The organism is Agrobacterium sp. 16-2014-1-2a, from assembly GCF_053522705.1.
In genome coordinates, this window is record NZ_JBNWBX010000003.1 from 342,195 (window position 1) to 398,409 (window position 56,215).

At 58.3% G+C, this 56,215-nt stretch carries 56 protein-coding genes and 1 other RNA gene (1 of these 57 running past the window's edge); 28 read left to right on the forward strand and 29 right to left on the reverse strand.

What is annotated here, in order from left to right; translation table 11 throughout:
- The 3 genes from ruvB to ruvC form a co-directional block, all read right to left on the reverse strand.
- Positions 1–121 carry the beginning of a Holliday junction branch migration DNA helicase RuvB gene (ruvB, locus tag ACQZ45_RS13215; protein ID WP_003511396.1) on the reverse strand. It extends 920 nt beyond the left edge of the window, so 121 of the gene's 1,041 nt are visible here — the first part of the coding sequence; its start codon is at positions 119–121; its stop codon lies beyond the left edge, outside the window.
- Positions 122–247: 126 nt separating this feature from the next.
- Positions 248–865 carry a Holliday junction branch migration protein RuvA gene (gene ruvA / locus ACQZ45_RS13220; RefSeq protein ID WP_003511397.1) on the reverse strand — a complete coding sequence of 206 codons (618 nt, stop codon included), beginning with the start codon at positions 863–865 and terminating at the stop codon, positions 248–250.
- A 31-nt stretch (positions 866–896) separates the two neighbouring features.
- A complete protein-coding gene (ruvC, locus tag ACQZ45_RS13225) occupies positions 897–1,409 on the reverse strand; it encodes a crossover junction endodeoxyribonuclease RuvC (RefSeq protein ID WP_003511398.1) in 513 nt (170 codons plus the stop codon).
- A gap of 248 nt (positions 1,410–1,657) precedes the next feature.
- On the opposite strand from ruvC, the gene ACQZ45_RS13230 reads away from it, so the two are divergent.
- Entirely contained in the window at positions 1,658–3,967 is a 2,310-nt protein-coding gene (locus ACQZ45_RS13230) for a methyl-accepting chemotaxis protein (RefSeq protein WP_448742278.1), read from the forward strand.
- Between the two features lie 132 nt (positions 3,968–4,099).
- Entirely contained in the window at positions 4,100–5,101 is a 1,002-nt protein-coding gene (locus ACQZ45_RS13235) for an LLM class flavin-dependent oxidoreductase (RefSeq protein ID WP_003511400.1), read from the forward strand.
- 54 nt (positions 5,102–5,155) lie between these two features.
- Here ACQZ45_RS13235 and ACQZ45_RS13240 read toward each other — a convergent pair whose 3' ends face one another.
- Positions 5,156–5,902: a YebC/PmpR family DNA-binding transcriptional regulator gene (locus ACQZ45_RS13240; RefSeq protein ID WP_003497595.1), complete on the reverse strand. Its 747-nt coding sequence runs from the start codon at positions 5,900–5,902 to the stop codon at positions 5,156–5,158.
- A gap of 200 nt (positions 5,903–6,102) precedes the next feature.
- Between ACQZ45_RS13240 and ACQZ45_RS13245 the strand changes: the two genes are divergently transcribed.
- Positions 6,103–6,606 (forward strand): pyridoxamine 5'-phosphate oxidase family protein, encoded by a 504-nt coding sequence (locus tag ACQZ45_RS13245; RefSeq protein ID WP_003511401.1) that lies wholly within the window; start codon positions 6,103–6,105, stop codon positions 6,604–6,606.
- A gap of 38 nt (positions 6,607–6,644) precedes the next feature.
- Here the strand turns inward: ACQZ45_RS13245 and ACQZ45_RS13250 are convergent, their stop codons facing one another.
- From ACQZ45_RS13250 to ACQZ45_RS13280, 7 genes are all read right to left on the reverse strand, one after another.
- Entirely contained in the window at positions 6,645–7,487 is an 843-nt protein-coding gene (locus ACQZ45_RS13250; RefSeq protein WP_035251509.1) for an MBL fold metallo-hydrolase, read from the reverse strand.
- Between the two features lie 127 nt (positions 7,488–7,614).
- Positions 7,615–8,439: a TIGR00282 family metallophosphoesterase gene (locus ACQZ45_RS13255; RefSeq protein WP_448742279.1), complete on the reverse strand. Its 825-nt coding sequence runs from the start codon at positions 8,437–8,439 to the stop codon at positions 7,615–7,617.
- A gap of 105 nt (positions 8,440–8,544) precedes the next feature.
- Positions 8,545–9,126: a 5-formyltetrahydrofolate cyclo-ligase gene (locus ACQZ45_RS13260; protein ID WP_003511404.1), complete on the reverse strand. Its 582-nt coding sequence runs from the start codon at positions 9,124–9,126 to the stop codon at positions 8,545–8,547.
- Entirely contained in the window at positions 9,126–10,388 is a 1,263-nt protein-coding gene (locus ACQZ45_RS13265; protein WP_003511405.1) for a hemolysin family protein, read from the reverse strand. Before ACQZ45_RS13265 ends, ACQZ45_RS13260 begins: the two co-directional genes overlap by 1 nt.
- 234 nt (positions 10,389–10,622) lie before the next feature.
- Positions 10,623–10,781: non-coding RNA, 6S RNA (gene ssrS / locus ACQZ45_RS13270), on the reverse strand.
- Positions 10,782–10,859: 78 nt separating this feature from the next.
- The gene (locus ACQZ45_RS13275; protein WP_003511406.1) at positions 10,860–11,237 is read right to left on the reverse strand and encodes a cell division protein ZapA; all 378 of its coding nucleotides are present in this window, start codon (positions 11,235–11,237) and stop codon (positions 10,860–10,862) included.
- 11 nt (positions 11,238–11,248) lie between these two features.
- Positions 11,249–11,521, reverse strand: a complete 273-nt coding sequence (locus ACQZ45_RS13280; RefSeq protein ID WP_003511407.1) for a DUF4164 domain-containing protein — start codon at positions 11,519–11,521, stop codon at positions 11,249–11,251.
- Positions 11,522–11,845: 324 nt separating this feature from the next.
- Here ACQZ45_RS13280 and tkt point away from each other — a divergent pair, with 324 nt between their 5' ends.
- On the forward strand, positions 11,846–13,828 hold the full coding sequence (gene tkt / locus ACQZ45_RS13285; RefSeq protein WP_003511408.1) for a transketolase: 1,983 nt from the start codon (positions 11,846–11,848) through the stop codon (positions 13,826–13,828).
- Positions 13,829–13,890: 62 nt separating this feature from the next.
- On the forward strand, positions 13,891–14,901 hold the full coding sequence (gap, locus tag ACQZ45_RS13290; protein ID WP_003511409.1) for a type I glyceraldehyde-3-phosphate dehydrogenase: 1,011 nt from the start codon (positions 13,891–13,893) through the stop codon (positions 14,899–14,901).
- 200 nt (positions 14,902–15,101) lie between these two features.
- Here gap and ACQZ45_RS13295 read toward each other — a convergent pair whose 3' ends face one another.
- On the reverse strand, positions 15,102–15,368 hold the full coding sequence (locus ACQZ45_RS13295; protein WP_003511410.1) for a hypothetical protein: 267 nt from the start codon (positions 15,366–15,368) through the stop codon (positions 15,102–15,104).
- 386 nt (positions 15,369–15,754) lie between these two features.
- On the opposite strand from ACQZ45_RS13295, the gene ACQZ45_RS13300 reads away from it, so the two are divergent.
- From ACQZ45_RS13300 to ACQZ45_RS13310, 3 genes are all read left to right on the forward strand, one after another.
- Positions 15,755–17,620, forward strand: coding sequence for a potassium/proton antiporter (locus ACQZ45_RS13300; RefSeq protein ID WP_035251577.1), 1,866 nt, complete (start codon positions 15,755–15,757; stop codon positions 17,618–17,620).
- Between the two features lie 68 nt (positions 17,621–17,688).
- Positions 17,689–18,891, forward strand: a complete 1,203-nt coding sequence (locus ACQZ45_RS13305; protein ID WP_060642480.1) for a phosphoglycerate kinase — start codon at positions 17,689–17,691, stop codon at positions 18,889–18,891.
- Positions 18,892–19,081: 190 nt separating this feature from the next.
- Positions 19,082–20,107 carry a class I fructose-bisphosphate aldolase gene (locus ACQZ45_RS13310; RefSeq protein WP_003511414.1) on the forward strand — a complete coding sequence of 342 codons (1,026 nt, stop codon included), beginning with the start codon at positions 19,082–19,084 and terminating at the stop codon, positions 20,105–20,107.
- A 56-nt stretch (positions 20,108–20,163) separates the two neighbouring features.
- Here ACQZ45_RS13310 and ACQZ45_RS13315 read toward each other — a convergent pair whose 3' ends face one another.
- Positions 20,164–20,319, reverse strand: a complete 156-nt coding sequence (locus ACQZ45_RS13315) for a hypothetical protein (protein ID WP_200951524.1) — start codon at positions 20,317–20,319, stop codon at positions 20,164–20,166.
- A 136-nt stretch (positions 20,320–20,455) separates the two neighbouring features.
- Between ACQZ45_RS13315 and ACQZ45_RS13320 the strand changes: the two genes are divergently transcribed.
- The 3 genes from ACQZ45_RS13320 to rcdA all read left to right on the forward strand — a co-directional run bounded on the left by ACQZ45_RS13320 (position 20,456) and on the right by rcdA (position 22,854).
- Positions 20,456–21,745 carry an MFS transporter gene (locus tag ACQZ45_RS13320; protein WP_003511417.1) on the forward strand — a complete coding sequence of 430 codons (1,290 nt, stop codon included), beginning with the start codon at positions 20,456–20,458 and terminating at the stop codon, positions 21,743–21,745.
- Positions 21,742–21,933 carry a DUF1192 domain-containing protein gene (locus tag ACQZ45_RS13325; protein WP_003511418.1) on the forward strand — a complete coding sequence of 64 codons (192 nt, stop codon included), beginning with the start codon at positions 21,742–21,744 and terminating at the stop codon, positions 21,931–21,933. Before ACQZ45_RS13320 ends, ACQZ45_RS13325 begins: the two co-directional genes overlap by 4 nt.
- A 405-nt stretch (positions 21,934–22,338) precedes the next feature.
- Positions 22,339–22,854 (forward strand): protease adaptor protein RcdA, encoded by a 516-nt coding sequence (gene rcdA / locus ACQZ45_RS13330; RefSeq protein ID WP_003511419.1) that lies wholly within the window; start codon positions 22,339–22,341, stop codon positions 22,852–22,854.
- A 151-nt stretch (positions 22,855–23,005) separates the two neighbouring features.
- Here the strand turns inward: rcdA and rpmE are convergent, their stop codons facing one another.
- On the reverse strand, positions 23,006–23,227 hold the full coding sequence (rpmE, locus tag ACQZ45_RS13335) for a 50S ribosomal protein L31 (protein WP_003506183.1): 222 nt from the start codon (positions 23,225–23,227) through the stop codon (positions 23,006–23,008).
- A gap of 261 nt (positions 23,228–23,488) precedes the next feature.
- On the opposite strand from rpmE, the gene ACQZ45_RS13340 reads away from it, so the two are divergent.
- On the forward strand, positions 23,489–25,288 hold the full coding sequence (locus ACQZ45_RS13340) for an ABC transporter transmembrane domain-containing protein (RefSeq protein WP_448742280.1): 1,800 nt from the start codon (positions 23,489–23,491) through the stop codon (positions 25,286–25,288).
- 11 nt (positions 25,289–25,299) lie between these two features.
- Here the strand turns inward: ACQZ45_RS13340 and ACQZ45_RS13345 are convergent, their stop codons facing one another.
- The 6 genes from ACQZ45_RS13345 to ACQZ45_RS13370 all read right to left on the reverse strand — a co-directional run bounded on the left by ACQZ45_RS13345 (position 25,300) and on the right by ACQZ45_RS13370 (position 32,017).
- Entirely contained in the window at positions 25,300–26,946 is a 1,647-nt protein-coding gene (locus tag ACQZ45_RS13345) for an FAD-binding dehydrogenase (protein ID WP_003511421.1), read from the reverse strand.
- An 89-nt stretch (positions 26,947–27,035) separates the two neighbouring features.
- The gene (locus tag ACQZ45_RS13350) at positions 27,036–28,067 is read right to left on the reverse strand and encodes a peptidoglycan -binding protein (RefSeq protein ID WP_003511422.1); all 1,032 of its coding nucleotides are present in this window, start codon (positions 28,065–28,067) and stop codon (positions 27,036–27,038) included.
- A 2-nt stretch (positions 28,068–28,069) separates the two neighbouring features.
- Positions 28,070–29,089, reverse strand: a complete 1,020-nt coding sequence (locus tag ACQZ45_RS13355; protein WP_003511423.1) for a hypothetical protein — start codon at positions 29,087–29,089, stop codon at positions 28,070–28,072.
- 200 nt (positions 29,090–29,289) lie between these two features.
- On the reverse strand, positions 29,290–30,090 hold the full coding sequence (locus ACQZ45_RS13360; protein WP_003511424.1) for an inositol monophosphatase family protein: 801 nt from the start codon (positions 30,088–30,090) through the stop codon (positions 29,290–29,292).
- Between the two features lie 164 nt (positions 30,091–30,254).
- Positions 30,255–31,355 carry a tetratricopeptide repeat protein gene (locus ACQZ45_RS13365; RefSeq protein WP_013761840.1) on the reverse strand — a complete coding sequence of 367 codons (1,101 nt, stop codon included), beginning with the start codon at positions 31,353–31,355 and terminating at the stop codon, positions 30,255–30,257.
- A gap of 8 nt (positions 31,356–31,363) precedes the next feature.
- Positions 31,364–32,017 (reverse strand): thiamine phosphate synthase, encoded by a 654-nt coding sequence (locus ACQZ45_RS13370; RefSeq protein ID WP_003511427.1) that lies wholly within the window; start codon positions 32,015–32,017, stop codon positions 31,364–31,366.
- A 103-nt stretch (positions 32,018–32,120) separates the two neighbouring features.
- Between ACQZ45_RS13370 and ACQZ45_RS13375 the strand changes: the two genes are divergently transcribed.
- Positions 32,121–32,885: a sulfite exporter TauE/SafE family protein gene (locus ACQZ45_RS13375; RefSeq protein WP_003511429.1), complete on the forward strand. Its 765-nt coding sequence runs from the start codon at positions 32,121–32,123 to the stop codon at positions 32,883–32,885.
- A 100-nt stretch (positions 32,886–32,985) separates the two neighbouring features.
- Here the strand turns inward: ACQZ45_RS13375 and ACQZ45_RS13380 are convergent, their stop codons facing one another.
- Positions 32,986–33,162 (reverse strand): YdcH family protein, encoded by a 177-nt coding sequence (locus tag ACQZ45_RS13380; RefSeq protein ID WP_003511430.1) that lies wholly within the window; start codon positions 33,160–33,162, stop codon positions 32,986–32,988.
- A 236-nt stretch (positions 33,163–33,398) separates the two neighbouring features.
- Here ACQZ45_RS13380 and ACQZ45_RS13385 point away from each other — a divergent pair, with 236 nt between their 5' ends.
- The 5 genes from ACQZ45_RS13385 to ACQZ45_RS13405 all read left to right on the forward strand — a co-directional run bounded on the left by ACQZ45_RS13385 (position 33,399) and on the right by ACQZ45_RS13405 (position 36,310).
- Positions 33,399–33,602 carry a YdcH family protein gene (locus ACQZ45_RS13385; protein WP_003511431.1) on the forward strand — a complete coding sequence of 68 codons (204 nt, stop codon included), beginning with the start codon at positions 33,399–33,401 and terminating at the stop codon, positions 33,600–33,602.
- Positions 33,603–33,756: 154 nt separating this feature from the next.
- Positions 33,757–34,224 carry a 5-(carboxyamino)imidazole ribonucleotide mutase gene (gene purE / locus ACQZ45_RS13390; RefSeq protein WP_034501985.1) on the forward strand — a complete coding sequence of 156 codons (468 nt, stop codon included), beginning with the start codon at positions 33,757–33,759 and terminating at the stop codon, positions 34,222–34,224.
- Positions 34,225–34,241: 17 nt separating this feature from the next.
- A complete protein-coding gene (locus tag ACQZ45_RS13395; protein WP_448742299.1) occupies positions 34,242–35,324 on the forward strand; it encodes a 5-(carboxyamino)imidazole ribonucleotide synthase in 1,083 nt (360 codons plus the stop codon).
- A gap of 139 nt (positions 35,325–35,463) precedes the next feature.
- Entirely contained in the window at positions 35,464–35,589 is a 126-nt protein-coding gene (gene ykgO / locus ACQZ45_RS13400) for a type B 50S ribosomal protein L36 (protein WP_003497670.1), read from the forward strand.
- 100 nt (positions 35,590–35,689) lie between these two features.
- The gene (locus tag ACQZ45_RS13405; protein WP_448742281.1) at positions 35,690–36,310 is read left to right on the forward strand and encodes a tetratricopeptide repeat protein; all 621 of its coding nucleotides are present in this window, start codon (positions 35,690–35,692) and stop codon (positions 36,308–36,310) included.
- Positions 36,311–36,379: 69 nt separating this feature from the next.
- On the opposite strand, the gene ACQZ45_RS13410 is transcribed toward ACQZ45_RS13405, so the two are convergent.
- The 3 genes from ACQZ45_RS13410 to ACQZ45_RS13420 form a co-directional block, all read right to left on the reverse strand.
- The gene (locus tag ACQZ45_RS13410) at positions 36,380–36,637 is read right to left on the reverse strand and encodes a DUF2312 domain-containing protein (protein WP_006314683.1); all 258 of its coding nucleotides are present in this window, start codon (positions 36,635–36,637) and stop codon (positions 36,380–36,382) included.
- A 151-nt stretch (positions 36,638–36,788) separates the two neighbouring features.
- On the reverse strand, positions 36,789–37,094 hold the full coding sequence (locus ACQZ45_RS13415) for a DUF1244 domain-containing protein (RefSeq protein WP_038494246.1): 306 nt from the start codon (positions 37,092–37,094) through the stop codon (positions 36,789–36,791).
- A gap of 15 nt (positions 37,095–37,109) precedes the next feature.
- A complete protein-coding gene (locus ACQZ45_RS13420; RefSeq protein ID WP_448742282.1) occupies positions 37,110–37,898 on the reverse strand; it encodes an N-formylglutamate amidohydrolase in 789 nt (262 codons plus the stop codon).
- A gap of 273 nt (positions 37,899–38,171) precedes the next feature.
- On the opposite strand from ACQZ45_RS13420, the gene ACQZ45_RS13425 reads away from it, so the two are divergent.
- Positions 38,172–38,576 (forward strand): DUF1036 domain-containing protein, encoded by a 405-nt coding sequence (locus tag ACQZ45_RS13425; protein WP_370647635.1) that lies wholly within the window; start codon positions 38,172–38,174, stop codon positions 38,574–38,576.
- Positions 38,576–40,015 (forward strand): pyruvate kinase, encoded by a 1,440-nt coding sequence (pyk, locus tag ACQZ45_RS13430; protein ID WP_003511440.1) that lies wholly within the window; start codon positions 38,576–38,578, stop codon positions 40,013–40,015. Before ACQZ45_RS13425 ends, pyk begins: the two co-directional genes overlap by 1 nt.
- Positions 40,016–40,100: 85 nt before the next feature.
- On the opposite strand, the gene ACQZ45_RS13435 is transcribed toward pyk, so the two are convergent.
- Both ACQZ45_RS13435 and ACQZ45_RS13440 read right to left on the reverse strand, forming a co-directional pair.
- Positions 40,101–42,008, reverse strand: a complete 1,908-nt coding sequence (locus ACQZ45_RS13435; protein WP_003511441.1) for a DUF882 domain-containing protein — start codon at positions 42,006–42,008, stop codon at positions 40,101–40,103.
- A gap of 176 nt (positions 42,009–42,184) precedes the next feature.
- Positions 42,185–43,729, reverse strand: coding sequence for a sigma-54-dependent transcriptional regulator (locus ACQZ45_RS13440; RefSeq protein WP_035199677.1), 1,545 nt, complete (start codon positions 43,727–43,729; stop codon positions 42,185–42,187).
- Between the two features lie 169 nt (positions 43,730–43,898).
- Between ACQZ45_RS13440 and ACQZ45_RS13445 the strand changes: the two genes are divergently transcribed.
- Both ACQZ45_RS13445 and ACQZ45_RS13450 read left to right on the forward strand, forming a co-directional pair.
- Complete coding sequence (locus tag ACQZ45_RS13445) at positions 43,899–45,749, forward strand: M3 family oligoendopeptidase (protein ID WP_448742283.1); 1,851 nt, start codon at positions 43,899–43,901, stop codon at positions 45,747–45,749.
- A gap of 43 nt (positions 45,750–45,792) precedes the next feature.
- Entirely contained in the window at positions 45,793–46,428 is a 636-nt protein-coding gene (locus ACQZ45_RS13450; protein WP_448742284.1) for an aminotransferase class IV family protein, read from the forward strand.
- Here the strand turns inward: ACQZ45_RS13450 and ACQZ45_RS13455 are convergent.
- Entirely contained in the window at positions 46,425–47,333 is a 909-nt protein-coding gene (locus ACQZ45_RS13455; RefSeq protein WP_003511446.1) for a sensor domain-containing diguanylate cyclase, read from the reverse strand. The two genes, ACQZ45_RS13450 and ACQZ45_RS13455, sit on opposite strands and share 4 nt — an antisense overlap.
- 323 nt (positions 47,334–47,656) lie before the next feature.
- On the opposite strand from ACQZ45_RS13455, the gene ACQZ45_RS13460 reads away from it, so the two are divergent.
- From ACQZ45_RS13460 to ACQZ45_RS13485, 6 genes are all read left to right on the forward strand, one after another.
- Positions 47,657–49,102 (forward strand): homospermidine synthase, encoded by a 1,446-nt coding sequence (locus ACQZ45_RS13460; RefSeq protein WP_448742285.1) that lies wholly within the window; start codon positions 47,657–47,659, stop codon positions 49,100–49,102.
- A gap of 148 nt (positions 49,103–49,250) precedes the next feature.
- Positions 49,251–49,625, forward strand: coding sequence for an outer membrane lipoprotein Omp10 (gene omp10, locus ACQZ45_RS13465; protein WP_003511448.1), 375 nt, complete (start codon positions 49,251–49,253; stop codon positions 49,623–49,625).
- A gap of 217 nt (positions 49,626–49,842) precedes the next feature.
- Positions 49,843–51,774 (forward strand): 5'-nucleotidase C-terminal domain-containing protein, encoded by a 1,932-nt coding sequence (locus tag ACQZ45_RS13470; protein ID WP_112200803.1) that lies wholly within the window; start codon positions 49,843–49,845, stop codon positions 51,772–51,774.
- A 355-nt stretch (positions 51,775–52,129) separates the two neighbouring features.
- Positions 52,130–53,164 (forward strand): ferrochelatase, encoded by a 1,035-nt coding sequence (gene hemH, locus ACQZ45_RS13475; RefSeq protein WP_112682420.1) that lies wholly within the window; start codon positions 52,130–52,132, stop codon positions 53,162–53,164.
- Positions 53,165–53,224: 60 nt separating this feature from the next.
- Entirely contained in the window at positions 53,225–54,274 is a 1,050-nt protein-coding gene (locus ACQZ45_RS13480; protein ID WP_019564923.1) for an SPFH domain-containing protein, read from the forward strand.
- 2 nt (positions 54,275–54,276) lie between these two features.
- Complete coding sequence (locus ACQZ45_RS13485) at positions 54,277–54,744, forward strand: NfeD family protein (protein WP_013761855.1); 468 nt, start codon at positions 54,277–54,279, stop codon at positions 54,742–54,744.
- A 3-nt stretch (positions 54,745–54,747) separates the two neighbouring features.
- Here ACQZ45_RS13485 and ACQZ45_RS13490 read toward each other — a convergent pair whose 3' ends face one another.
- Together ACQZ45_RS13490 and ACQZ45_RS13495 are read right to left on the reverse strand one after the other, a co-directional pair.
- Positions 54,748–55,743, reverse strand: coding sequence for a KpsF/GutQ family sugar-phosphate isomerase (locus ACQZ45_RS13490; RefSeq protein WP_065660458.1), 996 nt, complete (start codon positions 55,741–55,743; stop codon positions 54,748–54,750).
- Between the two features lie 60 nt (positions 55,744–55,803).
- Positions 55,804–56,169 (reverse strand): PAS domain-containing protein, encoded by a 366-nt coding sequence (locus tag ACQZ45_RS13495; RefSeq protein WP_013761857.1) that lies wholly within the window; start codon positions 56,167–56,169, stop codon positions 55,804–55,806.
- Between the last annotated feature and the right edge of the window lie 46 nt (positions 56,170–56,215).

Here is a 56,215-nt window from a genome sequence, read left to right on the forward strand (position 1 = left end):
CCTTGAGATTGGCGCGAGCCTCGGCCTGGCCGGTAAAATCGTCCAGCGACTGCGGGCGCATTGTGGTGTCGATATCTTCACCGCGCTTGTCCGCCGAAATCAGTCTGTCCGCATCGCTCATAGAGGGCATTCCATTGTTCTAAACCAATTCAAGAGATGGTCTTCGCCGCTATATCACGACTGTCGCACGAAGGCGCTTCACGAAATTCAGCATCGCACCCGGCTTCGTTCGCTTGCTGCGCGCAGCTTAGCGTGAAAGTTCGCGCAGGCCGAGCCGGATGAGTTTGGCGCTGTCGCCGCCCTCCCCGCCGTTCTTCAGCGCTGCCGCAACGGCATTTGCGGCCTGATCGCGTGAATAGCCGAGATTGGTGAGCGCCGACACGGCATCCGCCACCGGCGCGGAGGCGACACCCTCGCCAAGTTCCTGCTTGAGCCCGATGGAAGCCGAAGCTTCTCCTGCAAAGGCAGGCGCCTTGTTGCGAAGCTCGGTAACGAGGCGCACCGCCACCTTCGGCCCTACGCCCGGCGCACGCGAAATCATCACCTTGTCCTGCAGCGCTATCGCATTGGCGAGTTCAGAAGGCGACAGGGTAGACAAGACGGCCAGCGCCACTTTCGAACCGACCCCCTGCACGCTCTGCAGGAGATTGAACCATTCCCGCTCAAGTGCGGACAAAAAGCCGAACAGCCTCAACTGGTCTTCGCGCACATAGGTTTCGATGAAGAGGACGACCGCTTCACCAGCGGAACCTATTTTTGAGAGTGTGCGCGCCGAGCAATAGGCGACGTAACAAACGCCGTGCACATCCACCAGCACGTAATCCGTACCGATTTCCTCGATGGTGCCTTTAAGTTTTCCGATCATGATGCCGCCCGCTGCAATGAGACTTCAATATTCAACCGGCCGCCAATAGCCGCGCCATCCTGTCGCCGCCGCGATTATGGGCGTGGCAGATTGCGATCGCCAAGGCGTCCGCCGCATCGTTACCCTTGAATTCTGCTTTCGGCATCAGGATTTTCAGCATCATGTGGATTTGCTGCTTTTCGCCGTGCCCAACACCTATGACGGCTTTTTTGACCGCGTTCGGCGCATACTCGAAAACAGGCAACCCTGCCCGCGCCGGAACCAGCATGGCAATGCCGCGCGCCTGACCGAGCTTCAGCGTGGCGACAGCATCCTTGTTCACGAACGTCTGCTCCACCGCCGCCTCATCGGGCTGATAGCTGTGAACGGTATCCGCCAGCCCATCATGCAGCTGGCACAGGCGGGAGGCGAGATCCATATCACCATCCGATGTCACAGTGCCGGAAGCGACAAACCGAAGGCTGTTGCCGAAGGTTTCGATGACACCCCATCCGGTGCGCCGCAACCCGGGGTCGATACCGATGATTCGAATCGTCTTTTGCATAAGCCACCCTATCTTTTCGGCTGCGACCCTGCCAGCGATAAGTGAACAAAACGACAACATTGATCAAATTTGCAGTGCAGCATTTACCTCTGCTTAAACCGCGTACCGCATTGTTCCCGCACAAAATCAAAAAAGGGGAGCTGCGGACATGATGATCCGCAGCGCAATATTTTCGCCATATCAGCCATCCGGTGGCGCCATCAATGCATGGTGCGGGAAGTGATACGGCATTGAGGGCTGCATCGGCCATGCTGAACCGTTTTCATTCCATATCCACCAAAGTGCTCGTGATTTTCCTTGCGCTGATGACGATCTCGACCGGGGCTCTCACGCTTCTCGGCTATCAAAGCAGCAGCGGCGTTCTCGAGGAACAGGCGTCGAAATCCATGGAGAGCATTCTCGTCTTCAGGGGCGACATGCTGCAGGAACGCCTTGAGCAGCTTGAAACGCAGGCGGATTCCATCGCCAAGATCGAATCCCTGCAGATGGCGGTAGTTTCCATGCGCAGCGGCTGGGGCACCGTGCAGAAGAGTTCCGGCGACGCAAAGGCGGAACTGCAACGCGTCTTCGTCAAGGAAAACCCCCACGGAGAGAAAGAAAAGCTCATCAAGCCCGAAAATCCGAGCGGCTTTTATTATTCCACCCATGAAAAAACCCAGACGGATATCGGCGGCTACCTCAAGGGAACCCCATTCAGCGATGTTCTCTTCATCGATCCGGCCGGCACGGTTTATTACTCCTATCTGAAAGGACCGGCTTTCGGGGAAACCGTCACGGGTGGCGCCTGGGCGGATAGCGGCCTTGGGGCTGCTTTTGCGCGCGGAGCCACCAACGCAGGAAAAGCCGTGAACGACGTGGCGCAGACGAGTTTCTCCGGCCTGCGCATCGACGCCGCGACTAAAGAGGCCAGCATCTATTTCGGCATTCCGGTAGTCAAATTCGGTGCGTTCAAGGGCATCGTTCTCTTCCGCGTCAAACAAGAGGTCTTCAGCCAGATCCTCGCGAAAGGCATCTCCGCCGGCAGCTCCGAACAATCCGCGATCGTTTCCGCCGATGGCAAGGTTCTGGGCGTGGACGGCAACGGTCTCGTCAGCCTTAATCCGGCAATCTATGGCTTCCATGCACAAGCACTCAATACGTCCGGCATGACGATCGCCAAGATCAACCGTCCGGACGGCGAAGCCAATGCCTATGCCCGCGCCTTCTCGTTTGCCGGTGAAAAATACCTCGCGGTGGAAAGCATGTTGCGCAGTGAGTTGAACGCCGGTTCCATTTCGATTGCCGGCACGCTAGCCGTCATCGGCCTTTGCGTTCTGGCAGCGATGTGCGCGGCAACCGCCTTTTTTGCACGGCGCCTGTTCGCACCGCTGGAGAAGCTGGCCGGGCTGACCGGCGAAGTGGCGGCAGGCCGTCTCGATGCCGAGATCGGCAATCAGGACCGCAAGGACGAGATCGGCCGCATGGCGCGCGCGCTTGGCAGTTTCCGCGAAAAACTCATTTTGCAGCGGGAAATGGAAGCGACCACGTCCCGCACGCGCGAGGAAGCCGAAACGGCACGCCGCGCACATCTTGCGGAACGAGAGGCCGAGGCCGGCACGCTGCAAATGGTCGTGCGTTCTCTTGACGAAGGGCTGGATCGACTGGCAAGCGGCAATCTCGCCTATCGCATTGAGACTGTCTTCCCAGACGATCTTGAAAGTCTGCGCCACAACTTCAATACGGCGCTTGCAAGGCTCAGCGAGACCATGCAGGCCATCGGCGGCAATTCCGCCGCCGTTCGCGGCGGCTCGGAGGAAATGCGGGTAGGTGCAGACCAGCTCGCTGAGCGCACTGAACGGCAGGCCGCCTCCATTACCGAGACGGCAAGCGCCATCAAGGCAATCACCGAAGCCGTCCGCGACCAGATCGAACGTGCCGAACAGGCAACACGGATCGCCCGCGACGCCAGTACGCAGGCCACTGCGTCCAGCCACGTCATGGAGCAGACCATCGCCGCCATGGAAGCGATCCAGACCTCGTCGCGCCAGATCAACCAGATCATCGGCGTTATCGATGAAATCGCCTTCCAGACCAACCTTCTCGCCCTGAACGCAGGTGTGGAAGCCGCGCGTGCGGGCGAGGCCGGCAAGGGTTTTGCCGTTGTGGCGCAGGAGGTGCGCGAGCTGGCACAACGCTCGGCCGCCGCCGCAAAAGAAATCACCAGCCTGCTGAAGCGCTCCACCGACGAGGTTTCCACCGGCGTGGCACTGGTCGAAAAGGCGGGGGCCTCGCTAACCGGCATCGGCAAGCACGTGCAGACCATCAGTTCCCGCATCGAAGAGATCATGGAATCCACCCGCGAGGAGGCGCATACGCTTGCTGAAATCAACAGCACCGTCACCAGTCTCGACACCATGACCCAGCAAAACGCCGCCATGGTGGAGGAGACGACGGCGGCCATTCACAATCTCGCTTCCGAGGCGGGAGAGATGGACGGCAGGCTCGGACAATTCGTGCTCGCTTCCGACCGGCAACCTCCAGACCATCGCGAAACCCGGCAATTCCGTCGAGCGGGCTAAAAAAATGAAAAGGGGCCTCTTTCGAGGCCCCAATTTTTTTGAACCATCCTTCAATTCTGCGCGACTTCTATGGTAAATCGGGACACGCGCCTTACATCCGCATCAAAGACAGAATTTGTGTAGGAGCGTTGGATGATCCCCTTTTCCATTCTCGACCTTTCGCCAATCGGCGAAGGCGAGAGCGTCAGCCAGGCGCTTGAAAATTCTCGCCGCATGGCGATCAAGGCTGAAGACCACGGTTACAACCGCATCTGGCTTGCGGAGCACCATGGCATGCCTGGTATTGCGAGCGCAGCCACATCGCTCGTGATCGCCCATGTTGGTGCCGCCACGAAACATATTCGCGTCGGTTCAGGCGGCATCATGCTGCCTAACCACTCCCCGCTCGTCATTGCCGAACAATTCGGCACGCTGGCGGCACTGTTGCCTGGCCGGGTCGATCTCGGACTTGGCCGCGCGCCGGGAACCGATATGCGGACGGCAAGGGCGCTGCGCCGCAATCTTGATGCCGGTGCGGAGAACTTCCCGCACGACATCATCGAGCTCCAGCAGTACCTTGGCCAGCCCCAGCAGGATCAGGCGATCCTTGCCGTGCCCGGCATGAATTCGCACGTGCCGCTCTGGTTGCTTGGCTCAAGCACCTATAGCGCGCATCTGGCAGCGGCACTCGGCCTGCCCTATTCCTTTGCGTCGCATTTTGCGCCTGACATGCTGATGGAGGCGATCCATATCTATCGCGAGCGCTTCCAGCCCTCTGCGACGCTGGACAAGCCCTATGTGATGGTTGGAGTGATGGGAGTCGGCGCCGATACCGACGAGGAGGCGCAATATCTCTTCACCTCGTCACAGCAGCAATTCGTCAACCTGCGCCGCAATGTACGCGTCCCGTTCCCCAAGCCGGTTCAGAGCATGGACGACCACTGGAACGAGATGGAGCGTTTTTCGGTGGAACATACCTTGCGTTTCGCCGCCGTCGGCTCGCCTGAAACAATCGGACGCCACCTCGACGGCTTCCTCGCCGAAACGCAGGCCGACGAACTGATCGTCTCGATGCCGATCCACAATATTGAAAAACGGCTGCGATCCGTGGAGATCTTCGCCGATGTGCGGACCTCCATCAGGAAGGCCGCCTAAACAAAAAGCCCCGGAGCGAGGACGCTGCCGGGGCTTTTTTTTAAATCTGAACCGTCAGGCGGAAAGCTTGGCGAGAATTTCTTCCGAAACTTCGAAGTTGGAATAGACGCTCTGCACGTCGTCATCGTCTTCGAGATTGTCGATGAGCTTCATCAGCGACTGCGCCTTTTCCTCATCCACCGGCACCGTGTTCTGCGGCTTCCAGATGGCCTTGACGCTTTCAGCTTCGCCGAGCACGCCTTCCAGCGCCTTGGAAACCTCGTTCATCGCCTCGAAACCGCAGATGATGGTGTGACCGTCCTCAGAAGATTCGACATCGTCGGCACCAGCTTCGATAGCCGCTTCCATGACCTTGTCGGCATCGCCGACTTCGGCCTTGTAAGTGATCTCACCGACGCGGTCGAAGGAGAAGGAAACTGATCCGGTTTCGCCGAGTGCGCCACCAGCCTTGGTGAAGATGGAGCGGACGTTGGAGGCGGTGCGGTTGCGGTTGTCGGTCAAGGCCTCGACGACGACGGCGACACCACCCGGGCCGTAACCCTCGTAACGGACCTCATCGTAGTTTTCGCTGTCTGCACCGGAAGCTTTCTTGATCGCGCGCTCGATATTGTCCTTCGGCATGGACTGGGCCTTGGCGTTCTGAATTGCCAGGCGCAGGCGCGCGTTCATGTTCGGGTCGGGCATGCCCGCCTTTGCCGCAACGGTGATTTCACGCGCAAGCTTGGAAAACATTTTGGACCGAACGGAGTCCTGCTTGCCCTTGCGGTGCATGATGTTCTTGAACTGTGAATGACCAGCCATGGAAAACCTGATTGTCTTAATTTGGAGATTGCGGGCCTTATAAGTGCGATATGCCCGCCGTTCAAGCCCGCAAGCGCTTTCTCTTGGCCGCAAGAATATAAGGAACTGATTTATCCGCTTTTCGTTTTGACAATGAAAGCGGAAGAGCGGGACATTTTTCACCCTCCCGATCGCCGAAGCAAACCCAACGGAGGAAACACATGGTCAGCCTGACTGAAGCAAGAGAAAACCCTGCCCGCCAGCTCTGGGATGAGGTCAATTCGGTCCATGCCGGCATGCTTGGCCTCGAGGGCCTGCACAATCATATGCAGCCGATGGCACCGCACGCCGACCCCAAGACCAACACGATCTGGTTTTTCTCCAAGAAAGACACCGATCTCGTCAAAACGCTGAAGCCGGGTTCGCGGGCTCATTTTTGTGTCGTCGGCAAGGACCATGATTATCACGCCTGCCTCTCGGGTGTGCTCGAGGCGCGCGACGACAGGACAAAGATCGAAGAATACTGGAACTCTGTCACCGCAGCATGGTACGAGCACGGTAAGAGCGATCCGCAACTGACGATGCTGGCGCTGCATGTTGACGATGCGGAAATCTGGGCCTCGACTGACAGCACGCTAAAATTCGGCTGGGAAATCGCCAAGGCCAATATGTCCGACGATAAAATGCCTGATGTCGGCGTTCGCCAGCACCTCGCCTTCGCCTGAGATACCGACTCCCCCGACTTTCCTCGCCGGTCGCTTTACTACATGCCTTTAGGCACCAGTATCTGCGGCTGGCGGGGAAGGTTTCTCATTGAGACCCGGATGATCGCATCTTTTGCGTAGGCAATCTGGAAGCTTTCCCCAAACATCGTCAGAAACTGCTCCAACGGAGGCCCAGTGCGGTGCATGGGCAAGATCAGTGCGGAGCGCAGGCGCTTGACCACGCGGCTCATGCTGTCGGCCCCCATCGTCAAACCACCATCCACTGGAACCATCAGCACATCCAGACGACCGATTTCGGCATAATGCTTGTCCGTCAGTTCGTGATGCAGATGGCCGAGATGGCCGATACACAGCCCCGCAACCTCGAAGATGAAAATGGAATTGCCGTTTTCCTGAAAGGATTCGTAATCGCCCCAGCGGTTGCGAATGTCAGTCGCGACGTTGCGGATATAGACATCACCGACAAGAAGCTTGTGCTCGGCCTTGTCTCCGGGCGTATCGCTCCAACCGTGCAGCACATGCTGAATGGCCGGATCCGGACTGAGAGTGAAATGCGTCATATGCGCCCGGTTCATCGTCACCACTGTCGGCGTGACCGGTGGGCGATAGACACCATTATAATCTGTGGCGATCGTCACGCCGCCAGGACTTTCGATGAGATAGGTGGAATGGCCGATGAAGCTGATCTTCACCTCTTCCTTAGCCGTGGCCTGCGCCAGCTGGGCACCTGCCGGTTTGAAGCTGGCGAACATGACGCCGGGAATGTTGCGGGCGATTGCCTGGCACTGGCTAACGGGAGGGCGGCTTCCAGCCTGGGAAAAGGCCGCTCCCGCGCACGCAACCAGTCCGGCCATTGCAAGCATTAGCACGCGCAGCATCATGCCACTCCCTCGAACTTGCGAAGAAAGGAAGATGAGGCAGGTTTTGCAGGGCGTCCAGCGCCAACAGCGGCGGAACGCTCACGATCTCGTCATTGTGAACGGGTGATGAGCGCTAGAAGCCGAAAGCTCACGCCCAGAAGGACGGGAGGGTTTCGGAGAGCCTCGGGCCAATTCGCAGCGGTGCGATCTTTTCCGCAAGGCCGGTCCGGTCGGAAACCTCGACGCCGACGCCGCAGATCGTCGCAGGTCCACTGGCGGCTTCGAAACGGCCCTTCGGCATTTTGGAAATGAAGCGGTTGATCGGCTCTTCCTTTTCCATGCCAAGCGAGCTGTCGTAGTCACCGCACATGCCGGCGTCCGACATATAGGCCGTGCCACCGTTCAAGATCTGGGCGTCAGCAGTCGGAACATGGGTGTGGGTGCCGACGACGAAGCTTGCACGTCCATCAACGAAATGACCGAAACACTGTTTTTCGCTCGTCGCTTCCGCGTGGAAATCGAAGATGATGGCGTCGGCCTGCTCCTTCAGCGGGCAAGCAGCGAGAATGTTCTCCGCCGATTTGAAGGGATCGTCCAGTTCCGGATGCATGAAGACCCGGCCCATGATGTTGGCGACAAGCACACGCGCGCCGTTGCGGGCGTAAAAAATGCCCGAGCCCTTGCCCGGCGTACCATCGGGATAATTGGCTGGCCGCAGGAACTGGTCATGGCGCTCGCAGAAGGAAACGGCCTCCTTCTGGTCCCAGACATGGTTGCCGGTCGTCACCACATCCGCACCGGCATTGATGGTTTCGAGATAGATATCCTCGGTGATGCCGAAACCACCGGCGGCGTTTTCGCCATTAACGATGACGAAATCGAGCTTCAGATCGGAAACAAGCCCGGGCAACCTGTCCCAGACAGCCGTGCGTCCGGTCTTGCCAACCATATCTCCGAGAAAAAGAAGCCTCATTCACCCGCCCCGATCTTGCGCATGTTCCTAAATTCCGTCCCCTCTAACGGGTAATCCATCTTTTAAAAAGTGCTAAAGCGCCTTTTTCCCATCGGTCATCAACGGCTAAGCCGAAAACCAGCGCAGGCCACTCTCCGTCAGAACCGCCTGAAGCGGCACGTCATGCGGCTCCGCCGGCACGGATGGCACTTCCTGACAATCAAATGCGACGCCGATGAGAACGGGCGCTCGGCCTTTGCCGTGCAATCTCGCAATAGCGCGATCATAATGACCCGCGCCATAACCGATACGCTGACCCTGCCCGTCAAAGACGGAAAGCGGGACGAGCAGAATATCCGGATCGAGAACTTCTGCGTCCTCTGCCGGACCGGTCGTGCCGAAGCCCGTCTTCACCAGCGGTGCATCCGCATCAAAGGCGCGGAAAACGATGGTCTCCCGGTTCAGCACAACGGGAAGGGCGAGGCGCCCGCCTCTTGTCCGCAGTGCCTCCATCAGCGGCCGAATATCGGCCTCTGAACGGATGGGCATGAAACCGGAAATAACGGCACCTGGCGAGAACGGAATGGCAGATGCACCATATGCCGTCATCGCCTCGCTTTTTTGCTGACGCTCGGCTTGTGGCAACGCATCACGCGCGGCAAGCCTTTCGCCGCGCAGCCTTGCTTTTTCGGCGATGTCGCCAGACATCAGGCAGCCCGGCTCACGAGCACCTTGTCGATACGGTGTCCATCAAGGTCTATGACCTCAAAACGCCAGCCGTTGCGGGTGATGTGTTCGCCCAGTTCCGGCAGGCGACGGAACTCGTCAAGCACCAGACCGGCAACGGTCTCGAACTCGGCGTCTTCGTCGATCTGGAAGCCCATGCGGTAAGCGAACTCATCGGCGGGCATCCAGCCGGCAACGAGGAACGAACCGTCCTCGCGCTCGACGATCGCCGGCTCCTCGTCATTGTCTTCCTGGAAGGCACCTGTGATTGCTTCCAGAACGTCGCCAGAACTGACGATACCTTCGAAATGGCCGTATTCGTCATAGACCAGCACCATATGCACGGTGGAGCGGCGCAATGACTGGATGACATCGACAGCACTCGTCAGATCCGAGACGACGGGAACTTCGCGCAGAAGCTCGCGCACGTTCAGCTCCTTGCCGGATGCCAGCGCATCGAAAGCGTCCTTGGCGAAAAGCACGCCCAGAATTTCATCGGAGGCGCCGTTGCGCACGGGCAGGCGGGAACGCTGCGTTTCCCGAAGCTGAACACGGATTTCTTCCGCACTGTCTTCAATATCGACGACTTCCACGTCGCGGCGCGGCGTCATCAGGCCACGGGCATTACGGTCGGCAAGGCGCATGACGCTGGTGATCATCGCCGATTCCTCGGTTTCGATGACGCCAGCGCTATGAGCTTCCGCCAGAACCGTGCGGATTTCGTCATCCGTGACCGATGCATTGGACGTGCCGCTATGGCCGAGAAGCGCAAGGATGGCTTTACCGGATTTGTCGAGAAACCAGACCAGTGGCGCGCCGACCTTGGAGAGCATCACCATAGTGGGTGCAACACGGGCAGCGATCTTTTCCGGATCGCGCAGCGCAATCTGCTTCGGCACCAGTTCGCCTACGATCAGCGACAGATAGGTGATGGCGACGACCACGGAGCCCACGCCCAACGCATCGGCAACCCGATCGGGGACGCCCTGCACCGACAGCCATGCCGTGAACCGTGCGCCGAGGGTGGCACCGGAAAACGCACCGGAGAGAACGCCGACCAGAGTGATGCCGATCTGCACCGTGGAAAGAAAGCGTCCGGGATTTTCGGAAAGACCGAGCGCCATCGTGGCGCCCTTGCTGCCGTGCGCGGCAAGCACTTTGAGCCTCGCCGGTCTGGAGGAGACAACGGCAAGCTCGGACATGGCAAGCACACCGTTCAATACGGTGAGCAGGACCACGATCATAATTTCAGTAAACAAGTTTAGCTCTTTGGGCTGTTGAACGGCACGTCGCGGTTTTGGCCGCAGCGCCCTCTTTCAAAAAAAAGGGCATGACAGACATACCAATTGAGATAATAGGGAATTGTTCCGCCATTGCAATGACAGCAGCATAAAAAAGCCGTCTCCGGCAGCAATGAAAAATAACTGTCGACACTATGAGAGTCAGAAGAAGAATCGGGGAGTGACCCGAAACTTCAAGTGCGATCCACGGCGACCGATGGAGATTTACGATCCTGGGTGCCTACAAATGTAGGTGGGCGCCATGTGTCCAGCCCCACGGGACTGGCCAGGGACAGCTCCCTTTGGATCGAGTATGGCCCCAGGGATTGTGGTTCCTGTCGGGAAGCGCAGAACGCCTCTTAGATATAGGACGTATCCAACCAAACCACCAGAGGGCCAAGAACGAATTTTGTTGCTGGAAAGCTTTGCCGGCGATCAATGCGCCGCAGGCTTTGGCCGCGCCAGGAGTTTTTCGGTAATACCGTTCAGACGGTCGGCCAGATCGCTGATGGCAACGGCAACCATCTCGTCCGATCTTGCCTTGTGTTCGGCCATACCGTCGCGGTTGCGAGAAAGGGACGCTATTTCCCCCTCAAGCTTTTCGATCTTGCGGTTGAGCTCGGAAAGTTCGTCCATCACCATGATACCCGACATGACGGTCAAGCGCAGATCACCGATTTCGCCGAACTGGCTCTTTAGATGCCCCACATAACGGTCAAAACGGGTAGCGAGATCGGTCAGGTGCTCTTCCTGCCCTGCCTCGCAAGCCATGCGGTAGGCCTTGCCGTCGATCATAACAGTAACTTGCGCCATGAAACCGCTCCCTATCGATCCAGCACCGCGCGAATCGTCTCCATCGCCGTCACCAGACGGCGGGAAACCTCGCGGTTGACTTCTTCGAGACGATTGGCGCGAAACTCGGCCTGGTCCAGCTCGTGCGCGAGCCTTGCGCGATCGACATGGACCCGCTTGACCTCGTTATCGATTTCGCCCGTCTCCCTTTGCCGTTCGATACGCATATCGATGGCATTTTCGAGATTTGTGATGGCAGCGCTCAGCTCCGTCACCGCAGATTGTACGGTCTTCTCAGCCGACATCGTTTTTTCCAACTCGCAAGTAACCGGCCGAATCGTCCGGTTTCAGGCCTTTTCAACATCCAAGAGGTTATTACCCGATTTATCATCACGTCAATCAAACCAGTGCATTGAGGCGTTTTGCTCTGTGGATGAACGAGGAAACGGCGACACATATCGCACGATTTTTCTCGAGACACCCGTTTTGCTAAACGATTTTTATCCTTGAGAGAACCGCAATTGCCCGTGGATTTATTGACTTGCCTGCCTCACCTGCTATGGATCAACCCGCTTTTTGGATAGTTGCGTAAAACTATCTCCCTTCACCCGGAAACAGACGGAAAAGCCATGATTTCTCGCGACAAACACGACCGGATGGCCAATGCAATCCGCTTTCTTGCCATGGATGCAGTAGAGAAGGCCAACTCCGGCCATCCCGGCCTGCCGATGGGCGCAGCTGATGTCGCCACTGTTCTTTTTACCCGCTTTTTGAAGTTCGATCCCAAGAGCTCGCTGTGGCCGGATCGTGACCGCTTCGTGCTGTCTGCGGGCCATGGTTCGATGTTGCTTTACTCGCTGCTCTATTTGACGGGCTACGAGGACATGACGATCGACGAGATCAAGCGTTTCCGTCAGTTCGGCTCCAAGACTGCCGGCCATCCCGAATATGGCCACGCGACCGGCATCGAAACGACGACCGGCCCGCTCGGCCAAGGCATCGCCAACGCCGTTGGCATGGCAATCGCCGAACGCAAGCTGGAAGAAGAATTCGGCTCCGATCTGCAGAACCACTTCACATATGTGCTGTGTGGCGACGGCTGCCTCATGGAAGGCATCAGCCATGAAGCCATCGCGCTCGCCGGCCACCTGAAGCTTAACAAGCTCGTTCTCTTCTGGGATGACAACAACATCACCATCGACGGTGAAGTTGGCCTTTCCGACAGCACCGACCAGATCGCCCGCTTCCAGGCTGTTCACTGGAACACCATACGCGTCGACGGCCATGATCCGGATGCGATTGCCGCCGCGATCGAAGCTGCACATAAATCCGACCGCCCGACCTTCATCGCCTGCAAGACCGTGATCGGTTTCGGCGCACCAAACAAGCAGGGCACCCACAAGGTTCACGGCAACCCGCTGGGCGCCGAAGAAATCGCCGCCGCCCGCAAGAGCCTCAACTGGGAAGCCGAAGCTTTCGTCATTCCGGAAGACGTGCTGGATGCATGGCGTCTCGCCGGCCTGCGCTCCACCAAGACCCGTCAGGACTGGGAAGCCCGTCTCGAAGCCACCGAAGCCGGCAAGAAGGCCGAATTCAAGCGCCGCTTCGCCGGCGATCTGCCCGGCAACTTCGACAGCGCGATCGATGCCTTCAAGAAGAAGATCATCGAGAATAACCCGACCGTCGCCACCCGCAAGGCGTCCGAAGATGCGCTCGAAGTCATCAACGGCATCCTGCCGGAAATGATCGGCGGCTCGGCCGACCTGACGCCGTCCAACAACACCAAGACCAGCCAGATGAAGTCCATCACGCCGACGGACTTCTCCGGCCGGTACCTGCATTACGGCATCCGCGAACACGGCATGGCAGCAGCGATGAACGGTATCGCACTGCATGGCGGTCTCATTCCCTATGCCGGCGGCTTCCTGATCTTCTCGGACTATTGCCGTCCGTCGATCCGTCTGGCTGCCCTGATGGGCATCCGCGTCGTCCACGTTCTGACGCATGATTCCATCGGCGTCGGCGAAGACGGCCCGACTCACCAGCCGGTGGAGCAGATCGCCGCGCTGCGCGCCATCCCGAACCTGCTCGTCTTCCGCCCGGCGGATGAAACCGAGACGGCGGAATGCTGGCAGCTGGCGCTTGAGCAGAAGCATCGTCCTTCGGCGCTAGCGCTCACCCGCCAGAACCTTGCGCCTTCGCGCAAGGAATACGAAGAAAAGAACCTTTCCGCTTACGGCGCCTACGAACTCGTATCCGCAAGCGATGCCAAGGTTTCGATCTTTGCATCCGGCTCGGAAGTGGAAGTAGCGCTCAAGGCCGCAGCGACGCTGAAGGACAAGGGCGTTTCCGCCCGCGTCGTTTCCGTTCCCTGCTTCGAGCTCTTCAAGGAGCAGCCGGAAACCTACCGCAACGCCATCATCGGCAAGGCTCCGGTCAAAATTGCGGTGGAAGCCGCCATTCGCCAGGGCTGGGATTACTTCATCGGCTCCGACGGCGCTTTCGTCGGCATGCATTCCTTTGGTGCGTCCGCGCCGGCGAAGGATCTCTTCAAGCACTTCGGCATCACGGCGGAAGCTGTCGTCGCCGCAGTCGAGGCAAAACTTGCATGAGGGCTTCCCAAGCCCTCACATTCCGCAAAGACCAAGCACATATCTTGTTCGGGAGACTATAAATGACTGTAAAAGTTGCCATTAACGGCTTTGGCCGCATCGGCCGCAATGTTCTGCGTGCCATCGTCGAATCCGGCCGCACCGATATCGAAGTCGTTGCCATCAACGACCTCGGCCCGGTTGAAACCAACGCCCACCTGCTGCGCTACGATTCGATCCACGGCAAGTTCCCGGCAGATGTGAAGGTCGAAGGCGACACGATCATCGTTGGCGGCGGCAAGCCGATCAAGGTTACGGCCGTTCGCGATCCGGCAACGCTGCCGCACAAGGAACTGGGTGTCGACATCGCGCTCGAGTGCACCGGCATCTTCACCGCCCGCGACAAGGCCGCTGCCCACCTGACGGCTGGCGCGAAGCGCGTCATCGTTTCCGCTCCTGCTGACGGCGCTGACCTCACGGTCGTCTTCGGCGTCAACGACGATCAGCTGACGAAAGACCATCTAGTCATTTCCAACGCGTCCTGCACCACTAACTGCCTCGTGCCAGTTGTGAAGGTTCTCGATGACGTCGTTGGCATCGATCACGGCTTCATGACGACGATCCACTCCTACACGGGCGACCAGCCGACGCTGGACACCATGCACAAGGATCTGTACCGCGCCCGCGCCGCAGCCCTTTCCATGATCCCGACCTCGACGGGTGCAGCCAAGGCCGTTGGCCTCGTTCTGCCGCACCTCAAGGGCAAGCTGGACGGCACGTCGATCCGCGTTCCGACCCCGAACGTTTCGGTCGTCGATTTCAAGTTCATCGCCAAGCGCGACACGACGGTTGAGGAAGTCAACGAAGCAATCAAGTCCGCTTCCAACGGCAAGCTGAAGGGCATTCTCGGCTACACCGAAGAGCCTTTGGTCTCCCGCGACTTCAACCACGACAGCCACTCCTCGATCTTCGCGATCGATCAGACCAAGGTCATGGAAGGCAAGTTCGTGCGCGTTCTTTCCTGGTACGACAACGAGTGGGGCTTCTCCAACCGCATGTCGGATACGGCCGTCGCATTTGCGAAGACCATCTGAACAGGCACCACGGTTCGCGAATTAAGAAAAACCGGCAGGCGCAATCCTGCCGGTTTTTCTTTGCCAAAAAATTGCCGGCGGGACGAGGGACCCTCCGGCATCGATCCTGAAGCAAGGCGGGGCGCTTCGGATCGAAAACCATCGCCCGGCAAGAGGCGCATGAGACCAGGCCGACCAAGTCTGATGAACTGCACAACCCGTTATTTCTTGTTGTTGATGATAATCTGATCCGAACTGCTACCGCTCCAGATCGTATCGAAAGTCTGTTGCCTCAAATCGCTTTGCTGCATGGAAAGCTTCATCATGCAGTCAGCGAAATCACGCGAACCTTCAGGGTAACCAAACACCCGGCAACGCTCGCGTTGGGCGGCCATGTTTTCAGCCGTCTGTTCCGTGCTGGAACAGCCCGAAACAATTGGGCCGACCGCCAGCAAGGCAATAAATATAGTAATGGATTTCCGTTTCATCCGATCGCTCCGGTCATGGTGAAAGCAACTCGGACGCGACAACTAACGTAGCTGCATTGTCTCTATGTTACGTCGAATCGCCGGCACGCGAATTGTTTGCGCGAAACATCCACAGCGCTACACGCCATGAACGTTTCGCCCGGGCGCCGAAAAAAATCCCATTTCCTGCCTTCGTCTGGTCCACTTTGAAACGGACAAGAAGAACAGGGACAACGGTCGTGCGCAATGCACTTCGGCCCTGCCGTATCATTCGATACACCCCGCCTTGCGTCGCCTTTCATCGCCACCCACAACAGCGCTGACAGACCGCAACCCGTGGCGCATTGACTGCAAACGTGCAGGGCATTGATTGCGACGGCCAGCGCGGTTTGAAAGAGGCGGTGGACGTGGAATCATTTTATCTTCTGTTGCTGGTGGCAACTGTTCTGGTTCTCGTCGCAGCGTTCTCAAGCCTCATCGCCTTCCGGTTCGGCGCACCGCTCCTGCTGCTCTTCCTGATGATTGGCCTTGCGGCAGGCGTGGATGGCCTCGGTATCCAGTTCACCAACAATCCGCTCGCCTATATGCTCGGCTCGCTCGTTCTCGCCGTAATCCTTTTCGATTCCGGTTTCGGTACGTCGATACAATCCTTCCGGCTTTCGGCAGCCCCCGCCGTCGCCCTCGCCACCGTCGGCGTCATCCTCACATCCGTGTTTTTCGCAGGCGCTGCCGCCCTGTTGCTCGGACTGTCGTGGCTGGAAGGCCTGCTGCTCGGCGCCATCGTCGCCTCTACGGATGCGGCAGCCGTATTCTTTCTCTTGCGCATCGGCGGCATTCATATCCGCGATCAGGTCCGCTCAACGCTTGAGGTCGAATCCGGCACCAATGATCCCATGGCGATTTTCCTCACCGTCGCGCTGGTCGAGATCATCGCCAAGGGACAGGGACTGGCCGGCATCGACACCGGCTTCCTGCTGCTGTTCGTCGAGGAAATGGGTCTCGGTGTTATTTTCGGCCTGCTCGGCGGCGTCATGATCGCAACAGTCGTCAACCGTTTCGCTGCCGACCGCGGGCTGGCGCCGATCTTCGTGCTGGCTCTTGCCCTGCTGGTCTTCTCCTTCACCGGCGCTGTTGGCGGCAGTGGATTTCTTGCGGTCTATGTGGCGGGCATCGTTGCCGGCAACCGCCGGATTTTTGCCAAGGAGACCATCCGCCGTTTCCATGAAGGGCTGACCTGGCTTGCCCAGATCATCATGTTCCTGATGCTCGGCCTTCTGGCAACGCCATCGCAATTTCCAGCGATTGCTATTCCGGCCGTGCTGCTTGCGCTTTTCCTGATCTTTGTCGCCCGCCCGCTTGCGGTGTGGCTCAGCCTCATGCCCTTCAACTATACCCAGCAGGAAACCTCCTTCGTGGCATGGGTGGGCCTTCGTGGAGCGGTTTCCATCCTGCTTGCCATCATGCCCATTCTTGGCGGCCTGGACGATGCGCAAATCTATTTCAATGCCGCCTTCATCATCGTGCTCGTGTCGCTTCTGCTGCAAGGCTGGACCATCAAGCCGGTGGCAACACGGCTCGGACTGATCGTGCCGCCGCGCATGGGTGATGTCGACAAACTGGAAGTGGACCTTCCCGGCACTGCCAATCACGAACTGATTTCATACCGCGTGGCCAAAGGCAGCGCCATCATGCAGGGCGAGCGTATTCCCCGCTGGGCAATGCCCTCGCTCGTCGTGCGCGACGGCAAATCCATTCGCTACCAATATGCCGGGCGCCTGCGCGAAAATGATCTCGTCTATCTTTTCATCGCGCCCGGTTATACGCGGCTGATCGACCGGCTGTTTGCAAGCGCCCTGCCGGTTGCGGATGACGACGCCGATTTCTTCGGGATCTTTGCAATCTCTCCCGCGCGTCCGGCCACGGAGCTTGACGCCGCCTACGGCCCCGGCCTTATTTCGGCAAACGAGCATGCCATGAGCATCGCGGAACTGATCGAGGCGCGCCTTTCCGGCAAGGCAGATTATGCCGACCGGGTGCGCCTCGGTTCTATTGTTCTCATCGTTCGGGCGCTGGACGAACATGAGGCGATTACCGGGATCGGAATTTCGCTTGAGCCGGTCGAACCGGCTATCGGCCTGCCGATCTTTATCAGTTTTTCGGAAATTCTCCGCCGCGTGCGCGCTTATCTGGCGCAGCGGCGCCAGTCGGGCTCCACCGCTGCCGGCAAGGGCATTTCCGCGCCTTCAGACGAGGCAAGAGAAAATGAGGCCTGACCGGCTTGCGTCGGCAATCAGGCATAGTATGGTCCGTCCCGAACTCGCAACGAAATCAGGATCGACCTATGCCCGCCTTCAAGACCATCGATGACCTTAACGATATTGCCGGAAAGCGCGTCCTTGTCCGTGTTGATCTCAACGTGCCGGTTGCGGATGGCAAAGTGACGGACAGCACCCGTATCGAGCGGGTTGCACCGACCATTCTGGAGCTTTCCGGAAAAGGCGCAAAAGTCATTCTGCTCGCCCATTTCGGTCGCCCCAAGGGTGAACCGGTCGCCGACATGTCGCTCTCCCAGATCGTGCCTGCGGTCGAGGAAGTGCTGGATCACGCCGTTTTCTTTGCATCCGATTGCATCGGTGCGCCGGCAGCCGACGCAGTCGCGAAAATGAATGATGGCGATATCCTGCTTCTGGAAAACACCCGCTTTCACAAGGGCGAAGAGAAGAATGACACCGCCTTCGTCGAGGCTCTGGCAGCCAATGGCGATATCTATGTGAACGACGCCTTCTCTGCCGCGCACCGTGCGCACGCCTCCACCGAGGGCTTGGCGCGTCATCTGCCCGCCTATGCCGGTCGCACCATGCAGGCCGAGCTGGAGGCGCTGGAAAAAGGCCTTGGCCAGCCTGTTCGCCCGGTCGTCGCCATTGTCGGCGGCGCCAAGGTTTCCAGCAAGATCGATCTCCTGATGAATCTCGTCAAGAAGGTCGATGCCCTCGTCATCGGCGGCGGCATGGCCAATACCTTCCTTGCCGCGCGTGGCGCACAAGTCGGTAAGTCCCTCTGCGAGCACGACCTTGCCGAAACCGCAAAACAGATCATGATCGAGGCGGCGACATCCGGCTGTGCGATCGTACTGCCGGAAGACGGCGTGGTTGCCCGCGAATTCAAGGCCGGTGCGGCAAATGAAATCGTCGATATCAACGCCATTCCCGCTGACGCCATGGTTCTCGATGTCGGCCCAAAATCGGTCGAAAGCATCAAAGCCTGGATTTCGCGCGCGGAAACGCTGGTCTGGAACGGCCCACTTGGCGCCTTCGAAATCGAGCCTTTCGATGCGGCAACCGTTGCTGCCGCAAAACATGCCGCCGAATGCACGAAGGCCGGCAAGCTCGTCTCCGTCGCCGGTGGCGGCGATACGGTCGCGGCACTCAACCATGCCGGAGTCTCGGACGATTTCACCTATATCTCGACGGCAGGCGGCGCCTTCCTAGAATGGATGGAAGGCAAGGAATTGCCGGGCGTTGCCATCCTGACCGCCGCCAAGTAGACTTCCCACACTTGCCTGACACGAGGCCGGACAAGCGTTGCTTGGCCGGCCTTGTTTTTTGGTAAGTGCGCATGGGAGGAAAGTTTCAAACGATTGAAATGATTTCAATCGTTTCAATGAGTTAGCATGCCATTTCCCTGCCCTGGAACTTCTGTTATCGGGAATTTATTGTGCCTTGGGAGAATAGCAAATGACCGAACGTCTCGAAGACATCGCAATCAAAATGGTTGCAGACGGCAAGGGCCTGCTCGCCGCCGACGAATCCACAGGAACGATCAAGAAGCGTTTCGACAGCATCAACCTGGAATCAACCGAGACCGCCCGCCGCGATTATCGCGAAATGCTGTTCCGCTCCGACGACGCCATGAAGAAGTGCATCTCCGGCGTCATCCTTTACGAAGAAACCTTGTTCCAGAAGGCCGCCGACGGTACGCCATTCGTGGACATCATCAAGGCCGCCGGCAGCCTGCCGGGCATCAAGGTGGATATCGGCGCCAAGCCGATGGCTTTCCACCCGGGTGAATTCATCACCGAAGGCCTTGACGGCCTGTATGAGCGCCTGCGCAAGTACCATGAAGCCGGCGCGCGTTTCGCCAAGTGGCGCGGCGTCATCACCATCGGTGATCAGCGTCCGAGCTGGGGTTCGATCAAGGCAAACTCCCAATCGCTCGCCCGTTACGCTGCCCTCTGCCAGCAGGCAGACATCGTGCCAATCGTGGAACCGGAAGTGCTGATGGACGGCGAACCCGGTACGCACGATATCGATCGCTGTGCGGAAGTCACGCAATGGGTTCTCCAGACCGTGTTCGCGGATCTGTTCGACGCCCGCGTCAACCTTGAAGGCATGATCCTCAAGCCGAACATGATCATCGACGGCAAGAATGCCCGCAAGGCTTCCGTTGATGAAGTGGCGGAAAAGACCGTGAAGGTTCTGAAGGCGACCGTGCCTTCTGCCGTTCCCGGCATCGCTTTCCTTTCCGGCGGCCAGTCCTCCGAAGAGGCGACGGCGCATCTCTCCGCCATGAATGCCGGTTACGACCTGCCCTGGTCGCTGACCTATTCGTACGGCCGCGCCCTTCAGGACACCGCACTCAAGGCTTGGGGCGGCAAGCAGGAAAATGTCGCCGCCGGCCAGCGTGCTTTCACACACCGCGCGATGATGAACACCCTGGCTGCCAAGGGCAACTGGAAGCAGGAACTCGAAAAGGCTGCCTGAGGCATAGCCCCAGGCATTTATAAAAAATTGAAGCCGCCCCTTGGGCGGCTTTTTCTTTATGGGCGCAAAAGCAGCGTCGCCGACCAGATGACGAAGGCGGCAACCGCTACCTTCCAGCAATCGCCTCTTTTCTTGAGGCCGGGCAGGCCCAAGGGGCGGATGATCTGCACAATCATCGCCAGCAGTAAAAAAAGGCCGATCGCCTTTGTCATTTATTGAGCCTTTTCTTTATTTCTGCATCGTCACAGGCTGGACATTTTTACCGTTCACCAGAAGAGTGCAACTCATTCGGGTAACCCCCGTCTTATGGCCTGCCGACCATACGTTCGAACGCATGAGAGTGTCTTCATGAGCAGAAATCTTCTACCCGTATTCGCTCTTTTATCCAGCACTCTGTTTCTTTTTCTCGGTAACGGCCTTCAGGGTCTCGTGCTACCCATGCGCGGTTCGGCGGAAGGCTATTCCAATGAAATTCTGGGCTTTCTCGGCACCTCCTGGGCGGCAGGCTTCGTCATTGGGTGTTTTGTGGCGCCCGCCATCGTGCGCCGTGCGGGGCATGTGCGGGCATTTGCTTCCTTCGTGGCGCTTGTCTGCCTGACCGTGCTGATGACCGGCCTCGTTATCGATGATGTCTGGTGGATTACGCTCCGCGCGCTTACAGGCTTCTGCACCGCCGGCACTTCCATGATCATCGAGAGCTGGCTGAACGAGCGCGCGACGAATGAGAGCCGCGGCATGATCTTTTCGCTCTATATCGCCATAACGCTGCTTGGCGTCGTGGCTGGGCAGATGATCGTGCCGATGGGCGATATCAGTAATAGCTCGCTGTTCATGATCTGCGGCATCATCTATTGCATCGCCATTCTGCCGGCCACGCTTTCTAAGGCTGCCAGTCCCCAGCCCTTGCAAAAGGTGAAGCTGGACTTACCCGCCCTCTATCGGAATTCGCCGGTCTCCTTCGTCGGTATCCTGATGATCGGCATCGCCAATGGTGCTTACGGTACGCTTGGCGCCGTTTTCGGCGCGCGGGCGGGCCTTGATCCGACCATGATCGCCATCATGGTTTCCGTCACGATTTTCGTCGGCGCACTCGCCCAGTTTCCTGCAGGCCGCCTTTCGGACCGGATTGACCGCCGTTATGTGCTTGCAGGACTGGCGGGGCTTGGCGCGGTTGCGGGCCTGGCCGTGGCGGCCGTGCAGCCGCATGATGTCTATGTGCTCATTCCGATGATCGCCATTTACGGCGCCGCCGCGAACGCGCTTTATCCCATCGCCGTAGCGCATGCCAACGACTTTGCGGCATCGGAAGACTTCGTCAAGGTTTCCGGTGGACTGCTACTGCTTTATGGCATCGGCACCATCATCGGCCCGACGCTCGGCGGCGCGGTCATGACCTATTCCGGCCCCTATGCGCTGTTCCTGGTGACAGCCGTCGCCCATGTGCTGATCACGGCCTATGCCATCATCAGAAGCCGTCAGCGCGCCACGCTTTCGAACGCCGAAAAGGACAATTTCTCGACGATGATGCCGACAACGCCCTCACCGCTCGTGACACCGGAAAGCATTGCGCTTGACCCGCGCGCGCCGCAATATCCCGAGGACGATGGCGACCATGTTGAAAAAGGAGCAGGCATATGAGCCTCTTGGACGATGACCGTCCGCAAAAACCGGTAGCGCATGAGATCGGCAGCGATCTCAGCCTTCTTTCGGTGGACGAGCTGAGCAACCGCATCGACATTCTTCAAACCGAAATCACCCGACTTGAAGAGGAGAGGAAAAGGAAGTCTGCCGGCCGGCTTGCGGCGGAGAACCTCTTCCGGTCCTGACAGGCGGCCTTCAGCAAAACCTCCGGCCAAGTCTTAACTCGATAAGCTGCTGCCACAAAGGCAAACGAGATTAACGATTCTGATGCAGTCTTTCGTTTACCATTAACCAAAAATTAAGCTTTCTGAGAGATTACTATACATGTCCAGTTCTTCTGGGCCTCAGGCATCTTCTCCATACGGCGAATTGGTCTGATTTTTCTCCCTGTTTTACCTTGAGAGCCGCTTTCGCGGCTCTTTTTTTACCGATCACCGGATTTCGTAAAACTGTGGGTATTAACCCTTCTTTAATAATTGCCTTGCGCATTTCAGGTAAAGATACCATCCTGAAAACACTAAAGGCCGGAACAAAATATTACCGGTCGTCGTTGCCTGACAGTGTGGTGCGTGAGCAGGGATTTAAAGAAAATGTCGGAACAGGTTTTAAATACCATTAGCTTTGCGGGTCGCGCGGCTGCTTCCAACCAGTTCAAGACCCTCTATACCGAAGGCATGACCTTGGTTGAGGAAACGGCGAGCTATCTTGATGGAGCCGGTCGTACCGCTTCAAAGGTTCTGCCGCGCATGGCGTCTGTCCTTTACGCGGCAGAATCGATGCGCCTCACCACCCGCCTGATGCAGATGGCGTCCTGGCTGCTTCTGCAGCGCGCCGTCAACAATGGCGAGATGACACGCGATCAGGTTCTCAGCGAAAAAAGCAAGGTGCGGCTCGACAGCTTCAACGTCGATCGCAACGCTCCAGGCTGGAACGACCTGCCTGAGTCGTTCCGTGACCTCATCGAGCGGTCGCTCCGCCTCCAGAACCGCGTTGCCCTTCTCGACCGCGAAATCTACCGCCCGTCCGAAGCCACCAAGGTACCTGACAACGAAAACAGCGTGCAGGCGCAGCTTAACCTTCTGCGCACGGCTTTCTCGATCAACTGAGAAAAGACGACCTTATCCAGACAATTTGAAAAGCAGGCTCATAGGCCTGCTTTTTTGTTTTGGCCTACAATGGGCTCGTTTCACCGGATCGACAGACAATAAAAAAGCCCGGTAAAACCGGGCTTTTTTAAATGATCCGTCCACAAGTGGATTAGAGGCCGAGGCCGCCGAAACGCTTGTTGAACTTGGAAACGCGACCGCCGCGGTCCATAAGCTGCTGGTTGCCGCCCGTCCATGCCGGATGGGACTTGGGGTCGATTTCAAGGTTCATGACTGCGCCTTCCGAACCCCAGGTCGAGCGGGTTTCGTATTCGGTGCCATCGGTCATGACGACCTTGATCGTGTGATAAGCGGGATGGATATCAGCCTTCATGACAATCTTCCTGGTTAAGTGACGTGCGGTCCATTTGCCGCAATTGCGTCAACTGAGCCATTTCAATAAATGAAGCCATAGTCCTGATGGGCTATGGCTTCCCAATTCGATGCGGAGCCTATACATGAAGGTCGCCCAGATAACAAGAGCCTGCTATCCCCTTGTGAAAGGAGATGGCCGCAGGGACTAGAATTTTACCGCGTGCCGGAAATTCACCCGCAAAAGGCCGAAAAACGGCACGGAACGAGGAGTGTAGCGGACGTGGCAGACATTGAAGAGCAGAAAGCGGCTAAACAGAGAAACCTGAAGCCGCTGCTTGGCCTGTTTCCGTATCTCAGGCGTTATCGCGGCCTGATGGCGGCGGCCCTGTTTGCGCTTGTGCTTTCTTCCGCCACGACACTTGCCTTGCCGCTTGCCGTTCGCCGTATCATCGATCACGGTTTCCAGACGCCGGACGGTGGCATGATCAACAGCTACTTCGCCGTGCTTCTGGCCATTGCTGTCCTCCTCGCTCTCGCCAGCGCCATGCGCTATTATTATGTCATGACCATCGGCGAAAGGGTCGTTGCCGATCTGCGCCGGGATGTCTTTGCTCATCTCACCACGCTGTCCCAACAGTTTTTCGATGCCAACCGCTCGGGAGAGCTGACCTCGCGGTTGACCGCGGATACCGTACAGATTCGCTCGGCGTTCGGTTCCTCAGCTTCCGTTGCGCTGCGTAACATCATCATGTGCTGCGGCGCGGTGGCGATGATGATCTATACCAGCCCCGGCCTTTCCGGCCTCGCGCTCCTGGCCATCCCGTTCATCGTTTTTCCTTTGATTGCTTTCGGGCGCTCGGTTCGTGCCCGCTCCCGCAATACGCAGGACACATTGGCCAATTCCGCCGCCTATGCCTCGGAAACGATCGGGGCGAGCCGCACCGTGCAGTCCTTTAACGCCGAGGCGCTTGCAAATGCCCGCTACGGCGCCTCCGTAGAAGCAGTCTATCAGGGTGCGCGCGCAGCGATAGGCGCCCGCTCCATCCTCACCGCCGTCGCCATCGCGCTCGTTTTCGGCAGCGTCGTCGGCATTCTCTGGTATGGCGCGCAAAGCGTTTTGTCCGGCGGCATGACGGCGGGTACGCTTGGCCAGTTCGTGCTTTATTCGGTCATCGCGGCAAGCGGCCTAGGCCAGCTCTCAGAAGTCTGGGGTGAACTGGCGCAGGCGGGCGGCGCGGCTGAACGGCTTTCCGAACTGCTGAACGAGCGCTCGCCCGTTGCCGAGCCGTCAGCACCCGTTTCGATGGTTCAGCCGCCGCGCGGCGAAGCGGCATTCGAGAATGTCGGTTTCATTTATCCACTCGCAACCGGTGGCCCGATCATCTCCGGGCTCTCCTTCAAGGTCAATGCCGGCGAAACCGTCGCCATCGTTGGCCCTTCCGGGGCGGGAAAAAGCACGGTCTTTTCGCTGCTGATGCGGTTCTACGATCCGCAGGAGGGCCGCATCACCATCGATGGCGTCGATATCCGCGATGTCCGCCTTGCCGATCTGCGCGCGCGACTGTCCATTGTTCCACAGGATGTGGCGATCTTTGCCTCCTCCATCCACGATAACATTGCATTCGGTCGGCCGGCTGCGACACGCGAAGAAGTGCGCACGGCCGCTATCGCCGCGCAGGCAGACAGCTTCATCGCCCGGCTGAACGATGGTTATGACACGCAGGTGGGCGAGCGCGGCGTAACGCTTTCCGGCGGTCAACGCCAGCGCATCGCCATTGCCCGCGCCATCCTGCGCAACGCCCCTATCCTGCTTCTTGACGAAGCGACCTCCGCACTGGATGCCGAAAGCGAAACGCTGGTGCAAAAGGCGCTCGATGAGCTGATGAAAACCCGCACCACCATCGTCATTGCCCATCGCCTCGCCACCGTGTTGAAGGCCGACCGCATTCTCGTGATGGATGAGGGCCGTATAATCGAGGAAGGCACGCACCAGAGCCTTATCCGCCAGAACGGCCTTTATGCGAGACTTGCCCGGCTGCAATTCCAGACCGGGCCGGACGAACTGCGCGCTCAAGCGTGAGCCGTGTGGGCTTAAGCCAGCACGCTACGCCCCGCGACACGGCCCGAAAACAGGCAACCGCCGAGGAATGTGCCCTCCAGCGCATTATATCCGTGCATGCCGCCGCCGCCGAAGCCTGCCACCTCTCCGGCAGCATAAAGGCCCGGAACAGGGTTGCCGGCCGCGTCCAGCACCCTCGCCTCTAGGTCCGTATGCAAACCGCCAAGCGTCTTGCGCGTCAACACATGCAGGCGCACCGCAATCAGCGGCCCTTTTGTCGGGTCTAGCAACCGATGTGGTTTTGCAGTGCGCATTAACCGATCACCAAGATAACGCCGCGCTCCGTGGATCGCCGTAACCTGCGCATCCTTGCTGAAACCGTTTTCGATCTCCCGGTCTCGGGCCTCTATTTGATAGCGGATGTGGTCAATATTCAGCCGATTGTCCCCGTTTATGGTATTCATCGCCGCCACGAGTTCTTCCAGCGTATCACGGACGGCGAAATCCTCGCCGCGTTCCATAAAGGCCTGCACCGGCCCCGGTGGCTCCTTGCCCAACCGTTTGAGCAGTAGCCGCACATCCTTGCCCGTCAGATCCGGATTTTGCTCCGAACCAGAAAGCGCAAATTCCTTCTTGATGATTGCCTTGGTCAGAATGAACCAGCTGTGACCGCTGCCGCGTTCGCCCAGCATCTTAAGCGTGCCGAGCGTATCGAAGCCCGGCATCGCGGGAGCTGCGAGCCGGTTTCCATCCGCATCGCACCAGAAAGACGAGGGGCCGGGCAAAATACGAATGCCATGGTCCGGCCAGATCGGATCGTGATTTTTCACGCCCTCGGTATAATGCCACATACGGTCGCGATTGATGACCGTTCCGCCCGCAGCTTCCGTAATGGCGATCATACGGCCATCCACATGCGCAGGCACGCCACAGACCATGGTCGCGGGGGGCTTGCCCAGCCGCTCCAGCGGCCAGTTGCGCCGCACCAGTTCCTGATTGCCGCCGATGCCACCGGAACTGACGATGACCGCCGAGGCCGAAAGGACAAAATCACCCTGCTCTTCCCGGCTGCTTGGTTGCCCGCGCAACACCGGATCCCTGGCAAGAACAACACCGGAAATGCCCGTCACCCTGCCGTCAGTGATATCCAGATGATCGACGCGGTGGCGGAACCGAAAGGTGAGCCGACCGCTTGCCGTCATGGTCTTTGCCTTTTCAACGAAAGGCGCCACCACACCGGGGCCAGTGCCCCAGGTGACATGGAAACGTGGAACGGAATTGCCGTGGCCATGAGCAAGGGCACCGCCACGCTCGGCCCAGCCGACCACGGGAAACCAGCGCATGCCCAGCCGATGCAGCCATTGACGTTTCTCGCCTGCGGCGAAATTGAGATAAGCCTCCGCCCAGCGGCGCGGCCAATGATCTTCCAGGCGATCAAAACCGGCGGAGCCGAACCAGTCCTGCCTTGCAAGATCGAGATTGTCGCGCACCCGCATTCGGCGCTGTTCGGGACTATCAACAAAAAACAGACCACCCAGCGACCAGAAGGCCTGCCCGCCAAGGTTCTGCTCCCCCTCCTGATCCACAAGGCAAACACTGAAACCGCGCTCAACAGCCTCTGTCGCTGCGACCAGACCGGCAAGCCCCGCGCCGACAACGATCACATCATATCGCTCCATCAGCTCCTCCCAGATGCGACAGAATTACGTTTACGCGAACGTAAATTCACTTTCAGCTCAAGGCAACCGCTATGATACGGCTTAAGGTGTCAGCGCTCGGTGAGCTTCAGTTCGATACGGCGGTTCTGCTGGCGTGCTTCCGGCGTGTCGCCTTCGGCAATCGGCTGATATTCACCGAAACCGGCAGCGACCAGCCGGTTGGCCGGAACACCCTTGGAGATCAGGAACTTCACCACGGAGGTTGCGCGTGCCGAGGAAAGTTCCCAATTGTCACGGAAGCGACCGGACCCGGAAAGCTGGACATTGTCCGTGTGGCCATCCACGCGCAGAACCCAGTTGATCTCGGTGGGGATTTCCTTGGCAAGATCGATCAGCGCGGCCGCCAGCTTCTCCATCTCCGCCTGCCCTTGCGGATTGAGGTCGTTACCACCGGATGGAAAGAGCACTTCGGACTGGAAGACAAAGCGGTCGCCGACGATGCGAATGTTTTCGCGATCCGAGAGGATTTCACGCAGACGCCCAAAAAAATCAGAACGATAGCGGTTGAGTTCCTGAACCCGCTGCGCCAGCGCAACATTGAGACGGCGGCCGAGATCGGCGATCTTGACTTGTGATGAGGTATCCTTGGCTTCCGACGCCTGCAGGGCGGCTTCCACCGATGCGATCTGCGCCCTGAGCGCCGCAATCTGCTGGTTGAGCAATTCAATCTGTGCGGAGGCGCGGGAATTGGCCTGTCTTTGGTCATCCAGCTCGCCGGTCAGGCTGCCAATCCGGGCATTGGCGCTTGCATTGTTGCCCGATCCCGCATCGAGAAGCGACTGCAGACGTGAGCGCTCGCTTTCAGATGCGGCAAGGGTTGATTGCAGGCTCGCCAGCGCGTCCTCGATATCCTGCTTGCTGCCCTTTTCCATGGCCAGAAGTTCGGTCAATTCGGCAATCTGGCTGTTGAGGCGGGTCAACACCTCGTCCTTGCCACTAATTTCCCGCGACAGAACAAATTGCGCCAGCACGAAGACCGTCAGCAGGAACATGATGGCCATGAGCAGCGTCGACAGCGCATCGACGAAACCCGGCCAATAATCCACACCCCTGTCGCGGCGGCGGTTGCGCGCAAGCGCCATGGCTACTCGCTCCCGTTATCGTGCCGGGTGCGTCCGGAAGATTTTGTCTCGCTGTCGATACGAGTCGACAACCGGTCGAGCGTGCGGCGAAGCGATTTCGATTCCTCCTGCTGCGCCTCGATCCAGTCACGCAACATCTGCTGCTCGCTGCGCATGTTCTTGACCAGACCTTGAATGCCTTCAGCAAGACTCGTCATGGCGGCGAGCGAGCGCTCAGTGCTGACCATTGCGCCGGGTTCAGCGTTGAATTCCCTTGGCCCATCCGCCGACGTATCCGTCACCGACGACAGCCAGTTTTCGAGCTGGGTGTAAAAACGGTTCTGGGCACGGCCGGCCTGAAGATCGAGGAAACCGAGGATCAGCGAGCCTGAAAGGCCGAGGAGCGATGAGGAAAACGCCGTTCCCATGCCAGAAAGCGGCGCGGTGAGACCGGTCTTGAGCGAGCTTAGAATATCGTTGCTGGTGCCGGCGCTGGGATCGAGCGACTGAATGACATTGCTGATGGCGCCGATGGTGCCGATCAGACCCCAGAAGGTGCCGAGCAGGCCGAGAAACACCAGAAGGCCGACAAGATAACGTGAAGTATCGCGCGATTCATCAAGGCGTGTCGCGATGGAATCGAGAATTGTCCGCTGCGTAACTGCAGAAAGCCGGACTTCGCCACGCTTGCCGATCAACGTGCTCATGGGGGCCAGCAGTTTTGGAGCGCGGCCGACTTTCTCGGCGCTGCCGGCGGCCCGGAATGCGTTAAACCAGCGGACTTCCGAACGCAGGCTCATGGTCTGCGTGAATACCAGAATGATGCCGATGACGAGAACGCCGAGAATGAAGCCGTTCAAGCCCGGATTCGTCATGAAGGCCGTGTGCGCCTGCCGGTAAAGAATGGCCGCCAGAAAGCCGACGAGGATCAGAAACAGAACCATCGTCCACAGAAACGGTGTGGGGCTGGACAGCTTGTGGCTGTATTGCCGTGTGGTCACCGGCTTCTCCACGCCGAGATCGAGCAACTCCGAATCCGCCATAACGTTCGCATTCCCTTCGGTCACGTATCAACCGGACGCTATTTGAAAATTGCGACGATTTGAAGCGAAAAGCCTGTCTTTCGTCACAGGCATTTCACGAAAGCCGGCTTGACCGAAGACCGAAAAAACAAAAACGCCCGGCGATAGTTCGCCGGGCGCCTAAAACCTGGATTAAACGGCAGGTTTTCTGCCGAAATCGATCAACGACCCGGAATCGGACGGTTGGCAACTTCCACAAGTGCCTTGTGGATATATTCGTTTCCGGCAGCAACACTGCCGCTGCCGAAGATATCCGCACCGCCCTTGGCGTCGGAGGTGAACCCGCCAGCTTCGCGAATCAGCACCAGACCGGCCGCCATATCCCACGGCGAAAGCTCTGCTTCCCAGAAACCGTCGAGGCGACCTGCTGCAACATAGGCAAGGTCGAGTGCTGCAGCACCCATGCGGCGGATGCCGGCTGCTTCACCCATGACATGGCGAAGTTCGACAAGGAATTTGCCGTGATTGCCGCGACCGAGATGGGGCACACCGCAGCCGATGACGCAATCCGTCAACGCCTTGCGCGCGGCAACGCGGATACGACGATCGTTAAGGAACGCGCCGCCGCCACGCTCGGCGGTGTAGAGTTCGTCGGTCGCGGGATTGAAAATCACGCCGGCTACGACTTCTCCGTTACGCTCGAGCGCGATGGAAACGGCGAAATGCGGAATGCCGTGCAGGAAGTTGGTCGTGCCATCCAGCGGGTCGACAATCCAGCGATGCGCACCATCACTGCCCTTTTCCTCGCCGCCTTCCTCACCCAGAAAATCGTAGGTGGGGCGGGCTTTCATCAGCTCGTCGCGCACGATCTTTTCAGCCTTTAGGTCCGCCTGCGATACGAAATCGCTCGGTCCCTTGACCGAAACCTGAAGGTTCTGCACTTCACCGAAGTCACGCGACAAAGACTTACCCGCCTTGAGGGCGGCCTGAACCATCACATTGAGAAGGGCTGAACGTGCCATCGAATTTGTTTCCTGGAAAGCTTGCGAACCACCCGCAAGCTAGCCGGGCAGGAACGTCATTATTTTCTTGAATTGAAAGTTTGCGGTTCAAGACCACAAAACGCGCGGAAATTCAAGGCAAAAAGCCTGCACATGCACGCTGGCGCCGAACAACCGGCCTTGCATCACATCGGACGGAAACGATTTGCCGCCTCGATAGCCTTTTTCTGCTGCTCGTCGGTGATCCCGAGATAAAAATCCTCGAGAGACGGATCCTTCAGCCCGGCGCGGCGGGAAAGCACGTACCATTTGGCCGCCTCCACCGGATCGGGCCGTGTGCCGAGCGCCTGAATGTAAAGATGCGCCACCTTGTTCTGCGCCACGACATTGCCGCGCTGCGCAGCACCGTAAAGCCAGCGGAAGCCTTCATCCAGATTTCGCTCGCCGCCAAAACCGTTGACCAGCCAGATGCCGAGATCGACCTGCGCGGTATCGTAGCCGGCCTTTGCGGCCCGCGTCAGCCAATCGCGCGCCTTGGCCTTCTTTTCGGCCGGCACATCCTTGACCGAGTGGTAGATCTGCGACACCGCATATTGCGCGTCGGCAATGCCCTGCTCGGCGGACTTTTCATAATACGGCATGGCCATCAGTAATCCCTTTACGCCGGGATTTTCCGAAACCAGTATCTGCCCCCAGTTGAACTGAGCCGAAGCATTGCCGGCTTCCGCCGCACGGTGCATGTAATCGTCGGCCTTCGCCTTGTCGCGGGTAACGAACTTGCCCTCCATCAAAATGAGGGCGAATTTGAACATCGCGACGGGATCGCCACCCTGTGCCGCCTGCTGGTACCAGAAGGCCGCGGTCTTTTCGTCGCGGGCGATGCCGAGACCACGCGACATCATTTCCGCCACCAGCGTCTGGGCGGCCGCATCGCCGTTCTGCGCACGGTTGAGCGCCTTGTCGAGCGCCTGGACATATTCGCCGCGCTGGAAATGCCCATAGGCCTCATCCACCCGGCCCTTGAACTCCTTTTCAGGCGGCAAGGCCGGCAGGTCCGCGCCCATGCGCTGATAGACGTTGACGCCCTGCGACGGTTGCAAGTCCTTCTGCTCTTCGGACTGCACCCTGCCCTGACGGGAAGGCTGCGCCTCATCCTCCAACTGGCGGGAAAGCGCGTTGCTTTCGCTTTGCGGTCCGGATTGGGCAAAAGCGACGCCCGCCGGCGCGCCGAAAGACAGCGCCAGCAGCGAAATAGAAAGGCAGACGTGAACCGAGCGCATCAACATCGCCTGTATCAACCGTCAAACCGTGGCGCTTTTTCGTCAAGCAACGCGTTGATTTCAGAAACGGCCTGCGCAGCACCCGAGGCATTGTCAAAAACGCCGCTGCGCATCGCCACGAATTCCACGCCGGCTTCGGCCACGGCAACCACCGAAGAGATATCGGTGCCGCCCATGACGATGGATGGAATCTCGATCATCGATGCCCACCATTCGCCGAGTGCCAGATTTTTGGGATGCGCTTCCGGCTTGATGTCGCCTTCGAGCTTTCCAAAAAACACGTAGTCCGGATTGGACTCACCCATCTCCAGAGCCTTATGCCGATCATCGGCATTGCCGCCGCCAACGATCAGCTTCGGCGCGAAATTTTCCACGGCCTCCGCAAGCGCCTCGGCATTGCCCGCCACATGCAGGCCATCCGCCTTCACCCGGCTCGCAACGCGGCTGTCGCCCGCGATAAGGGCAGCGGCACCAGCCTCCTGCACCATCGGCACGATCAATTCGGCGCGTTTCTGGAAAGTGGCGTCATCCAGATCATATTGCGGAATGATGACCGAAGCCACATCGCCGCCTCGCAGTGCTTCTTGCAATTCTGTCGCCTGCTTTTGCGCGTCGTCCAATTGCGGGACGATCAGAACAAGGCGGCAACGGTTATCAACTTTGGTCATCGGTTCGTCCATTTCAGGCAGAAGACACTTTCGGCGTTATCTGCACTCGTTTTGATATGATAAATCCGATAGACCGGACCGGCGAAAGGATCAACCTTCATCCATGCTGACCGATTTTCATTTTTTCCTCGTCGCCATCCCCGCAGTCGTGCTTGTCGGCCTTTCCAAGGGCGGGTTGGGCGGTGCGCTGGCACTGATGGGCGTGCCGCTGATGGCGCTTGCCATCCCGCCCGTGCAGGCGGCGGCAATCTTCCTGCCGATCCTGATCGTGATGGATCTTGTGGCGCTATGGGCCTGGCGGCACCACAACCACCGGCAAACGCTCCTCATCATGCTTCCGGGCGCGATCGCCGGCATTACTCTCGGCTGGGCGACCTCAAGCCTCATCTCGGCAGACGCCATGCGCCTCGTCGTCGCCTCGGTGACGATCCTGTTCGTACTGCGTTATTTCCAGGAGAGCTTCAAAAGCCGCAAAGGGCAGGAGATTCCGGCCAGACCGCAGCGTCCGGTGGCTGCAACACTCTGGTCCAGCCTGTCCGGTTATGCGAGTTTCGTGGCCCATGCGGGTGGCCCACCCTTCCAGATCTATGTTCTGCCGCTGAAGCTCGATCCCAAGACCTATACCGGCATGAGCGTGCGTTTCTTTGCGATCATGAATGCAATCAAGCTCATTCCCTATTTCGCGCTGGGAGCGCTTGATGCAACCAACCTCAAGACATCGGCGAGCCTGTTGCCGGTGGCAATGCTGGCGACGCTTGCTGGCGCAAGGGTGGTGAAATATCTGAAACCATCAGTGTTCTACCCGCTGATGTATACCATGGCGCTGATCGCGGCGCTGAAACTGCTGTGGGACGGGCTGCCTTTCTAGACCCAAGGCGGCCACTAAAAAGCCCTGGCAGCACGCACGTACCGCCAGGGCCGAAAAAGAATCCGTCAGTCCTTCATCGAAGGCTGGGGAATGGCATCAATCAATGCCTTGTGGAGGCGCGAAGCCTCTGTAGTTCATCCTTCAGGCGCAGTTTACGGCGTTTGAGATCGGCGATCTCTCTATCGTCAGAGGACGGGGAAGCAAGAATACTTTCGAGCTCCTCCTCCAGAGCACCGTGTTTCTTTTCGAGCGATGCAATATGAGCCTGAATGGTCATGCGGCACGTCCTTCCATTTTTAAGCCTACCTCCAGCTCTCCATCGCTGGAGTTTCAGGTTTGCGACGACAATGTGACATGGATCGTTGGTCTTGTCGAAGGCGAAATGAAGGCAATAAGTGGGCAATTTGGTCGCAAGGGATAACTTCCCGTTACCGCGATTTGATGATAGAGGCTCGAGGACCGATGACATACGCGCCGGAGGCTCTCCGGCTGGCATAAAATGGGGATGACAAGATGCCCGATCAGGACCAGGCGGACATCAGGCTTACGCTGGCGCGGCTGCGCCAGGAGCATGAGGATTATGACGCTGCGATCAACGCGATGATCCAGACCAACTGCGATGCGCTGAGAATACAACGCATGAAAAAGAAAAAGCTGGCCGTCAAGGACAAGATGACCCAGATCGAAGATCAGGTCATTCCCGATATCATTGCCTAGAGTGGCTTCCGTGCTTCCTGCCGGATGCACGCGAGACGCTCTAATCTATTGAATTTACGCATCGTGCCTTGCAGAAATCAAAATCGATTTTTGCGCCTATGCTGTAAGCCGGAGAAGCGAAGTGACAGCAGAGACACCCCCCGTCGCCATCATCATGGGCAGCCAGTCCGACTGGGAGACCATGAAGAATGCCGCCGATACGCTGGATGCGCTGGACGTGGAATACGAAGCCCGCATCATTTCCGCCCACCGCACGCCTGATCGCCTTTATGATTTTGCCAATGGCGCGAAAGACGAAGGCTTCAAGGTCATCATCGCGGGTGCCGGCGGCGCCGCCCATCTGCCGGGCATGACCGCCGCCATGACCCCGCTGCCGGTTTTCGGCGTCCCGGTACAATCCAAGACGATGTCCGGGCAGGACAGCCTCTATTCCATCGTCCAGATGCCCGCTGGCATTCCCGTCGGAACGCTTGCCATCGGCAAGGCCGGCGCTATCAATGCCGCACTTCTGGCAGCTGCGGTTCTGGCGCTGGGTGACGAGGACCTGGCAGACCGGCTCGATGCATGGCGCGCGCGCCAGTCAGCGGCCGTTGCCGAATATCCCATGGACAGCGCCCAGTGACAGCCTCTGACACGACGATGAATACGAACAATCTCACCATCGGCATCATCGGCGGCGGGCAGCTTGGCCGCATGCTGGCAATGGCCGCCGCGCGCCTCAACCACCGCACCATCGTTCTCGAACCGCAAGCCGATTGTCCAGCGGCGCAGGTCTGCAACAGCCAGATTGTCGCGGAATACGGTGACGAGACGGCGCTTGCGGAACTCGCTCGCCTTTGCGATGTCGTGACCTACGAATTCGAGAACGTACCCGTCACCGCAGCCGAGACGCTGAGCGCTTCAGTTCCCGTTTATCCCCCGCCGCAGGCTCTCAGCGCCTCGCAGGATAGGCTGACGGAGAAACGCTTCCTCAACGGTTGCGGCATTCCGACCGCCGATTTCCGCGCCGTGGATAATCAGGAAGAACTGGAGGCGGCATTGGCCGCTTTTGGTGGCAAGGGTGTACTGAAAACCCGCCGCATGGGCTATGACGGCAAGGGCCAGAGGCTTTTCAAGGGTGGTGAGGACATCGCAGGCGCCTTCGCAGCACTCGGTGGTGTGCCGCTCATCCTCGAAAGCTTCGTCGCTTTCGAGCGGGAAATATCGATCATTGCCGCCCGTTTCAGGGATGGCACCGTTACCTGCTACGATCCGGCCGAAAACATTCATCTGAACGGCATTCTGCATACATCCACCGTGCCGGCAGCGCTCTCCGATGCGGCGAAGGCGGTTGCCGTGCAATCGGCGGAAAAGCTTCTGGCCGCGCTCGACTATGTCGGCGTGATCGGCATCGAGTTTTTCGTGCTGCCAGATGGTTCGCTCGTTGCCAATGAAATGGCGCCGCGCGTGCACAATACCGGCCACTGGACGGAAGCGGCCTGCGTGGTCTCGCAATTCGAACAGCATATACGAGCCGTCTCCGGTCTTGCCCCCGGCAGCACGGCCCGCCATTCGGATTGCGTCATGACGAACCTCATCGGCGATGACATCAATGATGTGCCAGCATGGCTTTCGAAAAAAGACTGTCTCGTGCATCTTTACGGCAAGACACAAGCACGGCCCGGCCGCAAGATGGGCCATGTGACCGAGCTTTTGCACACAGGAAAAGCCTCAGTCTTTTAAGGCAAAGACGTCTGGAAGTGTTGACAGGCAGGGGTCAAACGGGTATTTGCCTGCCAACCGAAAAGAGCGCGCCCCGTTGCGCGCTTTTGATTGTTTGAATAAGCACGGTAAAAGCCGTGCAAAACTGCGGACCAGTAAAATGAAAATCAAGAATTCGCTTAAAGCGCTTAAGGCCCGTCATCGCGATAACCGCCTGGTTCGCCGCAAGGGCCGCGTCTACATCATCAACAAGCAGAACCCGCGCTTCAAGGCTCGTCAGGGCTGATTGAGTGCCACTGCGGTTCGCGATCACATCGCGGATCACTTTGTTGACAGTGCAGAACTTTGCATTTGATATTGGGCGCAGTCGGGTTAAGCTTTAACCCATGCGCCCAAATCGTTTTTGCACGGCTATCATCGTCGCTCAGGGTTTCCTGCTTTCGGGCCTCCTGCTTTCAGGAATGGCGTCCCTTGGTCATGCGGCAGATGGTCAGCCTCCCGCAGCCATGGAGGCTGCGCCTTCACCTGCAAAGACAGTTGACAGTCTTTTCGCATCGCTAAAAAAAGAGCGGAATGCGGTCAAGGCGCGCAGCATTGCCAACCAGATCGCTTCCGAATGGAACGATTCCGGCAGCGCGACAATCAATCTCCTGATGCAATGGGCAGGTGAAGCCGCAGACGAGAAGCGCAACGCCGCCGCTTACGATTTTCTCGACCAGGCTATTTTACTCGATCCGGACTACGTGCAGGCGCCCTATCGCCGCGCCATGGTGCATTTTGCGGATGGCGACACCCGAAAGGCGATGGCGGATATCAATCTGACGCTGGAGAAGGAGCCGCGCTATTTTCCGGCACTGGCAAGCCTTGCAAACATCCTCGAAGCCTCAGGCCGTGACGATCTGGCGCTGAAAGCCTGGGAACGCTATCTCGCGCTCTATCCCGCGGACAAGGACGCTCGCAAAGAGGCCGCTGACCTTTCTGAAAAGCTGGCTGGCACTCGCAGCTGAATATCGCAGACGATCCAAACAAAAATCGCCGCAAAAGCGGCGATTTTTCATTGTGGGACCGTCAACCGATCATTCCATGCCGAGCGCAGCCATATAGGTCTGAAGAATGGTTTCTTCCTCGATACGCTCGTTGGCGTCCTTCTTGCGCAGGCGGATGATGGTGCGGATCGCCTTGGTATCGTAGCCACGACCCTTCGCCTCGCCCATGACATCCTTGATGTCTCCCTGAATGGCGGCCTTTTCCTCTTCGAGACGCTCGACGCGCTCGATGAATTGACGCAGTTCGGCGGCGGCGACGGTTTCGGTGGTGCTCGTTTCGTCCATCATATCATCCTTCATTGGTAGCAGCTCGGGTGAGCCTTGTTCATTAAATCCAGGCGAAGCCTTCGCCGGTCGCCGCCAGCCGGGCAGCAAAAATTCCGGCCTGTGACCTGCCCACTGACGGGCCTCACGTCAAGTCGTTTCCGTCGCTCGGGGGTTATTCCGTTGGCTTGTTCTGCTCAAAGGCGGCTTTCTGGGCGTCGCTCGCCTCCGCCTGATATTTTTCCTTCCACTCCTCATAGGGCATTCCGTAGACGATTTCCCGGGATTGCTCCTTGGTGAGTGCAACGCCGGCCTCGTTCGCGGCTTCCCCATACCAGTTGGAAAGGCAATTGCGGCAAAAGCCCGCGAGATTCATCAGGTCGATGTTCTGCACATCGTGACGCTCGCGAAGATGCTCGACGAGACGGCGAAATGCGGCGGCCTCGAATTCAATCTGCTGTTTGTCATTCGGTGTCGTCATGGGGCAGCTCCAGGCTCAGTAGGGGCCGGTGCGAGAGGTGAACAGCTCATATTCATGCAAAATGGGATCGTCGTTCATTGCGGCGAAAATGGGAGCGAGCCGGTCCGACCATTCGGCAATCCCTTCCTCATCCGCGATCAAATCCTGCCGAACTTCAAGAAGCGCATGCGGTATGCCCTTCATCATGCAATGGCGATACATGGTATCGCCCTTCAGCGCCCCGTCATAGGGTTCGTTGTCACCAACGAGAATGTCGCCGGTCGCGCGCAGATGCGCCAGAAGCGGATCGACCGCACGATTATCCGTGTCCCACAGAACCGCCGCATGCCAGGGCCGCGGTGTTTCTTTCCAGAACGGCGTGTACGAATGCAGCGACAGAACAAGCGGCGCTTCCCCCGACGACTGCGCTACACCGGTGAGCACGCGATCGACGGCATTGTGATAGGGACGATGAAAAAACTCGATCCGTCTTTGCCATTCCTCATCCGAAATCGGGTGGTTGCCGGGGATGATCGCCCCGTCGGAGATCTTCATGATAAGGGTCGGATCGTCCTCGCCGCGATTGGGGTCGATCAGGAGGCGCGAAAATCGTCCAAGCACGGCCGGCACGCCGAGGCGGGCCGCAAGAGAGCGCGTCAGCCCTTCAATGCCAATATCAAATGCGATGTGACGATGAAAAGCGGTTTGCGGAAGGCCAAGTTTGCCGTAGTGTGCCGGCAGGAGGTTCATGGCATGGTCCGCCAGAAGAACCATGCCTTTGTCATAATCGCCTTCTATGATTTCATAGGGTATGAAGTCGTTCATCGATAATTTTCTGGGGCAGGATTGAGGAGAAAAGCTTGATGGCATGGCTTGAGGCCGGGCGCAAGTTTCGGCGACAGAACAGCCATCTACCTTATCGCACTCACGATCCCACGAACAATATAATCGATTAAACTCGCGTTGACTTTCTTTGGCGGCCACGCCAAGAAGTGTGTTCATTATAACCATGGAATCCGGATGGAAGCCGTGACTCAGTCATCTCTCGCTCTTCCTCGCCACTTTCGGCATCTTGCCCGTCTTTTCTCCGCAGCGGCATTGTTTCTGACCCCGTTTGTCTTCGTGGAGGCCGCGCATGCGGATTTCCGCGTCTGCAACAGCACGCAAAACCTCGTGGGGGTCGCAATCGGCTACCGGGCGCAGGACGGCTGGGTCAGTGAAGGTTGGTGGCAGGTCCCCTCCTCCACCTGCGCAACGCTGATAGAGGGTGAGTTGCAGTCGCGTTATTATTATCTTTATGCCGAGGACGCCGCTCACGGCGGCCGTTGGACCGGTGACGTCAACATGTGCGTGGCGGAAAACGAGTTCAAAATCGCCGGCGTAGACGATTGTTATGCCCGCAGCTTCCAGAGAATGGGTTTCAAGGAATATGACACGGGCAGACAGGGCAGCTGGATGGTCCAGCTTTCCGATACGCCAGGCACACAGGGAAATCAAAACTGATGAAGCGTAACCGCAAAGTCAAAATTCTTGCAACTCTCGGCCCCGCCTCTTCCGACGAGGCAATGATCGAAAAGCTGCATCTGGCCGGCGCCGATCTCTTCCGCATCAACATGAGCCATGCGAGCCACGACGTGATGCGGACGCTGATTGAGCGTATTCGCTCCGTCGAAAGCCGTAACGGCCGTCCCATCGGCATTCTGGCCGACTTGCAGGGTCCCAAGCTGCGCGTCGGTAAATTTGCCGAAACCAAGGTTGATCTCGTTCCCGGCCAGACGTTTACGCTGGACAATAACGATACGCCCGGCGACAACACCCGCGTTTTCCTGCCGCATCCTGAAATTCTCGAAGCGGTCAAGCCTGGCCACCGCCTGCTGATCGATGACGGCAAGCTGCATCTGCGCGCTGAGAAGAGCGACGGCAAGAGCATCGTCACCACTGTTGTTTCGGGCACCCGGATTTCCGACCGCAAGGGCATTAGCCTGCCCGACACCCTGCTCGGCGTCGGCGTTCTGACCGACAAGGACCGCGTCGACCTCGACGCCGTTCTCGCAACCAACGAAGTGGACTGGGTTGCCCTTTCCTTCGTTCAGCGCCCGGAAGACCTGGCCGAAGTGCGCAAGATTTCGCGCGGTCGCGTTGGCCTGATGTCCAAGATCGAGAAGCCGCAGGCTATTGAGCGCATCGAAGAAATCATCGAGCTTTCCGACGCATTGATGGTCGCACGCGGCGATCTCGGCGTGGAAATGCCGCTGGAAGCAGTTCCGGGCATCCAGAAACAGTTGACCCGCGCCTGCCGTCGTGCCGGCAAGCCGGTTGTCGTTGCCACACAGATGCTGGAATCGATGATCACAGCTCCGGTTCCGACCCGTGCGGAAGTTTCGGACGTTGCAACTGCCGTATTCGAAGGCGCCGACGCCATCATGCTCTCGGCCGAGTCCGCTTCCGGCGATTATCCGATCGAAGCCGTATCGACCATGGCATCCATCGCCAGCACGGTGGAACAGGACCCCTATTATTCCAACATCATCTACGCGCAGCGCCCACAGCCGGAAGCGACGGGTGCAGACGCCATTTCGCTTGCTGCCCGCCAGATTGCCGAAACGCTGAAGCTCGCGGCGATCGTCACCTACACCTCGTCCGGCACAACGGGTCTGCGCGCCGCGCGCGAGCGGCCACAGGTTCCGATCATTGCGCTTTCGCCGATCATCCAGACCGCACGCCGTCTGTCGGTCGTCTGGGGCCTGCATTGCGTGGTTACCGGTGACGCCAGCGATCTGGACGATATGGTGAACCGCGCTTGTCGCATCGTCGTGTCCGAAGGTTTCGGCAAGCCGGGCGACCGCATCATCATCTCCGCCGGCGTGCCGCTCGGCACCCCGGGCGCGACCAACATGGTGCGCATCGCCTATATCGGTTCGGACGGCCAGAGCGGCGTCTGATATCGCGATATCAAGCATAATAAAAAACCCGCCGTCACCGGCGGGTTTTTTGTTGGCCTTTCGGCCGCATTGCAGAAAGCGGGGCTCAGTGCATCTTCACCGGCGTGCTGAAACGGCTGGACTCGATCGCCGCTGCACCGGGCTTGAAGCTTGCCGATGTGGCCGAAGCCGACATGTCGTGGCTGAGCATACGGTTGGCGACGACGCGCGGCGCCTTCACCGAACGGCCGGTCGAGCCCTTGTTCTGGTTGAGCGCCCAGTCAGAGATCAGATCCTGCGTCAGACGACCACCGCCGACCATGGCCTGATGGGAAACGGCGGCATCCTGCCTGCTCGGGCGTGAGCCCTTGGTCGGCAAGCCGGCCGTCAGCCCACCATTGATGGAGGGTTTCAGATCAAAGGCGTCACCGAAACCTGCCTCTGGCTCAGCCTTCGCCGTTTCGGCGGGCGCGACTGTAACCTTGTGGTTGACGGCAGCCGGGAACGGCGCGGCTGTCGGCACGGTAGCGGAATTGATCTGCGAACGGGCAGCCTGACCGCTCTGTTCCAGAGCAGCAACCACAGTCGGCGAAAGCGTATCTTTCCGCTCTTCGGCGAGATCTTCGTCGCCTTCCGGATCAGCATTGGCCTGTGCCAGCAGGGCTTCCGCCACAGCCGGACGATTGGCCGGCACCGGAATAGACGCAAGTTCGCCCGTCGCTGCGGGTGTCGCACCATCTGCGGATGCGGTCAGGATCGATCCTTCAGCGTCGCCACGCATGCCACGCGGCCCAAGAAGCGTCGGCACAGGCACGGATACCTCAGCCAGATCGGCAAACTGCTGACGCTCGGCCGGAGCAGAGGTCGGCGTCGGTGTTGTAGCAGCCTGGAGGGCATCCTGCGCCGCATTACGGGCCGGAGAATAAAGCGCGGTGGCAAGGCCCGTATTGGCCGGAGGCTGGTTGCCGAAAGCTGGACGTGCAATGGGCAGCGGCGCAGTGCTCACACCGGGAAGCGGTTGGGCGGAAGCAACGGCGATCGTCGGTTCTGGCTCAGGTGCAGCAGGCGGTGGCGTTGCAGGGCGAGCGACAGCCGGACGTTCTGCGGGCTGCGGCGTTGCGATGCTATCGGGATCTTCATCCTCGTCGCCTCCGCCAAAGAGCGCCTGCAACAGTGTCTTGCGCTTGCCGCCACCACCGGAGGACGCAGGGCCGGCACCGGCGCTGGAAGCAACCTGAATGGAAGAGGAATTGACGCGCTTCTTGTAGTCAGCCAAGGCCTGTTCATAACCGGGAAGCGGATTGCCATCGGAAGGAACGTGCAGCGTATTGCCCTTGGGGAAGATACGCACGAGTTCCTGACGGCTCATGCGCGGCCAGGCACGAACGCCGCCGACATCCATGTGCACGAAGGGAGAACCCGAGGTCGGGTAGAAACCTACGCCGCCAATCTGCATCTGCATGCCGATTTCGCGCAGTGTGGAAAGCTTCACGCCCGGAATGTAAAAATCCATGGCCTTGCCGAGCATATGCTGGCTTTTTTCCGCCACGCCCTTGGTGCGCGTGCGCAGGAGGCCGTTAGTCTCAGGCGAACGGAAGGCCGAAACAACGTTGATGTAATCGGTCGCGCCACTGCGGCGGTAGACTTCCCACACAAGATCGAAAAGACGCGGATCCATCCGCGTCGGTTGGTTACGACGCCAGTCACGCAAAAAGCGGTTCAGCTCCTGCAGACCCTTCTGGTCGTATTTTCCGTTGCGCTTGAAAGTTATGACCGCCTTCTCGCGTGTATGGATATAATACAGTTTGAGACTGCGCGTTTCGGCGAAAGCTTCCGTCGCCGAGACACCTGCGAATGGCATTGCGGCGAGCATCAAGCAGGCAAAGGTGACAGCGCGTGCCGACAGCTTCGTGCATATATCCTTGATCAAGCCGCGCGCGATCTTGGTCGACAGCGCGATATTTCGATGCAGATATGGCAATTCGATCCCCGCCTGGAAGACAATTTCTGTCACATTGCCTCAAATGAACGTCAAATACGGTGACACGATGGCAAAATTGCCACACAGATGCAACCTTCCTCTATATAGTGAATCAGCCACTAACAAGAGGTTTATAGACGGTAAGCGGATATCCTTGCTCAGAAGTTAACGAATCTTGCTATCTGCCGTCGAACAGGCGGTTTGTACAATCAGGCCGCATCCCGCAACGGATCGTCCGGATCAATGCCATAATCCTTCAGCTTGCGATAAAGCGTCGAGCGGCCGATACCAAGTTTCCTTGCGACCTGACTCATCTGCCCGCGATAAAAACGAAGGGCAAAACGGATAAGCTCCTCTTCGATCTCGGCCAGCTTCCTGATATTGCCTGAGTCGTCCATGCTGGAGATCAAGTTTCCTCCCCGGTAGATCGTGGTGGAAATATCTGACGCCTCATCCAGAATGGCGTGACTTTCGGCGACCGGCGGCGGCGGAGAATATGCGGCGAGTTTCAGCGACGATCCAGACGGCGACCGGATCGACTCACCCGCATCGTCCCCACCTGCGAATTCTGGCAATTGCAGCGCGATTTGCGGAAAATCGGAATCCGCCAGTTCCTCGCCCTGCGACAGCACGACGGCGCGGAAGACGGCATTTTCAAGCTGGCGGATATTGCCCGGCCAGTCATAGGCCGTTAGCAATGCCAGCGCGCTGGCATCGAGGCCGACGGGATTTGGCAATTTCTGTTCCACCGAAAAACGCTCCGCGAACACCCGTGCCAGATGGGGAATATCCTCCTTGCGCCGGCGCAACGCCGGAATGGTGATAGGAAAGACGTTGAGGCGATAATACAGGTCCTCGCGGAAGCGGCCTTCCTTCACCTCTTCGATGAGATTCTTGTTGGTGGCGGAAATCAGGCGGACATTCACCTTCTGCACACGCGCGGAACCGACAGTTTCGATTTCGCCCTGCTGAACTGCCCGCAGTAGCTTTACCTGCACGTCGAGCGGCAGATCACCGATTTCATCGAGGAACAGCGTTCCGCCATCCGCTTCCATGAACTTGCCAACGTGTTTTTCCGTGGCACCGGTAAAAGCGCCCTTCTCGTGACCGAAAAGAATACTCTCCACCAGATTGTGCGGGATAGCGCCGCAATTGACGGTGATGAATGGTTTGTTCGCCCTGTCGCCAGCCGACTGGATTGCACGGGCGACCATTTCCTTGCCGACGCCGGATTCGCCTTCCAGCACCACGGGAATGCTGGACTGGGCGGCGCGCTGCGCCAGTTCTATCACCCTCAGCATGGCCGGGCTTGCGGAAACGATATCAGTAAAATTCACGGCATTGCTCCGTCCGCGCCTGCCCGTGCGGGCCTTTGCCTCTCTCCTGTCGAGCTTGAGGGCATTGGAGATGGCGGCGCCGATCCGTTCCGGCGAGACCGGCTTGACGACGAAATCGAAGGCGCCGGCGCGCATGGCCTGCACGACGGTATCGATGCCGCCCTGCCCCGTCTGGACGATGACCGGGACGTCGGTGCCGAGTTCGCCAACGGCTTTCAGGAAGGCGAGGCCATCCATTTCCGGCATCATCAGGTCGAGGACGACAACATTGATCTCGCCGCTATATTGCTTGAGCAGCTCCAGCCCCGCCCTGCCGTTTTCTGCAAGCAAGGCCAGATGCCCATAACGTTCCACCGCATTTTTGAGCAGGCGGCGCTGGACGGGATCATCGTCTATCACGAGAACATGCGCGGTCATTTTTGGCTCCGGTTTCCGGTTTATGGACCTGCGTCATGCGGTCCCTTGTGGCGCACTCTGGCACGGGAGATTTGAACATCCAGTTTTGAGATTTGCTTGCATTTTATCCATTGCTGCGGGAAACAAAGGCCCCATATGCTGCGCAGGCATAACGACAAGGACGCGTTCGATGACCCTCAATCGCCCAACACCGCACCCCGTATTTTCGCTTGCCGAAACCTCCGGCCCTGCCCTTGGCGACCTGCCCGGCTGGAAACTCTCGGATCTCTATCCCTCGGGCGATTCGCCGGAATACAAGGGCGACATTGAGAAGGCGGCGACGCTGGCGGCGGCTTTCGAGGATAAATGGAAGGGCAAGCTTGAAGCCGCTGCAAAGGCGACGGGCGCCAACGGCATCGGCGCTGCTCTAAAGGAATATGAAGCGCTGGACGATCTTATCGGCCGCATCGGTTCCTTTGCGGGGCTGACGTATTTTTCAGATACGTCCAACCCGGCAAACGGCAAGCTTTACGGCGACGCTCAGGCGAAACTGACGGATATTTCCGCCCATCTGCTGTTCTTTACGCTTGAACTGAACCGCATCGACGACGCCGTAATGGATGCCTGCATGGCAAACGATGCCTTAGCTGGGCACTACAGGCCGTGGCTGGTGGATTTGCGCAAGGACAAGCCGCACCAGCTCGATGACCAGCTCGAACAGCTATTCCTCGAAAAATCGATCACGAGTGCCAGCGCGTTCAACCGCCTGTTCGACGAGACGATGGCCGACCTGCGCTTCGATATAGACGGCGCAAGCCTTTCGCTGGAAGTAACGCTCAATATGCTTCAGGAGCCGGAGCCGGAAACTCGCAAGAAGGCAGCGCAGGCGCTCAGCACCACCTTCACCAATAATCTGAGGGTCTTCACCCTCATCACCAACACACTGGCCAAGGACAAGGATATTTCCGACCGCTGGCGCAAGTTCGAAGACATCGCCGACAGCCGCCATCTGGCAAACCGTGTCGAGCGCGAGGTCGTAGACGCTCTGGCTGCCGCCGTGAAAAACGCCTATCCACGCCTTTCGCATCGTTATTACGCCATGAAGGCGAAATGGCTCGGCATGGAACAGATGAACTACTGGGACCGCAACGCGCCGCTTCCCGATACATCGAATACGATCATTCCCTGGGATGAGGCGAAGGACACCGTGCTGTCCGCCTATGGCGATTTTGCGCCGGAGATGGCCGATATCGCCCGCCGTTTCTTCGATGAGCAATGGATCGACGCCCCCGCCCGGCCCGGCAAGGCGCCGGGCGCCTTCGCGCATCCGACCGTGCCTTCGGCCCATCCTTATGTCCTCGTCAACTATCTCGGCAAACCGCGCGACGTGATGACGCTTGCCCATGAGCTTGGCCACGGCGTGCACCAGGTGCTGGCCGGCGACCAAGGCGCGCTGATGTGCGCGACGCCGCTGACGCTTGCCGAAACTGCCTCCGTTTTCGGAGAAATGCTGACCTTCCGCAAATTGCTTGACGACACGAAGGACGTCAGGGAACGCAAGGCCATGCTCGCCCGCAAGGTCGAGGACATGATCAACACGGTCGTGCGACAGATCGCGTTTTATGAATTCGAACGCAAGCTGCACACCGCCCGCAAGCAGGGTGAGTTGACCTCCGAACAGATCGGTGAATTGTGGCTTTCCATTCAGGCCGAGAGCCTCGGCCCGGCGATCAAGATTTCCGAAGGGTATGAGACCTGGTGGACCTACATCCCCCATTTCATCCACTCTCCCTTCTATGTTTATGCCTATGCCTTCGGTGATTGCCTGGTGAACTCGCTCTATGCCGTTTACCAGAAGGCCGAGACCGGCTTTCAGGAGAAATATTTCGAGCTTTTGAAAGCAGGCGGCACCAAGCACCATTCGGAACTTCTGAAACCATTCGGCCTCGATGCGACAGATCCTTCCTTCTGGGACAAGGGTCTTGCCATGATCGAAGGGCTGATCGACGAACTGGAAGCGCTTGACAGCAAACAGGCCTGATCGCCTCCAAAAAAATACCGATGACAGGCGACGAGCAAAGGCAATGAAACGCAAACCCGCCGATCTGACCTTGAGAGAAACGCTGCGCTGGGAGCCGCAATCAGGTTTTCAGCGCATTGACCAGCATATGCGCCGGTTATTGCGCTCAGCCGATGCGCTCGGTTTCCGAGCACCGGTCAACGCGGTTCAGGTACTGGAGAAGAAGGTGGGCGGCGAAAGTCCGCTCTGCGTGAAGCTGGTCATGAACTACAAGGGTGAGCTCGATATCGAAACGGCCGACTTTCGGCCGTTGCAGGAGGGAACCGTCTGGCGGATCCGCATCGCGACGCAAACCAGGCTTGATTCCACCGACACCTTCTATCGCCACAAATCATCGCGCCGGGAACCCTATGATGCCGCCCGCGCCGAATTTTCAACCGGGGATGCAGACGAGGTTCTGCTGCTCAACGAGCGCGGCGAGTTGTGCGAGGGATCATCGACCAGCATCTTCGTCGAAATGCCGGACGGGCAATTGCTGACGCCGCCGCTCGACAGCGGTATTCTGCCGGGCGTCCTGCGTGCCGATCTCATCCGCCAGCGCAAGGCACGCGGGCAGGCATTGAAGCCGGAGGATATTGCCGGTCGACGGCTGTTCGTGGGAAATTCGCTGCATGGGCTGATTGCGGCGGAGCTGGTCTAAACCGTCACCGCCAAAAGCCGGTCGCGGCCCTTTTCCTTGGCAGCGTAAAGCGCCTGATCGGCGCGCATGAAAACATCGTCGGCACTTTCTGCCATCCGATAGGTCGTCATTCCAGCGGAACAGCTATAGGAAAAATCCGGAAACTCGGCCAGAGGTCTGGAAAGACGCACCTTTTGCAGTAGCCGCTCGACGATCTCCCGGCTCTCAACAACCGAACTGCGCGGCAGGATGAGCATGAATTCCTCTCCGCCGATCCTGCCAAAACAATCCACCCGCCGGACGACGGAATGGGCGATCCCGACAAAATCGCGCAGCACCGCATCGCCGCATTTGTGGCCGAAACGATCGTTGATGTGCTTGAAAAAGTCGATGTCGAGCGTGCAAAGGCAAAAGGGCGCTTCAAGCCCCTTGCCGACCCGCTCCACCTGTAGCGCGAGTTTGGCGAAAACAAAACGCCGGTTCGCCGTTCCCGTCAATTCGTCGGTCTGCGAGGCGCGCACCGCCAGATCCCGGTCCTGCCGCAGGGTTCTGTAGCCCTGGCGCAATTCGGTGACATCGCTTGCGACACACAGCATCCAGCCATCCTGCTGCACCGTCTCCGTCATCCAGAACCAGCGGCCGTCATACATATCCATCTCGAAGGCACGATACGGCAGCTTGCCGCGCCGGGACTGCGCCGACAAAAGCCAGCCCTCGAAATCGCTGTTTCTGACGACCACGCCGGTTCGCAGACGGTGGTTCAAGCGCATGATTTCCGCCCAGGTCGAAAAATCATCGTCGGCAAGCTGAAAGCTCTGCCGAAACGACGGGTTGGCATGCCGCAACCGGTCTTCGGAATCGTAAAGTGCAATAAGAACGGGGGTGGCGCTCTGAAGCGCTGCGACACGCTCAATAAGACTATTCAACAGGCAACACTCCTGTGATGACGAAAAGCCCCCTTTTCGTCATCTTGCAAAAGCCCCCAAGCCCTAGGACATATACACGAAAAGAAGAACTTGATTATAAACGTAGTCTCTAAAATGCGAAGGGGAAGAATGCGGTCGGAAGGTCTCGACTTCAATCTCGCCGGATCGCAACCGCGCAGAACGGGATCACCACACACCAACCCGTCACAACTTTCGCATCCCGGGCTTGCGCCACCGTCATATGTCCGTCATGCACCTGCCCTTTATTGTGGCACGCTTTTATGATCTAGCTTACTTATTGGCTTAAAAAGGAAAAATGACGAATGACGGACGCAAACCATCCGATTTACGGCGATATTGACGGCCCCATCATCATGATCGGCTTCGGCTCCATCGGGCGCGGCACTCTTCCGTTGATCGAACGTCATTTCAACTTCGACAAGACCAGGCTCGTCGTCATCGACCCGCGCGAGGATATCGCAGCGTATCTGGCCGAGAGAAACATTCGCCATATCCGTACGCATCTGACCAAAGAAAACTACAAGGAGGTGCTCAAGCCACTCCTTAAAGGGGTTCAGGGTCAGGGCTTCTGCGTCAATCTTTCGGTCGATGCCGCATCCGTCGATCTGATGAGGCTCTGCCGCAAACATGGCATGCTCTACATCGACACCGTAGTGGAGCCGTGGCCCGGCTTTTACTTCGATGCAGACGCCGACAATGCCTCCCGTACCAATTATTCGCTGCGCGAGACCATGCTGAAAGAAAAGGCTCGGAAACCGGGCGGCACAACGGCCGTTTCCACCTGCGGTGCAAATCCCGGCATGGTGTCCTGGTTCGTAAAACAGGCGCTGGTCAATCTCGCCAAGGATAGCGGTCTCGACATCGAAGAGCCCCAACCGCATGACCAGCAGGCATGGGCAAAGCTCATGCAGCAGCTCGGCGTCAAGGGCGTGCATGTGGCAGAGCGCGATACGCAGCGGGCAAAAAATCCCAAGCCCTTCGGCGCATTCTGGAACACCTGGTCTGTCGAGGGTTTTATCGCCGAAGGTTTTCAGCCCGCCGAACTCGGCTGGGGAACGCATGAAAACTGGATGCCGAAAAACGCGAAAAAACAAAAAAAGGGCAGCAAGGCAGCGATCTATCTCGATCAGCCCGGCGCCAATACGCGGGTACGGACATGGTGTCCCGGACAAGGGCCGCAATATGGATTTCTGGTCACCCACAACGAGGCGATCTCGATTTCCGACTATTTCACCGTCCGCAATGACGAAGGCGATCTGATCCACCGGCCCACCTGTCACTATGCCTACCACCCCTGCAACGACGCCGTCCTTTCCCTGCACGAACTTTTCGGTAATGGCGGCACGCCGCAGCCGATCCAGCATGTGCTTGGCGAAGACGAGCTTGTCGATGGTGCCGACGAGCTGGGTGTTCTTCTCTACGGCCATGACAAAAATGCCTATTGGTATGGCTCGCGGCTAACCTTGCAGGAGGCACGGGCGCTCGCCCCCAGCCAGAACGCGACCGGATTGCAGGTCAGCTCCGCGGTACTGGCCGGAATGGTCTGGGCGCTTGAAAATCCGCAGGCCGGCATCGTCGAGGCGGATGAAATGGATTATCGCCGTTGCCTTGAGGTGCAGCGTCCCTATCTTGGACCGGTCGAAGGACATTACACGGACTGGACGCCGCTCGACGGTCGCCCGGGACTGTTTCCAGACAATATCGACACCTCGGATCCCTGGCAGTTCCGCAACATCCTCGTGCGCTGAGGACATGGCGTCTCATATTTGTCACGCAGGTGTTTTCATGACGGATGTCAGGAACCCGGGAGAGCAAACAACGTTGCCTTGAAATAAATAACGCTTCACGGCATGGTCGAAACATCAGGGTTTCATCGAATCGCAGGAGAACAGGCTCATGAACTTCAAGACAAGCGCTGCTTTGCTTTGTGCCGCAATCGCGGTGTCTTCATGCGTTGCGCCGGGTCCCTCCCAGCAGACGTCGATGGCACCCTCGCTTGCCCGCGGCCCGGCCGTGGATGGCCGCTGGATCGACCGCAACGGCATCGTATCGACATTCCAGAACGGTGCTTTCTCCACCCGTTCGACCGATACCAACACGCTTCTGGCATCAGGCACCTATGTCACGATTTCGCCGACGCTCTATGAAATCAACATGACGTCGCTGGTGCGCAACACGCAATCGCGCGTCAACTGCGCGCTCGTCTCCCCGTCACAACTGAATTGCACGACAGACAGCAACAGCCAGTTCTCGCTAACGCGTCAGGGCTGATAACACAGTCTTTTCAATGGTATGATCTTTTAAAACGCACGCCTCAAGCGTGCGTTTTGCTTTATTGCGCCACTGTCACAATTTCCGCTTGCGGCAGCTGCCGCTAAATGGAAACATCGCGCTTTGAAAGACTGACATACTTTCAGACTAGAGAATGAGCACGGCCTGATGATGATCGACCGGCCAGGGCTTCCGCTTTGAACAGGAGAGAGGGACCATGAAGAAAATTTTGAGACTGAGTATGCTGAGCGTTTCCGCGATAACGCTTTCAGCCGGAGCGGCTCTGGCCGATTACGAACTCAACATTCTTCACATTAACGATTTTCACTCCCGTATCGAATCGATCAATAAATTCGACTCGACCTGCTCAGCGGAAGAGGAAGGCAAAAACGAGTGCTTTGGCGGCGCCGCGCGCCTCTTGACCGCAATCAACCAGACAAGGGACGCGCTCAAGGCTCAAGGCAAGAACGTTCTCCTGCTCAATGCCGGCGACAATTTTCAAGGCTCGCTGTTCTACACCACCTACAAGGGTACCGTTGAAGCCGAAGTGCTGAACGCCATGAAGTTCGACGCCATGACCGTCGGCAACCATGAATTCGACGATAGCGAAGACGGGCTTGCGGGCTTCCTCGACAAGGTTCAGTTTCCGGTCGTGACCGCCAATGTGGTTGCCAGCGCCGCCTCGAAAATCGGCGATCGCGTCAAGCCGTCCATCGTCCTTGAAGTCGGCGGCCAGAAAATCGGTATTGTCGGCGCTGTCGCCAACGACACGGCGGAACTTGCGACCCCCGGCCCCAACATCACCATTGCGGAAGATGTCGCGAAAATCAGCGAACAGGTGCAGAAGCTGAAAGGCGAGGGTGTCAACAAGATCATTGCCCTGACCCATGTCGGATATCCGCGCGACCTCGAATTCATCGCGAAAATCCCGGATGTGGACGTCGTTGTCGGCGGCCACTCGCATACGTTGCTCTCCAACACCGACCAGAAGGCCGAAGGACCTTACCCGACAGTCGTCGACAATCCCGGCGGCTACAAGGTTCCGGTCGTTCAGGCAGGGCAATACAGCAAATATCTGGGTGACCTGCGCGTCGTCTTCGATGACAGCGGCGTGGTCAAGGAAAGCAAGGGCGATCCGATCCTGATCGATTCATCCTTCAAACCCGACGAAGCAACGCTCAAGCGTATCGATGAACTGAAAGCACCAATCGAGGCGCTCAAATCGAAGGTCGTCGGCACTTCGGAAGGCCCGATCGAAGGTGACCGCAAGGTTTGCCGCGTCAAAGAATGCTCCATGGGTAATCTGGTAGCGGATGCGACCCTTGCCCGCGTCAAGGATCAGGGCGTCACCATCGCTTTCGCAAATAGCGGTGGCCTGCGCTCCTCCATCGATAGCGGCGATGTCTCGATGGGCGAAGTCCTGACGGTTCTGCCGTTCCAGAACACGGTCGCGACTTTCCAGCTGAAGGGCGAGGATATTCGCGCTGCCCTCGAAAACGGCGTCAGCCAGATCGACGATGGCGCGGGTCGTTTCATGCAGGTTTCAGGCATGAAATATTCCTTCGACCGCTCCAAGCCAGCCGGCAGCCGCGTTACTGCGGTCGAGGTCAAGGAGGGCGACGCTTTCGTGCCTCTCGACCCGGCTAAGACCTACACTGTCGCGGCGAATAATTACGTTCGCACCGGCGGCGATGGCTTCAAGGTATTCGCGACCAAGGCGATCAACGCCTATGACTTCGGCCCCAACCTCGAAGAGGCTGTAGCTGCATATATTACGGCCAACAGCCCCTATAAGCCCTTCACGGACGGCCGCATCACCGAAGTGACGCCTGCCGGTTATGTAGCTCCGACAAAGCCCGCTGCACCAGCGCCTGCCGCAACAGCACCGGCGGCAACTGCAACCGCTCCGGCCGCCACACCAGCCCCGGCTCCCGCAGCACCTGCTGCGACTGCACCTGCCACCACCACGCCGGCAGCGGCCGCGGCTGCCGCCAGCAAATATGTCGTCGCAAAGGGCGATTCGCTCTGGAAGATCGCGGCGGAGAAGTATGGCGACGGTGCCCTTTGGACCAGGATTGCCAAGGCAAACACGCTGAAGCATCCGAACCATATCGAGATCGGCGAGGAACTGGAGGTTCCGGCTCAATAAGCCGCGAACACACAGACAGGGCAATTTGCCGCAGACGGGAAGCCGGCCTCGCACCATGAGGCCGGCTTCTTATTTTCCCTTTAAAAACAGATCATTACAGGCTGCGTTTTATCAAAAGACAATGCGTCCGTTACCGCACCTCGGAAATCACCTCCGCAGGTGGTTCAATCCTTACAAATTTCGTCTAGAACACGTGAACAAATTGACGGCACGAGCATATAGCTTGAGCATTTCCGGCAAAACCGCGTCACGGTTTACGTCCGGCCATGTATAAAAACAAAAAATGGAGCGTTTCCGCCCTTTATCCCAAACGGAAACGTTCTCACGCAACCAGTACGAGTTCAGGGTGTCATTCATGACGACAGAATTATCCGCACTTCCCGTAGACCATCCCCGCGTAAGATTTGGCAAGGTCGGCGTTCTGCTTGTCAATCTTGGCACGCCGGATGGTACGGACTATTGGCCGATGCGCCGTTATCTGGCGGAATTTCTGAGCGACAAACGCGTCATCGAATGGTCGCGCCTATACTGGTATCCGATCCTGTACGGCATCGTCCTCAACAAGCGCCCGCAGAAGGTCGGCAAGGCCTATGAGGCAATCTGGAACCGCGATCGCAACGAAAGCTATCTGCGCACCTATACCCGAAGCCAAGGCGAACTGATGGCACAGGCGCTGAGGGATTTGCCGAATGTCGTCGTTGACTGGGCCATGCGCTACGGCCAGCCTTCCATCGCCTCGAAAATCGACGCGCTGAAGGAGCAGGGATGCGAGAAAATCCTGCTATTCCCGCTCTATCCGCAATATGCCGCATCGACCACGGCAACGGTGAACGACAAGGCTTTCGAACATCTGATGAAGCTGCGCTGGCAGCCCGCCATCCGCACCGTTCCGCCCTATCATGACGATCCTGCCTATATCGAAGGGCTTGCCGCCTCCGTCAAAAACCATCTGGCAACGCTGGACTGGGAACCGGAGATGCTGATCACCTCCTTCCACGGCATTCCGCAATCCTACTTCAGGAAGGGCGATCCCTATTATTGCCACTGCCAGAAGACCGCCCGTCTGCTGAAGGAAGCGCTGGGACGGACCGAGAAGAACTTCATGATCACCTTCCAGTCGCGTTTTGGGCCAGAAGAATGGCTGCAGCCCTATACCGACAAGACCATGGAAAAGCTGGCATCCGAGGGCATCAAACGCATCGCCGTCATGAACCCCGGTTTCGTATCGGATTGTCTTGAAACGCTGGAGGAAATTGCCGGTGAGGCCGGAGAAATCTTCCTGCATAATGGCGGCGAGAAATTCACCCACATCCCGTGTCTCAACGACAGCGTCGAGGGTATGACAGTTCTCGAAAAGGTTGTACGACAAGAGTTGCAAGGTTGGGTGTAATCTTGCCATAACGATGCGGGTGTAAGATCCCAAAAGGTTGTGGTGCTGGAGGAGGAAGTGATGATTGCATTGGGCGGTTTCGATATCGTCGTCATAGCGGCGGTTGTTTTGGTCATTCTGGTGCTCTTTGCCGGCATCAAGACCGTACCGCAGGGACATCGCTACACGGTTGAACGGTTCGGGCGCTACACCCGCACACTCGAGCCGGGCCTCAACCTCATCGTACCGTTCTTCGAAAGCATCGGTTCGAAGATGAATGTGATGGAGCAGGTTCTGCATATACCGACACAGGAAGTTATCACCCGCGATAATGCCAGTGTCTCAGCTGATGCCGTCACTTTCTATCAGGTCCTCAATGCCGCACAGGCCGCTTACCAGATCACCAATCTGGAAATGGCGATTGAAAACCTCACCATGACCAACATCCGCTCGGTAATGGGCTCGATGGATCTCGATGAGTTATTGTCAAACCGTGATGCCATCAACGATCGCCTGCTGCGCGTGGTTGACGAGGCGGTGGGACCATGGGGTATCAAGGTCACGCGCATCGAGATCAAAGATATCGCACCGCCGAAAGATCTCGTCGATTCCATGGCAAGGCAGATGAAGGCGGAGCGTGAAAAACGCGCGCAGGTGCTGGAGGCCGAGGGCGCCCGCAATGCTCAGATTCTGCGCGCAGAGGGCGCAAAACAATCTGCCATTCTCGAGGCGGAAGGCCAGCGCGAAGCGGCGTTTCGCGATGCCGAGGCCCGCGAGCGTCTGGCCGAGGCCGAAGCCAACGCCACCCGCATGGTGTCGGAAGCCATCGCTGCCGGCAATGTCCACGCGATCAATTACTTCGTTGCCCAGAAATATACCGAAGCGCTCTCCAATATCGGCACCGCCAAAAACTCGAAAATCGTGTTGATGCCGATGGAGGCTTCTGCGTTGATCGGCTCACTCGGCGGCATAGGGGCAATCGCCCGTGACGTTTTCGGCGACAAGGGCGATGCACCGACGGCGCCCGCCGTCCCCGCATCTTCCCGCTCGGTGCCGCCGTCGCGGCCTTCGGCCCAGGCCATCAACGTGACAATTCCCGGTAATCCCTTTGGCTCTTCATCGGAGAAGTGACGATGCTGCAACGGCTTGCCACGGAACTGGGACCATGGAGCTGGTGGATTGCCGGCTTCATTCTGCTGGCTGCCGAGTTGGTCGCTCCGGGCGTGTTTCTGATCTGGATTGGCATTGCCGCGCTGGTGATCGGCGCGCTCTCCCTGCTGTTCTGGGATGCCGCATTCTGGGCGTGGCAATTGCAACTGGTGCTGTTTGCCGCCCTCTCCATCGCCTTCGCCCTGCTTGGCCGGAAATATTTCGGCAAAAACCGTGAGGCAAGCGACGAACCCTTCCTCAATCAACGGGAAGCAAGCCTTGTTGGACGCACAGCGACCCTGCAGGAGCCGGTTGTCGAAGGACGCGGCCGCATAAGGCTGGACGATACCTGGTGGTCCGTTAACGGTGAGGACATGCCAGCCGGAACACGTGTCAGGATCGCAGCTGCGCGTGGCCGCACCCTGACAATAGAGCCGCTCGACCGCCCATAGCGATCAGGCCACACCGATTCTCAACAGATCGTGGAAATGCACCAGCCCTATTGGTCGGTTATCGTCATCAACGACGATCAGCGCACCGATATGGAATTTTTCCAGCGTCGCCAGAGCGCTGGTCGCCAGCACCGATTTTTTGACCGTTTTCGGAGTACGGGTCATGATGTCGTCCACCGTCAATTCCGCGAGGTTGCGCGACAGGTTGCGCGCCATATCGCCCTCGGTGACGATGCCACACAGACGGCCATCCTCGTCCAGAATACCGACGCAGCCGAAATGCTTGCGGGAAAGAACACTGACTGCTTCCGGCATGGAAGTTCCCTTGCCGACTAGCGGCACCCGGTCGCCGGTATGCATGATATCGCTGACCAACGTAAGGCCCGCGCCCAGTTTGCCGCCGGGGTGAAACACCTTGAAATCACCGGCAGTGAAATTGCGTGCTTCCAGAAGCGCAACGGCAAGGGCATCGCCAAGTGCCAGCTGCATCAATGTGGAGGTGGTAGGCGCAAGTCCGAGCGGGCAGGCTTCCTGTTCATTGGGAACCAGAAGCACGATATCGGCTGCCTTCGCCAGCGATGCACTCTCCGAACAGGTAAGTGCAATCAGCGGGATGGAGAAACGGCGCGAATAGTTGATGATGCTACGCAGCTCTGAACTTTCACCGCCTTTGGAGATCGCCAGTACAACATCATCACCGCCGATCATGCCCAGATCGCCGTGGTTGGCCTCTGCCGCATGCACGAAAAACGCAGGCGTTCCGGTGGAGGCGAAGGTGGCCGCGAGCTTGGCGCCTATGTGGCCGCTTTTACCGACACCGGTGATGATGAGGCGGCCACTAGACTGGCCGATCGTCTCGATCGCCTTGCAGAAAGGTTCGGAAAGCCCGTTTCTGAGGGCCTCTTCAAGAGCGGCAAGGCCAGCCCTCTCCATCGAAATCGTCCGCACGGCGGATTCAATCGCATTGTCTTCAACCAGTTTCACGGCTCTCGTAATCATGGCCGACTGTTACTATTTCAACTGGAATAAGTCCACTCTACAGCCGAAAATCGCCGCTCTTTAGTGGCGCAGGTTCGGCGGAGAAATCTCCTCCATCGTTCCCATCCGCTTGAAAGGGATGTTCTCTTCATCGACCAGATATCGCCCGACTGTCCTTATCCACGAGATAGAGCCGTCATCACGGCGCACGGCATATTCCTGATGGTAAAAGCTGGCGGCCTTAAGCGTCGTGAGCGCAGTTTCGATCACATGATTGCGATGGCCGATATCCACTTTTTCGAGCATCTGGAAAATGCTGATGCCCTGCATCGCCTGCCGCAAAGGAATGCCCAAGAGTTCAGCGCAGACTTCGTCTAGATAGAATCGGTCATTGGTAATATCCCAGCAATAAAAACCGACCTGCTTGACGTTCAAAACGGGATTCATGAAACGACGCTGTGACACAAAATAAAAATCAATTGGATTGCTAAAA

Coding starts and splice junctions, on each gene's coding strand:
- tkt (WP_003511408.1), top strand. CDS start 11,846: ATGATTTCTCGCGACAAACACGACCGGATGGCCAATGCAATCCGCTTT.
- ACQZ45_RS13450 (WP_448742284.1), top strand. CDS start 45,793: ATGAAACGCAAACCCGCCGATCTGACCTTGAGAGAAACGCTGCGCTGG.
- ACQZ45_RS13325 (WP_003511418.1), top strand. CDS start 21,742: ATGAGCCTCTTGGACGATGACCGTCCGCAAAAACCGGTAGCGCATGAG.
- ACQZ45_RS13315 (WP_200951524.1), bottom strand. CDS start 20,319: ATGACAAAGGCGATCGGCCTTTTTTTACTGCTGGCGATGATTGTGCAG.
- ACQZ45_RS13280 (WP_003511407.1), bottom strand. CDS start 11,521: ATGTCGGCTGAGAAGACCGTACAATCTGCGGTGACGGAGCTGAGCGCT.
- ACQZ45_RS13395 (WP_448742299.1), top strand. CDS start 34,242: ATGAATACGAACAATCTCACCATCGGCATCATCGGCGGCGGGCAGCTT.
- ACQZ45_RS13470 (WP_112200803.1), top strand. CDS start 49,843: ATGAAGAAAATTTTGAGACTGAGTATGCTGAGCGTTTCCGCGATAACG.
- ACQZ45_RS13485 (WP_013761855.1), top strand. CDS start 54,277: ATGCTGCAACGGCTTGCCACGGAACTGGGACCATGGAGCTGGTGGATT.
- rcdA (WP_003511419.1), top strand. CDS start 22,339: ATGTCGGAACAGGTTTTAAATACCATTAGCTTTGCGGGTCGCGCGGCT.
- gap (WP_003511409.1), top strand. CDS start 13,891: ATGACTGTAAAAGTTGCCATTAACGGCTTTGGCCGCATCGGCCGCAAT.
- ACQZ45_RS13410 (WP_006314683.1), bottom strand. CDS start 36,637: ATGATGGACGAAACGAGCACCACCGAAACCGTCGCCGCCGCCGAACTG.
- ACQZ45_RS13460 (WP_448742285.1), top strand. CDS start 47,657: ATGACGGACGCAAACCATCCGATTTACGGCGATATTGACGGCCCCATC.
- ACQZ45_RS13370 (WP_003511427.1), bottom strand. CDS start 32,017: ATGACCAAAGTTGATAACCGTTGCCGCCTTGTTCTGATCGTCCCGCAA.
- ACQZ45_RS13345 (WP_003511421.1), bottom strand. CDS start 26,946: ATGGAGCGATATGATGTGATCGTTGTCGGCGCGGGGCTTGCCGGTCTG.
- ACQZ45_RS13260 (WP_003511404.1), bottom strand. CDS start 9,126: ATGTCTGGCGACATCGCCGAAAAAGCAAGGCTGCGCGGCGAAAGGCTT.
- ruvA (WP_003511397.1), bottom strand. CDS start 865: ATGATCGGAAAACTTAAAGGCACCATCGAGGAAATCGGTACGGATTAC.
- ACQZ45_RS13365 (WP_013761840.1), bottom strand. CDS start 31,355: ATGTTGATGCGCTCGGTTCACGTCTGCCTTTCTATTTCGCTGCTGGCG.
- ACQZ45_RS13495 (WP_013761857.1), bottom strand. CDS start 56,169: ATGAATCCCGTTTTGAACGTCAAGCAGGTCGGTTTTTATTGCTGGGAT.
- ACQZ45_RS13490 (WP_065660458.1), bottom strand. CDS start 55,743: ATGATTACGAGAGCCGTGAAACTGGTTGAAGACAATGCGATTGAATCC.
- pyk (WP_003511440.1), top strand. CDS start 38,576: ATGAAGCGTAACCGCAAAGTCAAAATTCTTGCAACTCTCGGCCCCGCC.
- ACQZ45_RS13310 (WP_003511414.1), top strand. CDS start 19,082: ATGACCGAACGTCTCGAAGACATCGCAATCAAAATGGTTGCAGACGGC.
- rpmE (WP_003506183.1), bottom strand. CDS start 23,227: ATGAAGGCTGATATCCATCCCGCTTATCACACGATCAAGGTCGTCATG.
- ACQZ45_RS13355 (WP_003511423.1), bottom strand. CDS start 29,089: ATGGCGGATTCGGAGTTGCTCGATCTCGGCGTGGAGAAGCCGGTGACC.
- ACQZ45_RS13320 (WP_003511417.1), top strand. CDS start 20,456: ATGAGCAGAAATCTTCTACCCGTATTCGCTCTTTTATCCAGCACTCTG.
- ykgO (WP_003497670.1), top strand. CDS start 35,464: ATGAAAATCAAGAATTCGCTTAAAGCGCTTAAGGCCCGTCATCGCGAT.
- ACQZ45_RS13255 (WP_448742279.1), bottom strand. CDS start 8,439: ATGAGGCTTCTTTTTCTCGGAGATATGGTTGGCAAGACCGGACGCACG.
- ACQZ45_RS13250 (WP_035251509.1), bottom strand. CDS start 7,487: ATGATGCTGCGCGTGCTAATGCTTGCAATGGCCGGACTGGTTGCGTGC.
- ACQZ45_RS13350 (WP_003511422.1), bottom strand. CDS start 28,067: ATGGCGCTTGCGCGCAACCGCCGCCGCGACAGGGGTGTGGATTATTGG.
- ACQZ45_RS13445 (WP_448742283.1), top strand. CDS start 43,899: ATGACCCTCAATCGCCCAACACCGCACCCCGTATTTTCGCTTGCCGAA.
- purE (WP_034501985.1), top strand. CDS start 33,757: ATGGGCAGCCAGTCCGACTGGGAGACCATGAAGAATGCCGCCGATACG.
- ACQZ45_RS13420 (WP_448742282.1), bottom strand. CDS start 37,898: ATGAACGACTTCATACCCTATGAAATCATAGAAGGCGATTATGACAAA.
- ACQZ45_RS13230 (WP_448742278.1), top strand. CDS start 1,658: ATGCTGAACCGTTTTCATTCCATATCCACCAAAGTGCTCGTGATTTTC.
- ruvC (WP_003511398.1), bottom strand. CDS start 1,409: ATGCAAAAGACGATTCGAATCATCGGTATCGACCCCGGGTTGCGGCGC.
- ACQZ45_RS13235 (WP_003511400.1), top strand. CDS start 4,100: ATGATCCCCTTTTCCATTCTCGACCTTTCGCCAATCGGCGAAGGCGAG.
- ACQZ45_RS13440 (WP_035199677.1), bottom strand. CDS start 43,729: ATGACCGCGCATGTTCTCGTGATAGACGATGATCCCGTCCAGCGCCGC.
- ACQZ45_RS13265 (WP_003511405.1), bottom strand. CDS start 10,388: ATGATCGTGGTCCTGCTCACCGTATTGAACGGTGTGCTTGCCATGTCC.
- ACQZ45_RS13295 (WP_003511410.1), bottom strand. CDS start 15,368: ATGAAACGGAAATCCATTACTATATTTATTGCCTTGCTGGCGGTCGGC.
- ACQZ45_RS13480 (WP_019564923.1), top strand. CDS start 53,225: ATGATTGCATTGGGCGGTTTCGATATCGTCGTCATAGCGGCGGTTGTT.
- omp10 (WP_003511448.1), top strand. CDS start 49,251: ATGAACTTCAAGACAAGCGCTGCTTTGCTTTGTGCCGCAATCGCGGTG.
- ACQZ45_RS13405 (WP_448742281.1), top strand. CDS start 35,690: ATGCGCCCAAATCGTTTTTGCACGGCTATCATCGTCGCTCAGGGTTTC.
- ACQZ45_RS13375 (WP_003511429.1), top strand. CDS start 32,121: ATGCTGACCGATTTTCATTTTTTCCTCGTCGCCATCCCCGCAGTCGTG.
- ACQZ45_RS13305 (WP_060642480.1), top strand. CDS start 17,689: ATGCCCGCCTTCAAGACCATCGATGACCTTAACGATATTGCCGGAAAG.
- ACQZ45_RS13360 (WP_003511424.1), bottom strand. CDS start 30,090: ATGGCACGTTCAGCCCTTCTCAATGTGATGGTTCAGGCCGCCCTCAAG.
- ACQZ45_RS13415 (WP_038494246.1), bottom strand. CDS start 37,094: ATGACGACACCGAATGACAAACAGCAGATTGAATTCGAGGCCGCCGCA.
- ACQZ45_RS13275 (WP_003511406.1), bottom strand. CDS start 11,237: ATGGCGCAAGTTACTGTTATGATCGACGGCAAGGCCTACCGCATGGCT.
- ACQZ45_RS13240 (WP_003497595.1), bottom strand. CDS start 5,902: ATGGCTGGTCATTCACAGTTCAAGAACATCATGCACCGCAAGGGCAAG.
- ACQZ45_RS13245 (WP_003511401.1), top strand. CDS start 6,103: ATGGTCAGCCTGACTGAAGCAAGAGAAAACCCTGCCCGCCAGCTCTGG.
- ACQZ45_RS13380 (WP_003511430.1), bottom strand. CDS start 33,162: ATGACCATTCAGGCTCATATTGCATCGCTCGAAAAGAAACACGGTGCT.
- hemH (WP_112682420.1), top strand. CDS start 52,130: ATGACGACAGAATTATCCGCACTTCCCGTAGACCATCCCCGCGTAAGA.
- ACQZ45_RS13385 (WP_003511431.1), top strand. CDS start 33,399: ATGCCCGATCAGGACCAGGCGGACATCAGGCTTACGCTGGCGCGGCTG.